The sequence below is a fragment of the Paenibacillus doosanensis genome (assembly GCF_025060755.1).
GTDB lineage: Bacteria > Bacillota > Bacilli > Paenibacillales > NBRC-103111 > Paenibacillus_S > Paenibacillus_S doosanensis.
The window spans coordinates 57,672-106,382 of record NZ_JANYUY010000024.1 but is presented as its reverse complement, the minus strand read 5'-3'; the positions used below and the strand labels follow the sequence as shown (position 1 = coordinate 106,382).

Sequence of the window (48,711 nt, the reverse complement as noted above, 5' to 3'; positions counted from 1 at the left end):
CCAAAGTGCAAAGCGATGCCGGTAAAGACATTTACCGGTTACGTAAAGCCATCGTGGAACCCGCGTGGGGGCAAATGAAAGAATGTCAGGGCTTTCGTCAGTTTCACCTCCGTGGCGAAGATAAGGTTAAGGGTGAGTTCGTCCTTTTGGCTTTAAGCTATAATTTAAGAAAGCTTCATTCTGCCAGATATCCCAAACCATCCACGGTGTATAAACGGGAGAGGTCTGCCCAAAAACGTAAAAAAGCGGCGTAACTCCCACAAAGGCAAAGAAAGACACAGTGATTATACTCAAATCGTGATGAAAAATCATTTGAAAACCGAGTCTTACTCCGAAGGGACCTACAAAAGTAACTCCGTCGGACAGACTCTTAGAAGAATGGAGAAAAAGTCCGCTAACGGTGACCATTTGATCCTCCAATCGCTGTCGTCACCGCGCTTCGCTTTGAGCGCCCGATTAAGCGCCCGACGAATCGATTCCCGACTTCAGCATGCCGAGAACCCATTCGCACCAATCGATTTCCATTCGGGCGTGATCGATCGCCCTTTTCAGCAGTACATATTTGCCGAAGGAAGGCGTACGAACGCCAAGCGGCTTTCCGCTCCCCTGTTCGGCGCCCTCCAGCTCGGCGAGAGAAGCTCGGAACTTCTCCATTCGCTTGGCGTACAGCTTCAGACGCTCCCGGAACAACCGCTCCGTCGTGGCGGCATCGGCAAGCCACAGGCAATACATCTTGAGCAGCATTTCATCGCGCTTTACCGGTTCGGCGCTCAGATCGGGAAGCCATGCTTGCAGCGCCGAAGTCCCCTTTTCCGTAATCGAATATACTTTTTTATCCGGCTTCTCCTTTTGGGCGACAGAGACGAATTGCACCAATCCGCTCCGTTCCATTTTCGCTAAAATCGGGTAAATTTGACTATGCTTGGCCTGCCATACCGGTTGAATTTTCAACATAAGCTCATAACCGGTGCACGACTCCTGAGCCAATAATGCCAGCAAGCCATAAGACAAAGTATTCATAACCCCTCCGCAATCCAAGTCTGTCGGTTGACATCCGATAGGAACCGTAGTACTATTTTCACGAGCCTATTATATGTAAAAATGTACATATAATCAATAGCTTAGGCGCCTACAGGGCACTACGGACAAGTATAAGCCGATGGTCAGCAAACCTTGCAGCCGCATGTCAATGCCGCTGCTTTTTATAATGGACTAGAGGGAGACGGACACCATGCCTTATTTGCGTTTCAAAGGTTTTCCCACGGAATTTCTGAAGATGCTAGCCCCGCGGATTGTAGAGGAATTCGCCCAAATCGTGAATATCACGAAGGAAAAGGTGAAGATCGAGTCGCTGGTGACCGAAGCGATCACCCAAGTGCCTTTAAGCGTCGAAATCCTTATGGCCCCGAGAAAACAGGAAATCCACGATGCCGCGGCGGCGATGCTGAACCGGCTGTTAAAAGAGTACGGCTACGAGCAAATTCACTTATTCTTTATCATCCTGAATCCGCGTCTATATTATCGAAACGGAGAACCGCTGGCTTCGGGGAGCAGCACTTACGCCCCGTCCGAAGGGGTTTCTTATCACGGAATGACTTAATATTAATATTTTTTTTAAAAAAAGCACCTCAACACTCCCTGGCAGCCGCGGCCGGGATGTGCTAAGGTGCTTTTTTATTCGGCCGGAAATTTGGACAGCCAATTCGTCAATACCGACGCGGTCATCGTCTGCTGCTCCTGCGGAGTGCGTTCTGCCGGCTTATCGCCCTTTTGCTTGCCGTAGCTTCCGAATTGAGCGTGATTTCCCCCGTTGATTTGGACATAATCGGTATGGGCGGGCATATAGGCCTTCGCCTGCTCGTAAGCTTCCTTGTCGAGAACGCCGTCATCGCTCCCCGTCAGCGATATGGCCCGCAGCTCCGTCCCCTTCAAGCTTCCCCCCGCATCAGAATAAGCCGCCAGAAAAAATACGCCGCGAACCAGCTTCGGGTATTTGGCCGCATAGCGCGCCGCCATCGCCCCACCGAGCGAATGCCCCCCGATAACATACTGCTGCTTGGGATTCATCTCGATGATCCCTCCGGCGCGGTTCACGCCGAGCACGGCCAAATGAAGCGGCATCTTCACAATCCATGTCCGATACCCTTTGTCCGCCAAGCGAACGGCGAGCGGAGCGTAGCTTTCAGGTCGGACCAAACCGCCCGGGTAAAAAATAACATCGGGCTGCAAAGCCTGCTGCGGTTCGAACATGATCCAGTCCGGACTGTCGGTGATGGAGACGCCGCTGCCTCCCTTCATCGCTGTAATCGCCTCGGCATCGGGAGCGTACGGCTTCAGCCAGATCGATGCGGCAACCGCCAGGACAAGGACGACGAGCAGAAGCGAGCCCAAAATGATTTTGAAGCGGGACAGCTTCATAAGACCGCTCCTCCTGTCTATGGTTTTACATACAGTATTTCTTTTTATTGCCGAACCCATCCCCGAAAGACGAAACGGATCGGCGCATTTCCCGCAGGCCGAACAAATCCCCCAAAAGTGACGTGATGCTCTGAAGCTTATTCCGTCCGCATCCAGCCTAAGCTGGATCGGCGTCTAACCCTTCCTCTGGGATCGTTCTATGGGTAGACTTTACTTTCGGGGGAGCACACGGATTTCCACAGGATATGGCTGCGCATCATTTCCTAAACAACCAAAAAACCTCCTGTACCGCGTAAGCGGCCGGAGGTTTATCCTATCATTTTATAGTCCCAGCACTTTGTTGACCGACTCGATGACGCGTTCCTTCTGGAACGGTTTAACGACGAAATCTTTGGCTCCCGCCGTAATCGCCTCGATAACCATTGCCTTTTGTCCCATGGCGGAACACATAATGATTTTGGCGCTTGGGTCATGCTTGTAAATTTCCTTCACGGCGCCGACTCCGTCAAGCTCCGGCATCGTAATATCCATCGTCACCAGGTCAGGCTTAGCCGTCATATAAACTTGGACCGCTTCCATTCCGTTCGCCGCTTCCGCCACGACTTCATGACCTTCCTCCATCAGCATCGTCTTCAGCATCATCCTCATGAAGGCCGCATCGTCGACCACCATTACCTTTGCCATAGCTATTCCCCTGCTTTCTCTCATCTATACGCTTATTATGGCAAACAGAAATTAAACAAATTTTAGGTAACAGCGTAAACAACATTAGTTTTCTTTACATTTTCCTAACAATTCGAACCATTTAATTCCATAATTTATCATTGAAAATACAAGCTCCCGTTTTCAGTTGTGACAAATTTCTGAAAACTTTATGTAATTCTAAGGTTATTTTAAGTTTTCTTAAGCAGTGCGGTCATATAATGTTTACATATTCAACACATCATTGGAGGGATTCATATGAGATATGTAAAATCATTTCTGCAAGGCTTTTTCTACAGCTTTATCGCTATTGCCGCGCTTCCCATTTTGCTGGTGCAAAGCTTAATCGACCTATAATGCGCCGCCGATTTATTCAACCGCATCCCGCCGCTACAGTCCGTCTCTTAGTATGAAGGCAGCTTACCTCCGAACGATAGGTAAGCTGCCTGTTTTTTTGCCGCCAAACCGGGCCGGTTGAGAATCGCCGTCCGTGACGGCTAATCGACCCGCACCGCCGTGCCGCTGACGGCTACCATCAGCATCCCCTCGCGGATGACCTCGTAATCGATATCGATTCCCACGATCGCATTAGCCCCCATTCGGGCCGCTTGCGACTCCATCTCGTTAAAGGCGATATCCCGCGCGTCCTTCAGCTTGCTTTCATAGGCTCCGGAACGTCCTCCTACAATATCGGTAATCGAAGCGAAAATATCGCGTACGATATTTGCTCCCATAATAGCTTCGCCGGTGACAATCGAAACGTATTGTGCGATCTCTTTGCCTTGGATCGTCGGTGTCGTACTTAAAATCATATGAATGCCCCTTTCCGCTAATGTCTTCTTAGCATACGGGAAATGCCGCTTTTTCATACATAATGCCCTCTCCGGCGTAACGCCGGCTTTTCATTTTGCATGATATTTTTTATGTATCCGTTTACCTATTTGGTCTGCCCTAATGACACATAATATGGTAAGGTAAGATTTGGAACATACGTTTTATTATGACTTAGGATAAAAGAGAGGGGAAGCCCCGTGCGGCTGCAACGTTCCAAAAAGGCCCAAACGCTGATCATCATGCTGCTCCTGACCTCACTTTGCATCCTGTCTATGGGCTACACGGTTTACCGGATCGCCACCAATACTTTAACGCAGGAGATTCAGAACGCTTACCGGATGTCTTTGCTGCAAACGCAAGAGCGGGTTGAGGCCTATTTCAAGCAAATCGATCAATCGCTCCTGCAGTTCGAGAAGCTCCCCGCTCTGGACGAGCTGCTCTCGCTGCCCGAGGGAAGCAATAATCTCGAAATTTTAAGCCTGCTGGAAACCATGATGAGCATCCAAACTTCCATCGACGACGTAGACGATATCGCCTTGTATCGCCTCGATACTCGCAAGCTGTACAGCACAAATCGCCAGGTCACCTCATTTCAGCAGGACTATCAAGCCGTTATAAGCCGGTTTGCGAAGTTGAATCGCAACAGCGCTTTTTTTAACGCGTTCATCGACGACACGCCGACTACGATTTACATACGCAAGCTGCCCATCTTTCAAAGCACTCCGCCTTTTTATATCGTCGTTCATTTGAATCAGCAATTTTTCGACCACATGCTCGGCTCAGGCCAGGAAATTAAAGGAAATTATTTTATACTGGATGAATATGACCGGCTGCTGCAAAATCGCGGCGACTTAGACGACGAAACGATCGCCCGCGATGTCATTCCGGTCGTGACGGAACGTAAATCCGACTCGGGCGGGCTGTTTACCGCTTATTTGCCTCCGTCGCAGAAGGGCTGGACCTTCGGCTTCGCCATATCGAACCAAGAGCTGTTCCGCAAAATCGCCGATATCCGCAATGTCATCTTCCTGATAGGCGGCATTATTCTGACGCTCGCGGCGCTAGCAACCGTTTTGTCTACGAACCGATTGTGGAGAGGCTGGAACGACATCGTGACGCTGCTGGACGATCCTGTCTCCGTCCGCCACGCCAAACCGACCATGCCGGGCATCCAAGACGACGAATTCCGGGAAATCTACGACAAATTGCAGCAAATCAAAGAAACGCGGGATGAATTGAAGGAGCAGGTGAAGGAGCTGACACCGGAAATCAAGGAAGCCTTCATATATAATATGCTGCAAAAAGGGCTTCGCTCCGAGGAGGACTTGGACAAATGCCAAAGGTATGAAATCCCGCTGCTGTTCGGGGGATACAGCTGCCTGTGCGTGGAAATCGATCAGTACAAGAGCATGGCCGAGCAGTACTCCGACCGCGATCTGTTTTATTTCCGCTACGGCGTGTCCAAGGTGATTCAAGAGATTATCGACAGTAAAGGCCGCGGATTCGTCTCTTATACAGGTGAAGGGCGCTTTGCCGCCATGCTGTCGCTGCAGGACAGCGGCGATGGCTCTCCCCCCGGGGACCGGCAGGCCAGGAAGGAGACGATCCGCGAAGCCGCCGTAGAAATCCGCGATTTCATCGAACGGTATTTTCCGTATACAGTGTCCATAGGGGTCAGTTTATTCCGCAAAGATTACGCCTACTTGAATCTTTCCGCGGAAGAAGCCGAGAACGCACTGAAGCATAAGCTCGTAACGGGGACGAACGAGGTCATTCCAACAGATGAATTTATACCCGGCGATAGCGTCGGATCAGCCGCCGCCCCGGTTTCCTTCAAGGAGCTGGCGGACGATCTGATCTATGCGATCCGCTCGCTTGACCGCGAATCGGCCTGCCGCTGCGCGGACCGGATCGGCACGCTGCAGGGGCTTCGGACGATCAATTATCAGCGGCTGCAAAGCCAATTGACGGAAATGGTCTTCTCTATTTTCCGCTCCGTCGGCGGAACGCTGCGCAGGCCGCCTTCCGAGCCGCTGATGAGCGAGCTGCTGCAGCTGACGACGTTGGAGGAATGGATCGGCTGGCTGAAATCTCAAGCGATCGAGCCGCTTATCGGGGAGCTCGCCGAGGAGCATAGGGAGCACATGCATCAAGTCGCCGATCAGTTAACCGAATATATCCGCCGGCATAACGAAGAAAACATCCGTCTGGACAGCTGCTGCAAGGCGCTGAACGTTCCCGCCTCCGTCGGCAGGCAGGCGCTCAAGGAAATTCATGATTCGACCTTCTCCGATTTCCTGCTGCAGAGCCGGATCGAGAAAGCCCGCGAATGGCTGCTGCATACCGGTATGAGCGTGGAGGAGATCGCTTCTCGCCTGCAGTACAGCAACTCCCAGAACTTTTCGCGCACCTTCAAGAAATCGGTCGGCTTGCCTCCAGGCCAATTCCGCAAAGAATCGAAAGCGATATAGCGCCGTATAGGCAAGAAGCCTCCAAACCGCTGTTAAGAGCGATTAAGGAGGCTTCTTCGTTCTGACTTTTGGATGCCCGCTCCCGCGGGCTCTACTTTATGAAGACGGTGTCGTGCCGGCTTGCTAATTGGCGACCTCCCATTCGTTCACATTAATGAAAGCGCCCAATTCCTTAGGCTCTCCAACCTTAACCCGTTTCGCTACGGCTTTCAGACGATAGTCTGCGTAAAGCGCGATCTGCGGAACGTCCCTGACCAGCAGCTCCTGCACTTTATCGTAAATCGCATGCCGCTTGTCCGGATTCGTCTCCTTCGTTCCTTGAACGAGCAGATCGTCCATTTCTTGATTGCTGTAGCCGGAGAAGTTGTTCAGATTGCCTGTCGCAAAAGTGCTGGTCAAATCCGGGTCCAGAATAAAGATCAGCCCGAGCAGCGCCAGATCGTAATCTTTTTTCCTGAGCTTCTGTACGGTAGTGGCGACATCGACCTTCTGTACCTGCGCCTTGATGCCGACGGCTTTCAAGTTGTCGACGATAATATCCGCCGTTTGCTCGCGGGTTTTATTGCCCGACGGTACGACGAAGTTCAGCGTTTTGTTCGAATCCCAGTTGGCTTCTTTTAAGAGCTGCTTCGCTTTTTCCGGGTCATACGGATACGGCTTCAGGTTCTTGTTGTAGTACGGATGAATCGGCGTATACTGCACATCCATGATTTCGCCTTCGCCCTTCAGCAAATTCGTAACCATCATATCGCGGTTCATCGCATAGACGATCGCCTGTCTGACCTTCGGATCGGGAATGACGGCATTGTTCATATACATGTTCTGATAGTTGAACGGCTTGCCGGAAATCGTCTTAATGTTGGACATATTTTTCACTTTCTCAAAATCCTGCACTGCGATGTTCCCGATACCCGGGAAGTTCATGTCGATCTCTCCGCTTTGCAACTGGGCGACCAGATTGGCCGAAGGCATGATCTTGAAGTTCAGCTTGTCGAACTTCGGCGCTCCCTTGAAATAGTCTTTGTTCGCCTCCAGCTCCACGTATTGATCCTTCGCATAGCTGACGAATTTGAACGGACCGTTGATAACATCCGGCTTTTGGAAAAACGGATTTTGCGGAAGCTTCTCCGGATCGGCGTCCTTGAGCACATGAGCGGGCAGCGACTTTAAGTTTTTGCCGAAGCTTTCGAGGAATAAATTCGGATCGACGGGCGTTTTGGTGCGAAATTCGATCGTATGGTCATCGATCTTCTTCATCCCGGCGACATCCGCGCCGCCCTCGGCCAGCTTGCCCTTGTCGTCGAAGCCTTCCAGCATCGCGAAGCGCGAAGCGAGCGCCGTCGCAAACTTGGGATTGGCGATCAGCTTCACCGTGAAAATAACGTCATCCGCCGTGACCGGCTGACCGTCGGTCCATTTGGCCTTCGCATTCAGCTTGACCGTGAACAGCTGATTGTCTTTGGTCTCGATACTATCGGCAAGCATCGGCACGAACTTGAGATTTTCATCCAGCTCCATCAGCGGCTGAAACAATATCGAAGTAATAATAATGGACGTATTGTCCGTTTGATCGATCGGATTGAACATGAGCGGCGCGTTCGTGATGCCGATATTAATGACTTTGCTGCCGGTAGACGGCTTGGCCGCCTCCCCCGCGCTCCCTTGCGTTGCCTCCGGCGCCCCTCCGCCGCATGCGCTGAGCGCCAATACGGAGAGTATGCACGTCATCAGGACGGATGTTTTGAATTTGCCTTTCCATTTCATGGCCGGTTCCCCCTCATATAGTAGATGATGCGATAGCGACAAGCCGGATTACTTCAAGCTTTTCGGGTCGAGAGCATCCCGCAGCCCGTCGCCGATAAAATTGACCGATAGCACGCTCAAAATAATCATAATCCCCGGAGGAAGCCACAACCATGGCTGCGAGGTCAGCACGGTAAGCGACTGCGCGTCGGTCAGCATATTGCCCCAGCTCGCCGTCGGCGGCTGCACGCCGAGGCCAAGGAAGCTCAGCGAGGCTTCCGCGATGATCGCTCCGGCGATGCCGAAGGTGGCATTGACGAGTATGGGCGCCATCGCATTCGGCAAAATATGCAGGAACAGCATCCGCGCCGTGCCGAGCCCGAGCGCGACGCCGGCTTTGACGTAATCCATCTGCTTCAGCGACAATACGCTTCCCCGCACCAGCCGCGCGACGCCGGTCCAACCGAGAAATCCGAGGACGACGATCACGTTCGTCAAGCTGGGACCGACGACGCTGACTACGACGAGAATAAGCATGAGCTGAGGAAAAGACATGAAAATATCCGTCAAGCGCATGACGACCATATCGACCCAACCGCCGAAATAACCGGATACGAGCCCCAAGATCGTGCCGATCGTCACCCCGATCGCTACGGCGCCGATACCGACGACCAGCGATACGCGGGAAGCGTAGATCAAGCGGCTTAGCACGTCGCGTCCCACCTGATCGGTTCCTAGTAAATACTGCGAGGAAGGCTCCGCCTCGAACGAGCCGGTCACCTCATACGGATCATGCGGCGCCAGCAGCGGGGCGAAGATCGCGCAGACGGTCAAAATTAGCATGACCGCCAGTCCCGCTACGGCGAGCTTATGCTTCGCGAACCGGCGCACGACCATCCGCAGATAGCTCTCCTCGCCGGCCGGGCTGTCCGCCGCGCTCAAGGCCTGCTCGCTCGCTCCCGATCCTTTGTGCAAATTCATTTCCATTGCCGGCATGGCACTCCCTCCTGTGACTTCGATGAAATGGGCTTTGCTGCCAAAGCTTTACCGTTATTTATACTTGATCCGCGGGTCGACGACGGAATACACGATATCGGTCAGCAAATTCGCCGCCAGCACCATGATGGCAGCCATCAAATTAAGCGCCATCAGCGTAGGATAATCGCGGTTCATAATCGACCCCATCGTCAGCTGGCCGATGCCCGGCCAAGAGAATATCTGCTCCGTCACGACCGCCCCGCCGAGCAAGATCGGGACCTCCAGCCCGACTACGGTCACGATGGGAATCAGCGCGTTGCGCAGCGCATGCTTGTTGACGACCACAAATTCATGCAGCCCTTTGGCGCGGGCGGTACGCAAATAGTCTTGACCCAATATTTCGAGCACGCTGGAGCGGACATAGCGGATTTTTTTGCCTGCGATCCCGATTCCCAGTACCATTACCGGTAAAATCAGATGGAGTACCCGGTCCAGAATCCCTCCATCGCCTCCCAAGGTGAACATCCCGCCGGAAGGAAGCCATTTCAGCTCCAAAGCGAACACATAAATGAGACCGAGCGCGAGAAAAAAGTTCGGAATCGATATGCCGAGAAACGAGCCGGCCGTAGCCAGGTAATCGAGCTTGGAATACTGCCTGGTCGCGCTCAGTATGCCTAGCGGGATCGCAATGATCAGACCGACGACCAGCGCGACTCCCATCAGCAGCACCGTCGGACCGATCCGCTCCCCGATCATATGGGAGACCGGCTGGTACGTAGTCAGCGAGAAGCCGAGGTTGCCCTGCAGCAAATTGACGAGCCAGCGAAAATATTGCATGTACAGCGGGTCGTTTAAGCCAAGCGCCTCTTTCTTGGCCATGATGTCTTCAGCCGAAATGTTCGGATCGATCATCATATCGACCGGATCGCCGGGAGCCATATTGATGATGATAAAATTGATGACCGTTACTCCGATGAGAACGGGAATGGCAATCAGCAGCCTTCGGATAATATAAGCGAGCACGGCAGCCTCCTCCTCCTATTTGTCATGATCCGTCGAGAGCGAAGCAGGCTACGGCATGCTCGCTTCCTTTCAATTCCGGCTCCTGCTCGCGGCAGATCGCCTTGGCCAGAGGGCAGCGCGTATGGAACCGGCAGCCGTTCGGCGGATTGGCCGGACTCGGCACATCGCCCTGAATGACGATTCGCTCCTTCGACCTGAGATGCGGATTCGGTACGGGATAGGCGCTGAGCAGCGCCTGTGTGTAAGGATGCTGCGGATTGCGGAACATCTCCTCTTTGCGCGCAATCTCCACCACCTTGCCCAAATACATGACCGCGATCCGGTCGCTAATATAGCGAACGGCCCCAAGACCGTGAGCAATGAATAAATAGGTCAGATGAAATTCTTTTTGCAAATCCTTCAACAAATTCAATACCTGCGCCTGGATGGAGACGTCGAGCGCCGAGACCGGCTCGTCGCAGACGATCAGCTTCGGCTTGAGCGACAGCGCCCGGGCAATCCCGATCCGCTGCCGCTGACCGCCCGAAAATTCGTGCGGATAGCGGTCCTTATAGCCGCTGGGCAGCCCGACGATTTCGAGCAGCTTGCCGACTTCCTTCGGTATATCCCCCTCAGGCACGATCTTATGGACTTTAAGCGGTTCGGCCAAAATGTCGCTGATTCGTTTGCGCGGATTGAGCGAGGAGTACGGGTCCTGGAAAATGATTTGCAAATCGGAGCGGACCTTTTTCATATGCGAGCCGGAATATCCCGCAATGTCGCGCCCCTCGAATAAAATCCGGCCTTCCGTCGGCTCCTCTAACCGGACAATCGTCCGGCCGATCGTCGATTTGCCGCAGCCGGATTCGCCGACGAGCCCCAGCGTCTCGCCGGGATAAATATGGAAATTAACGCCGTCGACCGCCTTCACATGGCCGACCGTTCTCGAAATAATTCCTTTGCGGATCGGATAATAAGTCTTGAGCCGTTCTACCGTCAGCAGCGGCGCGTCGGCCGCCTTCATCTCTCTCGCCCGATTAGCCATAAGCCGCCTCCTTACGCTCCTGGGGCGAATGCTCTTCTGCCAGCCAGCAGCGGGCAAGATGATTCGCCCCCGATTGCATTAACGGCGGAGCCTGCTGAAGGCATCGCTCTACCGCGTACGGACAGCGGGTATGGAACCGGCAGCCCTGCGGCATTTGATGCAGCGACGGCACCGTGCCCGGGATCGAAGCAAGCCGCTCGTCCATCCCCGAGTCGATGTGGGGTATCGAGCTCATCAATCCTTTCGTATAAGGATGCTTCGGCTCGTCGAACAGCGTGAAGACGTCCGTCTCCTCCACGACCTGCCCCGCATACATGACAATGACCTTGTCGGCCATTTCGGCGATGACGCCCAGATCATGCGTAATCAGCATAATCGCCGTGCCCGAATCCTGCCGAAGCTTCTTCATCAGCTCCAAAATTTGCGCTTGAATCGTTACATCCAGGGCGGTGGTCGGCTCGTCGGCAATGAGCAGCTTCGGCTTGCAGGACAGCGCCATGGCAATCATGACCCGCTGTCTCATCCCCCCGGACAAAGCGTGAGGGTATTCATCGACAATGGCCTCGGGCCGCGGAATGCCGACTTTCTTCAGCATCTCGATCGCGTAAGCCCTCGTCTCCTTGGGCTTCATCTTCAAATGCAGCCGGATGGACTCGCCCATCTGATGCCCGATCGTAAACACCGGGTTGAGCGAGGTCATCGGCTCTTGAAAAATCATCGAGATCTCATTGCCGCGAATCTCCCTCATCTGCGCCTCCGTCATCCCGGTAAGATCGGCGCCTCCGAAGCGGATTTCGCCCTGTCGGATGCGGCCTTTAGAGCCAAGCAGCCGCATGATCGACAGCGAGGTTACGCTTTTGCCGCAGCCGGATTCGCCGACGATTCCGATCGTCTCTCCCGGCTTCAGCGAGAAGCTCACGTCGTCAATGGAGATGACTTCCCCCTTGTCCGTCCGGAATGCCGTTTGCAGATGATTCACTTGAAGCAGATGGTCCATGCTTCTCACCGCCTTCTGGTATAGTATATAAATGGTTTAGGCCATAAATAGTATAGGGAGTTAAGTTTTACTGACCGGCAGCGGGCGAGCCTCCGGCGGAATCAGCGTCGTGTACGGGACCCCGCCGCGCTCCTCCTCATGCTCCTTCTTGGCCTCTTCGAGCAGTTCCGGCTGCAGCAGCAGCTGAACGGCGGTCGCTGCGATGACTTTACCCGCATGCAGCATCCCCTTATGTCCGATCGGCGCAGCTCCTTGCGACACGAGCTGCCACGTATGGAAAGGCGTGCCCAGCGCCATACAAGCCGTTCCGCATTGAGCGGTCGGCACGAGCCAGCTGACGTCGCCGACGTCGGAGGAGCCCGGGTTGACCCCCGACTTAGGCTTGTAGGGCTCCAGCGTGTCGGAGACCGCCTTGCCTTCGTGGCGGGAAGGCATCCGCTGTCCGCGTTCGCTATCGGAGAAGGTGGCGCGAATGGCCTCGGCCAGTTTCCGGTCCTCCTCGTCGAAGACCGGGACGCCCAGCTTCTCGAAGTTGTCGTACATGACCTTCTCCAGCGTCGTGTTCAAGATGAAATTCGATGAGGCCGCATCGAAGCGGATTTCCACTTCCGTTCCGGTCATCAGCGCGGCTCCCCTGGCGATGTCGCTGACCCGCCCGTACATCTCCCGCACCTGCGAGCTCTGCGGAGCGCGCAGCTTGTAGAGCACCTCCGCCTCCGGCTGAACGACGTTCGGCGAGATGCCTCCCGTATTCGTGACAGCGTAATGCAAGCGGGTTTCCTGCTCCAGATGCTCCCGCAAGTAGTTGGCTCCGACATTCATCAGCTCCACCGCATCCAGAGCGCTTCTCCCCAATTGGGGGCTCACGGCGGCGTGCGAACTCCTTCCCTTGAACTTGTAGTAGACCTGGCACGTAGCCAGGAAATTGGACGACATCACTCCGTTCACCGGGCTCGGGTGCCATGTCAGCGCTGCGTCCACGCCGCCAAACAATCCGGCTCTGGCCATAAACGCTTTGCCCCCGCCGCCTTCTTCGGCCGGACATCCGTAATATTTCACCGTACCCGAGAGTCCCTGCTCCTCCATATAACGGCGGACGGCGACGGCTGCCGCCAAAGCTCCGGTCCCAAGCAGATTATGCCCGCAGCCATGGCCGCTGCCTCCCGGCACCAGCGGCTGCTTCTCCGCCGATCCTTTGGCTTGGCTCAGGTCGAACAGCGCATCGTACTCTCCCAATATCGCGATGACCGGAGCTCCTGAGCCGTAAATGCCGACAAGCGCGTTGGGCACTTCTCCCGCTTCCCGCAGAACGGCGAAGCCTTCCTCTTCCAACGCCTCGGCGATCAGCGCTGCGGAACGCTTCTCCGTATATCTCGGCTCCGCATATTCCCAAATCCGGTCGCTAATAGCGATAAAGCGCGCCCGGCGTTCCTCGATAAGAGCGGACAACCGCTGAACATAATCGGAAGCGATCATGGCACCCATTAGAACCAGCTCCTTATTTAGATGATCTGCCTTTTCTCCTTCTGCAGAAGCCGCAGCCCCCGCAACTTTTCCGAATTCATTCGGCCGAAAATGCTTTGCGTCCCGCCGGGTTTCCCACACTGCCGGACTGCGCCTTTCTCCTGCGCAGCGTCCATACGAGCGGCAAGCATAGGAATGCCGTCGCCGCCGCCAACAAAGTAACATCGTTCACCGCATCGGTAAAAGCTTGCCGCTCCACAGCGCCCGTCACCGTTCCTCCGCCTGCCAGCTCCTTCGTATGCATCGCAACGCTCAAGGAAAGCAGCGAGGTGATCAGACCGATCGACAGCGAGCCGAAGCCCTGCTTCACCCAATTGCTGGCGGAGGAGGCATGGCCCGTCAGTTCGGCCTCGATCTCCTCCATCCCCGCATTGGCTGCCGGCATCGTAGCCAGCGCAATCCCGATGTTGCGCACCGTCATCCAGCCCATAATATACGTTCGCGATATATCCGGCGTCAGCTGCCCCATGGCGATCATCCCCGCGCCGATAAGCAGAATACCCGCCGTAATCAGCGCCGCAGGACCTACCTTCGAGTACAGCCTGCCGGCAATCGGCATGAATACGGCCATCGCCGCCGATCCGGGCAGCAGCGTCAAGCCCGCTTCCATCGCCCCGGCCTGCTGGATCGTCTGCAGAAACACGGGGGTCAAATACGAGCCCGAATACAGGCTGATGAGAATGATGCTGCCGAGGATTAACGTGAGGGTAAAACGGCGATTCGCGAATACTTGCAGCTGCAGCAGCGGCGCCTCGACCCTCCTTGCCCTGCGGATGAAGGCCGCCAGCACGACGGCGCCGAGCGCGAGCAAGCCCAGCGTTTTCCAGGACGTCCAGCCCCATTGATCCACTTCGCTGAAAGCGATCAAGAAAGCAGTGCTGCAGGAGGTGACCATGACGAAGCCGGGCAGATCGAACGGTTTCGGCGAATACAACCGGTAATACGGCAGCAGCTTCATCGCTACGAGCACCCCGACGACGCCGAAGGGCAAATTGAGCCAGAACAGCCAATGCCAAGACCATGTCTGGATGAGCCATCCGGCCAAAGTCGGCCCCAGCGCCGGGGCGAGCACGCTGGAAAGCGACCACATGCTATTGGCGAAGGGCTGCCGTTCGCGCGGGATGACCTGATAGATGATGGTCATGGTCGCCGGCATGATCATGCCGCTGAACGCGCCCTGCAAGATGCGAAAGGCGACCAGCGCCCCGACGTTCCAGGCCATGGCGCACAGCGCCGACGCTATCGTGAAGCCGATTAGCGATACGATATACAAATATTTGGGACTCAGCCGGTCGCCCAAATAGCCAGTGACCGGAGCGATCACGCCGCCTGCCAGAATAAACCCGGTGACCGCCCATTTTACATGGCTTAGGTCTGCTCCAAAGTCGCTCATGAGCGACGGAATGGCTACATTCACTGCCGATATGCCCATCGTGGCGAGGAAGGAACCGAAGCAGATAGCTGCCAGAATCGGCCAAAATGCCGCCTGATCTCGCTGTGAAGATACGGACATATCGTTCAGGCTCCTCCTCTTGTTCCGATCCGCGTTATTTTTTGGCCGACGGCTTCACGCCGTCCGGAATCGGGCTGACATAGGCTTGCCCGTCCAGCAGCTCGCTCAGCTCCGCCTTCGCTCTGGCGGCAATGTCTGGATCAAGCAGCACCTTGAGCGCCGTCTCCGCCATCACTTTCCCCGCGTGCAGCATCGCTTTATGCGATATCGAGGTAGCCCCTTGCGAGACGACCTGCCATGTATGGGCCGGCGTGCCGATAGCCCAGCAGGCCGTCGAGCACTGCACCGTCGGCACGACCCAGCTGACATCGCCTACGTCGGTCGAGCCCGACATCACCCGCTGGCGCGCTTCCTCCGTGAGCGGCAGCAGCACATCGCACATATCTTTATCCTTAAGCTCGCTTCGAATGCTGAAGCTTTTGTCGGCGTCGGACAAGCTGCTGCGAATCGCGCCGGCATAGCGAAGCTCCTCTTCCGTAAATTGAGGTACGCCGAGCTCCTGGAAACATTCGTGCATCACATTTTCCAGAACGGAGTTAGGAACGACATTCGAACAAGCTTTATCGAACACGATTTCCGCTTCGGTACCCGTCATCAATGCCGCCCCTCTGGCAATATTGCAGATGCGCTGATAAATTTCCTCCACCTGCTGCGTCTTGGGCGCCCGGATCAAATAAAGCACCTCCGCCTCTCCCTGCACGACATTCGGCGAAATTCCCCCGCTGTTCGTTATCGCATAATGGACGCGCGCCTCCTGAATGATGTGCTCCCGCAAATAATTCACGCCGACGTTCATCAGCTCGACCGCATCGAGCGCGCTGCGTCCCAGATGCGGGCTTGCCGCCGCATGGGAGGTACGTCCTTTAAATTTATAGTACACCTGATAATTGGCCAGCGATGAGCCGCTCATAATCCCGTTGGCGACGCCGGGATGCCAGCATATCGCAATATCGGCATCGTCGAACAAACCCGCTTTGGCCATGAACGCTTTGCCTGATCCGCCTTCTTCCCCTGGACAGCCGTAGTAACGAACTGTGCCTGCAATGCCGTTCTCTTCCATGTAATGCCTCAAAGACACCGCAGCGGCAAGCGAACCGGTTCCGAGCAGATTATGTCCGCACCCGTGGCCGTTGCCCCCGGGAACGACAGGATGCTCCTGCGCCTCTCCCTGATATTGACTCAAGCCCGCGAGAGCGTCGTATTCTCCCAAGATCGCGACCACCGGCCCGCCGCTTCCGTAAGAGCCGACGAAAGCCGTTTCCATCCCGCCTACCCCGCGCTCGACCTTGAAGCCTTCATTCTCGAGCGTTGCGCAAAGCAGCTCCGCCGAACGGAATTCTTCGAATCGGGTCTCCGCAAATTCCCATATGCGGTCGCTCACTTGAATGAACATCTCCCGCTTGCCTTCCATAATCTCGCTAATGCTCCGCTTGTTATCCATACCGTTCCCGTCCTTTCTGCATTTGGAAATAAAATAAATGTTAATTATCCTTACATACATTTAACACCAAAACCCGCTATTTGAGTAGGCCTCGCGTTTTATATTTGGAATCTTCAATTGGCATATTGCTGGCGATTAGTATCATTTTTCATCTTTTCATGCAAAAAATGATACTTTTCCTTGCTATTTTTTCCAATGATTTCGTTTACATAGTAAACTATCGAAAGATTATAGAATAAATAGAGGAGCAATGCTATAATGTGAAAAAAAGTTCCATGAGATTAACTAAATCTGCAGGGGGATGGACGATGTACAAACTGTTGATTGCAGACGACGAGAGCGAAATCAGGAACGGTTTAAGCCAATACTTCCCTTGGAATGAGGTCGGTTTCGAGGTGGTCGGTCAAGCGGATAACGGGATGCATGCGTTGAACTACATATTGCAGCATCCGGTCGACGTTCTGCTCTGCGATATCAAAATGCCTGTCATGAGCGGAATCGATGTGGCTAAGGAGCTGTTCGAGCAGCGCTCCAAGATCAATATCGTCCTGCTTAGCGGCTACAGGGAGTTTGAATTCGCGCAGCAGGCCCTTAATTACGGGGTTAAACATTATTTGCTCAAACCGACGAAATACAGCGAAATTACGAAAGTATTCGAACGGATCAAGGAGGACCTTGACCAAATCTCCCGGCAAAGCCCGCCTCTTCCGGACGCCCCCGTCCTTACCGAGCCCAGCGTGTCCGAGAAAGCGATCGACAAAGTACGCAACTACATTCACGAAAACTACAAGGAAGCCTGTCTGGAGAATGCAGCCAAGATCGTTTATATGAATCCCTATTATTTGAGCAAATATTTCAAGCAAAAGACGGGCGAAAATTTCTCCGATTATTTAACCCGGGTCCGCATGAATAAGGCCGCCGAGCTGCTTAAGGACGTCTCCTACAAAACCTATGAAATCAGCGATTTGGTAGGCTACAGCAACGCGAAAAACTTTACCCGGACGTTCCGCCGCTTTTTCGGCAAAACCCCGCGCGAATACAGAAACATGGACTAGGGAGCGGCAGCGATGAAAAAAACGTATCATGCGTTTCTGGCCAAAAATTTGGCGACGTTCCTAATCCCGATGCTCATTCCGATTCTTGTGCTCGGGGCGCTCTCCACATTTTTGATCCAGCAATATATCAAGAAAGAAATCAACAACAATAACATGAACCTGCTCAAGCAGACCAAGCAAAACATCGAGCTCATCTTTAACGAGCTGGATACTTTGAACTTGCACATTGTTGCAAGCGCCATCCAGTTTACGAATTTGCAAAATATGCTTAAAAAGCCTTACCCGGAGCCTGCCGATTACGAGCAGCTGGCCTCGCTGAAAAATTTTATCGATTCCCCTTCCATCGGCAAGCCTTATATCGATTCCATCTATATTTACATTGATAATGAAAACAACCGGTTCATTTCGTCCACCTCCGGCGGTTTGATCGATCTCGGCGATTTTTACGATCAAGGCTGGTATGAACGCTATATCCGTCATTCCCCGTCCGAGCTGATGTGGGCGGAGAACCGCTCCATCGTCAAACCGACGACGGGACGCGCATCCGCCGTAACGAACGTCATTACGATGTTCCGCCGCATCACCTTGTCCGATAACAGCAGCGGCGTCATCGTGCTCAACGTCAAACCGGATTACATCATGCAAACGCTGAGCAGGCTGGACACGCTCAAAGGTCAAACCATTTTCATTCTGGACGCGCAGGACGAATTTATTTTTCGCACGCATAACGACATGCTGCCCGAAAGCGATCTGGCCAGCATCCGGCAGGAAGCGCGCGAATTTTTCCCGATCCGCTCGAACGGGGAGGACTTGATCGTCAATAAGCTGCCCTCGGGGCGATTCCAGTGGACGTTCGTCTCGATCGTGCCCAGCTCGTCGCTGTACGACATTCCGATTCGTCTGAGCGTAACGACGATCATTTTGCTTTTGCTGTCCTTTGTTATCGGAACGACCTTAGCTTATTATTTGAGCCGCAAAAATTACAACGATCTGAAGACGATTATTTCCATACTCGATTCTGCCCAAAACGGACGCCCGCTGCCTCCGCTGCCCCGGCAGGTCAAAGATGTGTTCAGCTTCATTATGCAGAGCATTCTAAATAACTTCATCGAGCAAAATTACTTAAAGGTCCAATTATCCGAGCGAAAATACAAGTCTCAAGCGCTGGAATTCGCCGCTTTGCAGTCGCAGCTGAATCCGCATTTTTTATTCAATACGCTGGAGACGCTGAATTGGAAGGCGACCAAGCTAACCGGTCGGCCTAACGAGCTGAACGCGATTATCGAAGACTTGTCCGATATTTTGCGTTATTCCCTGGAGGGCGGCGCCGGGCAGGTAACGCTGAAAAAAGAGATCGATCATACCCTCCCCTATATCGATATTCAGAAAATAAGATATAAGGATAAATTCGATGTCATCTGGGATTGCGATCCCGAAGCTCTGAAATACCATGTATTGAAGCTGATGTTTCAGCCGCTGATCGAAAATAGCCTATACCATGGAATTAAGGAAAAAGAAGGATCGTGCTGCATTAAAGTGCGCGTTCGCTTCGGGGCAGCTTGCCTTCACATTGCGGTGATCGACAACGGCGTCGGCATTCTGCCGGAACGGCTGACTCTATTAAATACGCAGCTCACAGGAAATCTGGAGCAGATCCAGCACATCGGTTTATTCAATACGCAGAAGCGGCTGAAGCTGACCTACGGAGAGAAATACGGGGTAAAGGTCCGCAGTAAATTCGGTTGGGGAACGGCCATCTATATCGACATCCCGATCGACTGATCCATAACCGCTTCCTAGTTCCGGAAGGATATCGGTCGGGAGCCGTCGTTGGCCATGAAGCCGCCTAGCATCCCCAATACGGCGAATAGGCGAGCGGCTGCGAATCGCCGGAGGAAGGCTGCGGATGCCATCCGAACGCAGGCTTGGGATGAGCGGCATAACGCGGCTGCGTATTCGCGTTCACGTTGGGCTGCGCTGCGTTCGGGACCGCCTGTTTGGCCGTCCTTCCCGCCGGGCCGGGCCCGCAGCCGTTATTCGTTAAACGCAAACGATCGGAGCCGGGAATCGTTTCAGGCGCGGGCGCATCGAAAATTGCGAGCACATGCGCATTACCGGTCAATACCGTCTCGTAATGCCACCAGCCTTGCGGAACACTCGCCACTTGTCCGGGCTGGATCGCAATGTTTAACCATTCTTTGGCGAACGGATTCAACACGGACACGACGGCGGCCCCGGAGATGCAGTAGACCAGTTCGGAAGCGTTCGGATGAGAATGAGGATCGGATGTATGATTCTCACTGAGGAGCATATCGAGAAGAGAGACGTTCTCCAGCTTATTCAATTGATGAATGGATACCGCGTTTATATTGTTGTCACGATTGCTTTCGAACACAGGATGATGGCTCAGGTCATAAGCAAGCTGTGTCCGGGGGGATTTGTCGTCCGCATACGGGGGCATTTCGCTTCGTTCCCTTCCGTTATCCCTGCCGGGGAATATCATTAAGCTATTATCTTTAAGCTATGATATGTGCCTCAAAATCGGGAAGTGCGCGGATGCTGCAAATAATGATGAAGTTATGGCAAACGGGGATTGGAAGGGAGCTCGTTCGACAAATTACAGGCAGCCTCTTCCTTCCGAAGGGCTGCCTGCAATGGGATTATCCTATGCTTTCCTCGTACTTTCGCCCGAATGACGGCTACCGGTACAGCGGACCGAAATTGGCGCAAGCGCGGAAATCGGCTCCTGCCGGCTCCATCGCTCCGAACGCGGTCCAGGCGCTGGGGCGAAATACCCGCTCCTCCGGCACATTATGCATGCAGACCGGAATTCGCAGCATCGAGGCCAGGGTAATGAAATCGCCGCCTACATGACCGTAGCTTACGGCGCCATGATTCGAACCCCAGTTGTTCATGACGGAGTAAACGTCCTTGAAGGCGCCTTCGCCGGTCAAGTTCGGCACGAACCAGGTCGTCGGCCATGTCGGATTGCTGCGCTCGTCCAGCACGCGGTGCACTTCCTCGGGAATGTCCGCCGTATAGCCTTCGGCCAGTTGAAGCACAGGGCCGAGCCCTTTGACGATATTGATGCGGGCCATCGTCACCGGCATGCCGCCGCGCGTCAGGAAGTCGGTGGAGAAGCCGCCGCCGCGGAAGAAATCGACCGCCGGGCACCAGCGGGTCGCCTCCAGACATTGCTTCACCTCCGCCTCCGTAATATCCCAGAACGGCTTCATGGCGGGCTCTCCGCCGATCGTCATCTGCCCTGTCGCATCCAGCGCCGCCGGACCGGAATTAATAAGATGAATGATTCCGTTCTTCGCCCTGCCGGTCAGTTCCACTCCCGTTACCCGCTTGACCGCCTCCGGGCTCCAATACGTGCGGACATCGGCGAAAATTTGCGCCGCATCGGTCAGCAGATGACCGAACAGCATCGCAGCCGCATTGAGCGTATCGTTCTCGGTAGCCACGACGTAAGGCTCGCGGATGCCGTTCCAGTCGAACGACGACGAGAGGATCGCTTCCATAAAATCGCCGTTCGGAAAATGATCCGTCCACGCCCGCTGTCCCTGAAATCCGGCGGCAATGGCATTATGGCCGAGCGCTTCTTCGCCGTAGCCGAGCGCCTCCAGCTTCGGATTGCCGATCATCAGATCTCTGGCGATTAACGTCATCTTCACGACCGTCTCCCAGTCCCGTTCCTTCTGCTCGGCCGTTCTTTGCAAATGCGGCGGATTGACCTCCGCGCCTTCCTTACAATGCCGCTTCGTCCAAGCCAGCGCCCGCTCGAACTCCTCCTTATCGTAAATGTCCCGCTCCATCCGCCGGATAAATTCGGACATGTCGACATACTCGTTGCGCATCCCGAGATAATCCTGGAAAAAGCTTTCGTCGGCGATACAACTGGCGATCCCCATCGAGACGGAGCCCATCGACAAATACGACTTGCCTCTCATCGTCGCAACTGCAAGCCCCGCTTTGGCGAATTGCAGCAGCTTCCGCTGCACGTCTTCCGTGATCGCCGTATCTCCGATATCTTGAACGTCCCGTCCGTAAATGCCGAACGCCGGGATGCCCTTCTGGTTATGGGCCGACAGCGCCGCGGCGAGGTATACCGCACCCGGACGCTCGGTGCCGTTGAAGCCCCAGCCTTCGGCATGAGCGGATCGGTATCGATTGTCTCCGTCGGATAGCACCATGACGGCGTGACCGATATCGTTACGCCGACGCCGGCGCGAGCGAACTTCTCGGCGGTCCGCGCCGCTTCCGCCGCACCGCCGATGCAGGTGTCGGCAATGACGCATTCCACCGGCAGCCCGTTCGAATGGCGCAGGTTCCTCTGCAAGAAATCGGCGCAGACCCGCGCCATATTCATGGTGACCTCTTCGAGCGATTCGCGAATGCCGCCCCGGCGGCCGTCCACGATCGGCCGGATTCCGATGGCCGGCATGCTGCCGTTCAGCTTGTTTACTGGCTGCTCCTGTTTCAAATCTAACATCCTCCTTCTTCCCTCATCCCATTTGATTTATCATTGAACGACGACGTGCACCAAGATTTTCTGCCTTGCCGGAAAGCTCAAGTAATCGTTTACGTAAAACAATTACAAATATTGTATAATGGGGAAAGTCGGAGCATCAACCGCATATTCCCTTTCATTCATAGGGGGATCGAATCAAAAAACGGACAGTCGCCCTGCGAAGAAGACGATTCTCCATGCATTTCCCGCCCGCAAAGTGGTTTTTCCCGTAGTCCGAATACAAAAAAACTCATACCGCTCCATCGCATCGCCGGCTTCGCAAGGAAGTTCGGCCGCTATGAACGGCATGAGCCTGAATAGGGTTGCTATTTCCTATCGTTAACTAAATATACGTGAACCCGCTGCGTACTACTGCTTATCCAGCAGCGATGCTCCGGCAATGCCCGGATGCGTCATCTCATACGGATCTAGAATCAGATCGAGCTCCTCTTCGGTCAGTACATTGTAGAGCAAGCACAGCTCGCGAACCGATTTGCCGGTGAGGGTAGCTTCGCGCGCGATTCTGGCCGCCACTTCGTAGCCCAGATGCGGATTCAGCGCCGTAATGATGCCGATGCTCCGGTCGACATAATCTTTACATTGCTGCTCGTTGGCTTCAATCCCGTCGACGCAATGAACGCGGAACACATGAAACGCTTGATTCATAATGCTCAGCGACTGCAGCAGGTTAAACACAAGTACCGGCTCCATCACGTTCAGCTCCAACTGGCCGGCTTCGGAAGCGAGGCAAATCGTATGGTCGTTGCCGATCACCTGGAACGCCACCTGATTGACGACCTCGCACATAACCGGATTGACTTTGCCCGGCATGATGGAGGAACCCGGCTGACGCGCCGGCAGCCTGATTTCGGCCAATCCGGCCCGCGGTCCGGAAGCCATCAGGCGCAGGTCGTTGGCGACCTTGGACATATTGATCATACACACCTTCAGCGCCGCGGATACTTCCGTATAAGCATCCGTATTTTGCGTGGCGTCGACGAGATCGGCCGCATTGATCAGCGGAAAGCCGGTCCAGCCCGCAAGCAGCTCCACGACCCGCTTAATGTAGCGAGGATCGGCGTTGAGCCCCGTTCCGACTGCAGTCGCTCCCATGTTCACCTCGTACAAATGCTGCCGGGTTTGCTCGATGCGTAGAATATCCCGGTTCAGCACCCTGGCGTAGGCGGCGAACTCTTGTCCGAGCCGAATCGGCACTCCGTCCTGCAGATGAGTGCGGCCCATTTTGATTACGCCGTCAAATTCGGACGCCTTGGCCGTAAAGGAAGCGTGCAGCTCTCGCATCGTGACAAGCAATTTATCGATAGAAGAAAGGACGGCGATATGGATGGCGGTCGGAAAAGAATCATTCGTCGATTGCGCCATATTGACATGAGAGTTCGGGCTGACGGTAAAATAATCTCCCTTCGTTCCGCCAAGCAGCTCGATTGCCCGATTGGCAATAACTTCGTTGGCATTCATATTAATCGATGTGCCTGCGCCGCCCTGAATCGGATCGACAATGAACTGGTCATGCCACTCACCGGCCAATATTTCGTCCGCCGCCCGGACGATCGCTTGTCCGAGACTCGGCTGCAGCCTGGAGATTTCCATATTGGCGGTTGCCGCCGCTTTCTTGACGACCGCCATAGCCCGAATCAATTCTTCATGAATTCGGTAACCGGTAATAGGAAAGTTCTCTACCGCTCGTAACGTTTGAATCCCGTAATAAGCATCCATCGGCACTTCCTTGGAACCCAGAAAATCTTTCTCGACTCTTACCGCTTCACTCATTTTGTCTGCTCCCTCCAAAACCGTCCCATCATTTTATTCCATAGGTCAATTATTTATCGGAATCCGGTTTCATTCTAATCCTTTTTACCGCTTCTTGCAACTCCTTTTGTCCTGTGAGTCCATGCGGATTTTCCCTTGATACTGCTGTGTTTTTGTCTAACACTTCATGTCAGATCTACCTACAAGCATTGTCTTTATTTTTATAGCTTCTAAAGTCTTTGCCAGCGCTTCATGGAAACTGTTACCTTAATTCGATACATGAAACGGCCATCGAAAAAATGCCTCGCCTCTGGTTTATAATTGCCATAAATGAGATAATTCACTACCGAGTTTTTTTCAAAATAGAGCGGCCGCGCGTATTCGCCGATCAGAGCGCCGTTCGACAGCGCCTTATCGCTGTAAATATTTTAATTCGTTAAGAACCACTCCCCCAAAAGTGACGTGATGCTCTGAAGCTTATTCCGTCCGCATCCAGCCTAAGCTGGATCGGCGTCTAACCATTCCTCTGGGATCGTTCTATGGGTAGACTTTACTTTCGGGGGAGAGCCCGGATTTCCACAGGATATGGCTGCGCATCATTTCCTAAACAACCAAAAAACCTCCATCAAGGATGGAGGCAAGCTGCAAAACAGGATTCGTTTATCACGTTAATCTTCAAACCGGATCCAAATGCCGGTCTTGTCGTCGGATACTTTGAAGCGGGGATAACGCTGGCAGTCCTTATCCTCCAGCTCCAGCTTGATCAGCCAGTCGGCATATCCGGCCAAAGTCTGGTCGGCAATTCGCAGGGCCAGCTCCCGGATCGCGTCCTGCGAAGCGCTCTCCCTTGCACCGCCCCGCTCCGCGGGCAGGAACAGTCCGTCCGTCACGAGCAGCAAGCCGTGCAGTTGAATGCGGTTGATCCGGCCGTACTCGATCCAATCCTCCAGCTCCGGTTCTCCGCTGAGGACCGAATAGCCTTCCGATGTATTCATCTTCGCTTTATTTTGCAAAATTGTCGGCTTGACGAGCTCCCACAGCTCGGATCTCGATGTGATGCCCCGGCGAATGCCGTCCTCCCAAATCCGCTTCGACTGCTGATCGATATGGGCGACTTGGTCGCGTGATACGGTGCGGACAGAACCGTCTCTATAGATCGCGGCGATCATGCAGTCTCCGACTTGCGCGTAATCGATCCAGCCCTCCCGAATCCGAATGATCGCAAGGGCGCTCGTCCATAACGCTTGCTTATCGGCGACGTCGATCCCCGACTCGGCCATCTTCTTGCGCAGCAGCCGGTTCGCTTCAACGACGGGAGGCTTCAGGCTGTCGCCGGACAGGTCGCTCTCGCCGAGCGATTCCAGATAGTCCGCGATCAGGCGCGAAGCCAGGCGCCCGCCGGTTTCGTTATTCGGCCCGCGGTACGGATGAAGCGATGTAGCGCCATCCAGCACGCCGTACAGCTGCAGCCGCTCGTTAACGACCAAAGCATCCTCGTTCCATTCCGCCGTTCCTTGCAATGAGATCGTCTCTATATTCATCAATCGGTTCCTCCTCCTGTATATCCGCTTTCATCGACGGATCGTCCGTCTCTCTATGTCATTGATCATCTTCGCTTTTGTCACCGGGTTGTTAACGGCGCGCCGGCTTCCCGTAAACGCTACCGATGCTGCGCTCTAGCGGCAAATCCGCTTGGAGCTCCAGCTGCTCCAGCATATCCTGCGCAGCCGTCCACACGCCATAATCGGAAACGTCCGGCGGCTTGACGGCAAACGAAGGCACCGATTCCAAAATTAATTTCTGCCGCCGGCTTGCGGTTCCTTCCTCCGCCAGCTTGCTTGCGACATCGAATCGGGCCGGGATCAGTCCGTCGCTGCGCCATAGAGCGGTCTGCGAGGCTTCCTGGAGCATGAAAGCGACGAAGCTTGCCGCCGCCTTCGCCTTGGCCGGGGCGGATTGAAGCATCATCAGCGCGCTTGCCCCCGGTACAATCCCCTGCTGTGCCAGCTCCGGCAGCCGCACCGCATCGAAGGCGAACTTGCCGCCGATATATTTCTCGATCGTCGGCAGTTTATCGGAAGAGCCGATGAACAGGCCCGCCTTGCCGTTAATGAAATCGCTGGCGGCCCGCTGATGCTCCAGAGGCTCCATAAGTCGGGCTTCATGAACCCAGCTTCTCCAAACCGAAAGCGCCGTCAGCTTACGCTCGTGCCCCTCGCCCCCCCGATCAGCTGGCGTAAAGGACAAATTTTCCAAATACCAGGGAAGCTCCTTATCCATCGCCATCCCCCAGAGCCTCTGGCTGCCGCTCTCCCTTACATCCGGATTCGGCCGCGCAGCCGCCGCCTCCGCTTCGCTCCACTGCGCCAGCTTGCTCGCCCGGCCTCCGGGCAGCAGCTCCTCGCGGTAATAGAGCAGCGGCAAGCTTCCGCCGATCGGAACGGCCCAGTGCTCATCGTGATAGCGGTACCTCTCGACAAAGGCGGGAATAAGCTGCGGCCATTCGGGCAGCGCCGTCTTGTCGACAGGCACGACCGCTTTCGTATCGACGAGTTGGGCCAAGCCGTAGAAGCTCTGCAGCTCCGCAAGCTGCGGAGCGTCATTGGCCGAGATCGACGCCAACAGCTCCGTATACAGCTGCTCGCTGGAGCGGAAATAGCGCACATCGACGTCGATGCCGGGATGCTCCTTCTGGAACTCGCTCACATGCGCTTCCCAGCCTTGGCTGTACACCCACATCGACAGCGCCGTGGCGTGAATCGCTTCGCCTTTGGCCCCGTTCGTTTTGCCGCCGTTCATCATATAGTACGTAGCCGCCGCCGCCAGCAAGGTCAACGCGGCGATAATCCAAAATCGTCTTCCGTTCGGTCTCATGAATCCCTCCGGCGCTACCGCCCCTTCATCACTGGGCGGAATAGTATGCAGCTCCATTGTAGCATGCCGGGGCGATAACAGGGATAACCCCGTTTCATCCTTATTCTTGCGAATGCCCCACGCTCGACCGAACCCGATCCTGCCTATTCGTCCGCTGACCGCCGAGCTCCCGTCGGAAGCGAGTCCTTGGACGGCGGAAGCTTATACTTGCAAGCCTTTTTTGCTCAGCTTGTTGGCGATAATGAGCGAAATCAGCGTCGTAACCGACAGAATCGAGGCCAGCGCTGCGCCTGTACCGTAGTTCGAGGTGAACACTTCGCTGTAGATCGTCACCGAGATCGTCGCCGTCGCACCGTAATAGAGCACGATCGTCGAGCTCAGCTCGTTGATCGTCGTCACCCAGCTCAAGATCGCGCCGGACGCGACGCCCGGAGCCATCAGACGGCCGGTCGTCTTGAAGAACGTCTTCATCGGCGGCACGCCGAGACTGATCGACGCCTCCTCTACGCTGCGGTCCAGCTGATGGAGAATCGCCGTGCTGGAACGGATCGTATACGGCAGCTTGCGGACGACGTAAGCGACCACGAGAATGACCCAGGTTCCCGTCAAGACGACGGGAGGCTTGTTGAAGGCGATGATCATACTGATCCCGAGCACCGTTCCCGGCATGACATAAGGGATCATGATCAAGCCGTCGAGCGCCGCCGTAAGCTTCGATTTGCGGCGTACGAGCACATAAGCGACCAGCATTCCCATCACAACCATAATGACGATGGAGATAAACGAGAAGCTGTACGTATTCATAATCGCCTTCGGCACGCGGAACAAAATTTCCTTATAACTGTTCAAGCTAAATCCCGGATGGAAGACCGGCCCCTTCGTCTTGATGAACGAGGTGACGATCACCGTCGCCTGCGGAATCATCGATACGCAAGCGACGAGCAGCGCGCAGCCGGTCAAAAGCCACTGCATGGCCGGACGCAGCGATTGCACCTTCGGCGTGCGCAAGCCGGTCATCGTATAATTTTTGCGGGAAACGAAATACCGCTGCAGGAACAAAATGCTCGTCGAGCAGACGATCAGAATGACCGACAGCGTGCTCGCCATCGCCGGGTTGCCGCCCATCTCGCTGATAAACTGCTCGTAGGCGAGAATCGGCAGCACCTTGAAGCCTTGACCGAGCAGCATCGGCGTGCCGAAATCGGCGAACGAGGCCATGAACACCATGAGCGCCCCGGCGGACAGCGTTGGGAATATAAGCGGCAGCGTTACGGTGCGCAGCCGGGCGAAGCCGGAGCGGCCCAAGCTTTCGGCCGCTTCTTCAAGCGATGTGTCGATCGTCTTCAGCGCCCCTGAGACGTACAAATAAATATGCGGGTAAAATTGCAGCGTAAATACGAACACGATCCCCTTCCAACCGTACACGGACGTGAAAGGAATGCCGATCTCATGGAAAAACCGCGTCAGAAAGCCGTTGTTGCCGAGCATCAAAATCCACGAATACGCGCCGATAAACGGCGGGGACAGCAAAGACATGATGACCAGAATTTGAATGAGTCCTTTGCATTTCACGTTATACCGCGTCGTAACATAAGCGAGCGGCACGCCGATCAGCACGGCGAACACCGTCGTCAGCGCGGACACCTTCAAGCTGTTCCACAGCGCGCTGTAGAAATATTTCAGCTTCACGAAGTTGGCGTAATTTTCGAGAGAAAACAGCCCTTCGTCGTTGAAAAAGCTGTTGAGCAGCAAGGAAAACAGCGGATAGACGATGAAGGCGAACAAAAACAAGTATACCGCCGCAGTAACCCACGACCAGAAATCCCAGCGCCTAAGCTCAAACCAGCGGCTCCCCTTCCCTTTAGTAGGTTGCACGGTAGACTACCTCCTTGCCTTCTCCGTCGAATATCGTCGCCTTCTCCAGCTGCAGATTGACGTAGACGGCTTGCTTGACCTTGCGCAAATGATGCGGCTCCACCGCGTGCTCCTGCACGTCGATCACCGGGCCGCCCTGAAGCCGCACCAGATAGCTGACTTTCTCGCCGAGAAACGTGACCGACTCGATCACGCCTTCCACGAGCTTGCCGGGCCGCGGTGCGGATTCCAGCCGGATTCGCTCGGGACGCAGGGACAGCACCGCCTTGCCTTCATGCGGCTTCACCAGCGGCAGCTCGAAGGAAGCTCCGAGCACCCGCACCGATGCGTTCTTGTCTTTATCGTTATAGCCCGCCGCTTCGCCATCGATGAAATTCGACGTGCCGATGAAGTTCGCCACGAACCGGTTAGCCGGATAGGCATAGATGTCTTCGGGAGACGCGATCTGCTGAATGCGGCCCTCGCTCATAACGGCGATCCGGTCGGAGACGGCCAGCGCCTCTTCCTGGTCGTGCGTCACATAGATCGTCGTAATGTTCAGCTCCTTCTGCAGCATGCGGATGTCCGAACGCATCTTGATCCGCAGCTTCGCGTCGAGGTTCGAGAGCGGTTCGTCCATGAGCAGGAGGCCGGGACGAATGACGATCGCTCTGGCGAGCGCGATCCGCTGCTGCTGGCCGCCGCTCATATCCGATGGAACGCGGTCGCGCAAATGCTGCAGCTGCACCATCTCCAGCGCTTCCATCACCCGCTGTTCCGTCTCTTTCTTGCTTATGCCGCGTGCTTTAAGCCCGTAAGCAACATTGTCGAATACCGTCATATGCGGAAATACCGCGTAGTTCTGGAACACCATACCGATATTGCGCTGATGCGTCGGCACATCGTTGATTTTGCGGTCGCCGAAGTAGATATCTCCTTCCTCCTGACGGTAGAAGCCGGCGATCGTGCGCAGCAGCGTCGTCTTGCCGCAGCCGCTCGGGCCGAGCAGAGTGAAAAACTCCCCTTCTTGGATCGTCAAATGGGCATCGTTAACCGCCTTGGCGGAACCGAAATATTTGGTCACGTGATCGAATACGATTTTTTGCATAAATGGAAAACCTCCTTGTTTGAACAACACATCCGTCTGAACTGCGGAAAGGAGAAGCCGTCCCGCGCCCGCCATGGGAGAAACGGTCGGCCGATCCGTGCCGTTGCATAAAGAAAGGTGCCTTCACCGTGTTAGAGCAGGTTCATGAAACGGCTGAACATGCGCATTGGTTAAGGCACCACCCCAACTTCCGATTATTCTTGACCGGTTACAATTTTACCGAAACGTTTGATATTTTCGTCCTTCTTGCTTGCCGCCCAATCGAAGTCATAGTCGACCAGCTTGATGTCCTTCGCCTGCGCGATCCCTTGCACGACCTCCGCATCCTTGCGGACGGAGCGGCGTTTGAATTCTTTCTGAATGAGCGATTGCACGTCTTTGCTTACGAGGAAGTCGATAAACTGCTTCGCCTGATCCATGTTTTTGGCGCCCTTGATGATAGCGCAGCCGTCCGGTACCGCGGAGGTGCCTTCGGACGGATAGATGATGCCGACCTTCGCCCCGCCTTCCACATATCTAAGCGCCGCTTCCTCCAGCGTTACGCCGAGCGCAAACTCCTTGTCGGCTACGCCTTTGTAGACGAGACCCGAACCGGAGAGCACCTTGCCGTCGAGGTTCTGCACGAATTTCTTCACGAATCCCCAGCCGTTGTCCTTGCCGTTGGCCGTCAGCATCGTAATCAGCTGCGTATAGGACGAGCCCGATTTGGCCGGATCGGCGAAAGCGATTTTACCCTTCCATTTCGGATCGAGCAGGTCGTTCCAGCCCTTCGGCTCCTCCCCTTCTTTCACCAGTTCTTTGTTGTACATAATGATCATCGGCAGCGCCGCGAATGGCGTCCATACGTTGTTTTTGTCTACATATTCCGGAGCCAGATTGTCGTATTCCTTGGTCTTGTACGGTTCAAAATATTTCTTGTACGCCTCCAGCGAATCCGCTCCGCCGGCCCAGAACACGTCGCCCAGCGGGTTGGCCGCTTCGGCCTGCACGCGCTTGAGCAAATCGCCCGTGCCTCCGGAAATCAGCTGCACCTCGATGCCTGTGCGATCCTGGAATTCCTTGATGATCGGATTGTTCACTTCCGCCGCATTCGGCGAATAGAGCGTCAGCTTGCCGCCCGATTTCGGCGCCGACTGCTGCGCCGCCGGCTGCTGACCGCCTTCCGCAGGCTTCGCGCTCGGCGTTTCCTTCGCTCCGCAGCCTACCAGCGATGTGACCAGCAGCAGGGAAGCAAGAACCGTTGTAACCGCTTTTCTCATTGTAATAACCCCTCCATATGCGTTATGAATAACCGCTTTTATAGCTTTAACTATACTGTCGAAGATAAGCGCTTTCAATGCGATGAAATTTCGTATGTGTTGAAATTTTTGCCCTGAATCGCCAAAGAGAGGAGAACCTGTACAGGCTCTCCCCTCCCGCGACCCATATATCCATATATTGGAAAATATATTGTCATCCTTACAGCCTCGATCTGCGTATGACCTGGTTGATCACCTCGGAGAATACGAGCCCGATGGCGATCGAGCCGGAGATCATAAACGCTTTGGCCGCGAGCTGGACGGCGACGTCATACTGATTTTCCACGACATTGCGCATCGCGTCATAGGCCAGCCCTCCCGGAACGAGCGGAATGATCCCCGATACGCTGAAGATGATGATCGGGGTCTTGTACACCTTAGCCAGAAACTGGCTGAGCACCGTGACGAAAAACGCCGCGATCAGGCTCGAGACGATCGGATTGTCCCAAGCTTTCATGCAGGATATATACAGCAGCCAGCCCAGCATGCCGACAAACCCGCATTGCGGCAAATTTTTCTTAGGCACATTAAATAAAACGCCGAAAGCGGCTGATGAAATAAAGCTCGTAACGAGCTGCTCGATAACCATAGGAAACGCGTTCCTCCCCTCCGGCCGCCGGTTTAACCTGCCGCATAAAATGAAAGCACGAAGCCGATGCCCGAGCCGATCGCGAAGGCCGTCAGGAAAGCTTCCGCACCCTTGGACAAGCCCGATACGAGATGGCCTGCCATTAAGTCCCTTACGGCGTTCGTAATCAGCAGCCCCGGAACGAGCGGCATGACCGAGCCGATAATGATTTTATCCAAATCGCGGCCAAAGCCGGTATGCACCAGCAGGAACGAGAGCGAGCCGAGCAGCAGCGCTGCGGCGAATTCGGCGAAAAACTTGATGACGACCCAGCGCTGGACAAGCAAATACGCCCAAAATCCCAGCCCGCCGGTCACCATCGCCGGTATAAAATCCGCCCTCGTTCCTTGAAACATAATGAGGAAGCAGCCGCTCGCCAACGCCGCTGCGGCAATTTGCAGCCACAGGGGGTAGGCTAAGTTCGCCCGGTCGATTTCCTTAAGCGCCTGGTAAGCTTCCGCCGTTGTCATCGCTCCGGAGCTGATTTTTCTTGATATATCGTTCACTAACGCCACTTTGCGCAGATCGGTGCTGCGCTCCATAATGCGGATAAGCTGCGTGGCCGGCTCCGTCCCGTCGATGGAGAAAAAAATCCCCGTAGGCGTCACGTAGCTATGCGAATTTTCAATTCCAAACGAAGCGGCAATCCGGATCATCGTATCTTCCACGCGATAGGTTTCGCCGCCGCTTTGCAGCATGATTTTCCCGGCGAGCAGGCAAACCTTGGCTATATCCGCTTCGGACTTCAGTGTATGTTCCATCGTTATTTTCTCCCTTACGGCAGCAATGCACATCTATTGTACCGTAACTGCGCGGGAAAAGAAAAAAACTCGCCGCGAAACCGCGGCACAATGAAGAACAAATCCCCCAAAAGCCATCCATGCCGCCGACGCGGCACCACAGACAATGGAAATGGGGTACCAAGAGTAATTTCCAGGGTAGTGACGTGATGCTCTGAAGCTTATTCCGTCCGCATCCAGCCTAAGCTGGATCGGCGTCTAACCATTCCTCTGGGATCGTTCTTTGGGTAGACATTACTTCCGGGGGAGCCCCCGGATTTCCACAGGATATGGCTGCGCATCATTTCCTAAACAATAAAAAACCCCCTTTTCGCAGCTTCGCTAAACACGAACCGCGAAAAAGGGGCTTGCCGACCTATCCGGCCATCAGGTCTTCAGGTCTATTTTTTCATCTTGGCGTCATATGCCGTCTGATAAATTTCCAAATACCGCTTCAAATTCATATTGTCCAAGTTTTTCAAATAGGCATCCCAATCTTTATCCAGACTGGCATCGCCGATCACGAAGCGCGCGATCATCTCCTGCACATGGTCCGTAATCGTCTTCTCCAGGTCGGCCAGTTCCATCGCTTGATCGTTCGTGAAGAACAGCTGCGGCAGGAACGTCTTCATATCCTGTTTGTAAGGCTGGTAGTTTTGCATCGTTTCGTTGTACAAAATCGTTTCCTGCGGATTATTCGGATCGGCCACCTGACCGAGGCGGAAATCATTCGTTCTGAGCGTCGGCGCGGTTTGCGACCAGGTTACGTTCTGCACGGTAGGCAGGACGGCGCCGGTTTTCTTCCAAATCGCCTGTTTGCCGTTAATTCCGATTTCTCCCTTATCGGCATACTTCCACTCCACATCCGGTCGGCCGATCGTCTCGCGCAGCGTCATCTCTTCGGTGTACAGCATGTCCGCGAGGCGGAAGGCCGCGTCCGGATTTTTACTCGCCTTCGTAATAATATAACGCCCTTGGCCTATGCTGTTGTTGATCGGCGTGACCTGAACCCCCTTCGGTCCCTTAAGCGGAGGAACGCTCGTCACTTCGAGCCAGCGGCCGCTAGGTCCGCTGAAGGTGGTGAAGACGCCGTTATGCTGAGCCATCTCGGCACCTAATATGTTGACATCGGGATTCTCTCCCATTTGTCTCGCCTGATCCCTGTCCTGCGTGAACGTTTGCGGCGCGATCAAGCCCTCGGCGTACAGCTTGTGCATATAAGCGAGCCCTTCCTTCCACTCCGGCTTGTTGTAGGGCACATCCACCTTGCCGTCGTTGACGAACAAACGGGTGTAGTTGTTGGTGCCGACGCCGTACGCGCTGGAATCGAGGATAAACGCATTCATAATGAACGAATCGACATTGACGTTCGGGCCTACCGCAGCGCCGGCCAGCGGGATTTCATCGGCTTTGCCGTTGCCGTTCGGGTCCTTCGTCTTGAACGCCTTCAACACCTCGTACAGCTCATCGGTCGTCTTCGGAACCGACAGCCCCAATTTATCCAGCCAAGGCTTGTAGATCCACAGCTTTTGCGATGCGGAACAGTGGAAACATTCGTTCACCATCGGCAGGGCGTATATTTTGCCGCCGGGCGCCGTAATTGCGTCCTTCACGCCGGGCACCTGCTCGAACATCCGCTTCGTCTCCACCCCGTACTTTTCGATATACGGGCTGAGATCTAGGAAATCTCCCTGGCTTCCGTAGATCAGCTGCTGCGTAGGCGAAACGCCGAAGCCCATAATGACATCGGGCAAGTCTCCGCTTCCGAGCACCAGATTCAGCTTTTCCGTAGCCGATTTCTCCGGGGCGACGTCCCATTCGATATGAATGTTCGTCTTCTCCTCCAAAAATTTCGTAAACTCATTCGTAGCGAAATCCTCGACAAAAGGACTGCCCTTCACGAGCACCTTCAACGTCGTCTTTTCCGGGGTGATAGGGAATTGGCCGGCCGGATTCACCTTCGCCTGCTGCGCCGAGTCGGCGCCTTCCTTCTGCTCCCCTTTATCCGCGCAGCCGCTCAATACCGCAGCGGTGCCGAGTGTTAAGACCAAGCCTGCCGTCATCCATTTTCTCATTTGTATAAACCCCCTTTGATTTTTGCCCAGCCCAGCTTACTAGCGCCGATTTACCCTTTTAACGAACCGATCATAACGCCTTTGACGAAATGCTTTTGCACGAACGGATACACCGCCAGCAGCGGCAAGGAAGATACGACGATCAGCGAATATTTGAGCAGGGAGCGCATGCCCTCCATCTTTGCCTGATCTTCCAGACTGGCGAGCATGCTGGTGTCGACCTCGTTCTGAATAAGAACTTCTCGCAGCACGAGCTGCAGCGGATACAAAGCCGGCTGCTTCAAATAAATCATCGCGTTGAAATATTGATTCCAGTAGCCTACGGCCGAATACAGCATAATGACGGCGATAATCGGGCCGGATAACGGAATGACGATTTTCCATACGAACTTGAAGTCGTTGCAGCCGTCCAGCTGCGCAGCCTCCAGCAATTCTTCCGGTATCGTCGTCTTGAAGTACGTTCGCGCAATAATGACGTTGAACACGCTCATCGCGCTCGGCAAAATCATCGCCCATACGGTGTTGAGCATTCCCAGATCCTTAACGAGAATGTAGCTCGGGATCAGTCCTCCGGAAAAAATCGTCGTGAACACGAGCAGGAGCATCACGGCATTTTTGCCGTACAAATCTTTGCGCGCCAGCGGATAAGCGGCCATCACCGTCAGCGCGACGTTAATGAGCGTCCCTGCCACCGTATAGAAGACGGAATTGCGAAACGAGCTCCAGATAAGCTTATGTTTGAACACCGCCGCATAGCCTTGCAGCCCCGGCTCGACCGGCCACAGCCACACCTTCCCCGACATGACCGCGCCCGGACTGCTGAAGGATGCGCTTACAATAAACAATAGCGGATACAGCACCGTAATCAGGAACAGCATTAGGACGATGTAATTGACGGCATTAAACCACCGATCCGCGCTGGCTTCCTTAATGTTAGTTTGCTCCATCCCGGTCTCCTCCCTTCGCCCGCGCTACCATAGGCTCTCCTGTTTGGTTTTTCGCGCAATCTGGTTGACGGTCAGCAGCAGAATCAATCCGACCACCGACTTGAATAGGTTGATCGCCGTCGAATAGGAATAGTTCATTGCCTGGGAAGCAAGACCGACCTTATAGACGAACGTATCGATAACCTCCGAGGTGCGCGCGTTGAGCGAATTTTGCATCAGGAGCACCTTCTCGAAGCCAAGGTCCAAAATATTGCCGGTGTTCAGGATGAGCAGGATCATCATGACCGGAATGATGCTCGGCAGATCGATATGCCGCATACGCTGAAATTTGTTGGCTCCGTCAATGACCGCCGCTTCATGCTGCGCCGGGTCCACACCCGCCAGCGCCGCCAAATAGACGATGCAGGAGAAGCCTACGTTCTGCCAAATGCCGGACCATACATAAATCGAGCTGAAATATTCCGGCACGGCCATAAAATTGATCGGTTCCACGCCCAGCTTGCCGAGCAGCAGGTTGACAATCCCTTTGCGCGGGTCCAAGAGCTCCAGAATGATCCCTACCAGCACGACGACGGAAATAAAATGCGGCGCATAGGTAATCATCTGAACCGTTTTTTTGAACAGCCGGTTTTTCACATAATTAAGCGATAAAGCGAGCAGAATCGGAAACGGAATACCGGCCAGCAGACTGTATACGCTGATGATGAGCGTGTTCTTCATCAGCTTGCCGAATTCGTACGAGTTGAAAAACCGGATGAAATGCTTCAGACCTACCCACTCGCTCCCCGTTATCCCCTTGGAAGCAATATAATCCTTGAAGGCGATTTGCGCCCCGTACATCGGATAATATTTGAATACAAGGACATAGAGGACAGGAAGCGTAAGCAGCACGTACAGCTGCCAGCTCCGCTTCATTTGCTTCCATACGGAAACCGGTTGACGTTTTTTGTTCGTGGAGGCCTTCATTTCTGTTTTTACGGATACAACCGCTTTCATCTTTCTCTGTTCCCCCTTTCGTTCGAATAGCTTCATGATAGAAGCATCCGGCTCGGAGCGAAAGAAGAAAGCGCTCTATTGTTGTGCAAAAGTTAGGAATCGGCTTGTGCAGTTCGATTTTTTTTGTGCAAAAATAAAGAATACGCCGCTGCAGCGGCGTTCTTAGGCGTATAAACGCTGCAGCGGAACGCCAACTCACCCTATGACGGCAGCGGGCAAAAACCGGCTTTAGCCCGGCAGCTTCTTCAAAACCAGCTTGCGAAAAGCGGTCGGACTGACCCCATGCAAACGTTTGAACGCCCTGCAAAACGTGTTGGAGGAGCTGTACCCGACGCGGTCGGAAATGTCGTTCACCGTTAGCGATGTCGTCTGCAGCAGCGCTTTGGCCTCGTCCATCCGCAAGCTTTCCAAATAATCGGAAAAGTTCACCCCGGTTTGTTCCTTGAAAAACTGCGATAAATACACCTTGGAGATGCGAATCCGGTCGGCTACGACATCCAGGCACAGCTCGCTGTCCATATAGGAGCTCTGCAGCAGCCCGATAATGCTGTCGATCAGCTCGACGTTCTGGCTCTTCTTATGCTCGTTGGCGCTTTCGCAAACCCATTGGAACGTATCGCGAATCGCCTGGTAGCTCTTGCTCATGCTTTCATAGGACTCGTTCGCTCCGCTGAGCGCTGACATCCGGTTATAGGCCGTCTGCTGGTCCAGATCCATCTGCGGCAGCAGCTTGACAAGACATCCCCACATTTCAAAAATAAACAGCTTCATCACGGCAATGGGCAGCTGCCTCAGTTCGAAATTTTCGCGGTACAGCTCGTCCAGCGTCCGCTGAACCTCGGTCTGGTCGCCCGCCTTCGCCAAATGGATGAGCCGGGTCTCGACATCCTGCGGAAGATAGTAATTGGCCATATCCGCCGGGAGCTCGTCGAACCATAAGCCGCCTTCCTGGTTGCTCCATAACTGCGCGTTTAACGCTTCGCGCGCCTGCTCGTACGATCTGGAGATGCCGGTCAGACTGTCGCAGGCGCCGCCTACCCCATAGACCGACTGCAGCTTTAACTGAAGGCCGATCTCATCTCTGGCTTCCTTCAGCCTCGCCTCGACGTAAGCCTTGTAAGGCTCCCGCTCATCCAGCTTGTAAGTAAACAGGACGGCGAATTGATCCTCGCCGATTTCGCAGACAAAGCCGTCCTCGTCCATCGTCCTTCTCAGCAGTTCTTTGGCAAGCACCCGGCTCCTGTCCAGCTCCTCCAGCAGATCGTCGCTGTAACCTTTATCGAATCCGCGCAGGCGGACGATCGCTACCCGATAAGACATGCCCACCAGATCGAGCCCCACATGCTTCAGCAGCGCGTCGAAATCGCGCGACGATACGAATTGCCCGTTCAACAGCCGCTGGAAATACGCCGCGCGCAGCAGGGGAACCTGCTGCTTGATCTCCGCTTTAAGCTTGTCGTTATTTTGAAATAGCCCGTTCACCGTCTCCCCGATGATGCCGAAGGCATCCCTTTGCTGCGGCAGCACATCCGTCTTCTCCATAATCGTATTGATCAGCGCGCGCAGCGGCTTGCTGTTGCGGTACGCAAGCACATAGGCGGCCAGCACGCCGGCGAGCAGAAACACGCAGGCAAAAGTTACGATGATCTTCTGGATATACCGGACTTTGCCCAGAGCGATGGCGGTCGGCTGCCCCACCACATAGGTCCAGCCGTTGTAGGACGATTTCGTATAAGTGACCATCATCGGCTTGGCGTCAATCCTCTGCTCGACGACGCCTCGATCCCCGACCAGCCTGCCGAGCTCGATCGGCAGCGTGTTAGCGTCTCCGGGAGACAGCGCGCTTATGATTTGACCTTCCTTGTCGACAATGTAAGCCCAGCCGCCGCTGGAAATATCCAGCCCCTGGAACAGCTTTTGAATCTCCCGCTGATCGACCATAATGGCGATGGCTCCCTGCGGGTTGCCGGGGTAACCGAGCGATTGGATATAAGTCAGCATAGAATAAGGGACGCCTTCCATACTGATTTCCTGGGCGGGAAGCACCTTCCTCATGTGAAAATCGCTCGACATCAGGGCGTACCAGCTCGTGTAATTCATCCCTTTGTAATTGGCTACTCTGTTAAAAAAATGCTCAAACGAGTAGCTTGCACCGGGAGTAAATACCATCTCGCTGTTTTTGAACAAAACGTAGTAGTTGAACACAAAATTGTTGGACAGCTTGTAATCGTACAAGCTTTTGTTCGTATCCATAATCCGGAACGTGTTCGTCCCTTTGTATGGATCGGTCACGGATTGAAATTGCATAATGCGCGTATCGGCCGCCAGCTGCTGCGCTATGGAAGCGAGCTCCTCAAGTCTCCGGTCGAGAATGTCCTTGCTCTGCTCCAGCAGATTCATATGACTGGCAGTAGCTTCCTTCTCAATCAGAACGATCGTCTTCTGATAAATGATCAGCCCGATCATGATCGCCAGCATCAGGAAGACCAAATATGGGATGAGAAGGCGCGCAAATAACCGATGTCTGGCTCTCGTACGGTTAGCCCCGTTTCTCCTTAGCATAAGGTTTACCTCCAAGTAGAAATAATATTGACGATAAGCGCTCGTCCGTTCCCCCCGTCGAAGCGGACGCTTCCGCCTTGACCGTCGGCTTATTACGTCACGTTTCGACATTTTCCGGCGGCGGCGAGTCCCCCGCAGGCACATGCAAACGCTTACTGTTTGTCATGCGGCGAGCCTTATCTTATTAGGCCGAATCAACATGCTGTTCCTCTTTAGTATACCTTGCCCTACGCGGTTACCGAAAGCTAAAATTGCGATTCACCGTCTGCCGGAGCATTTTCAGCCTTGTGTTTACGAAAAAAAGAGGAGCCGGCGTTCCTCGATCGACGGCGGCGCCGCTTAAACGAACGCACACGCGGAACAAATCCCTCAAAAGCCATCCATGCCGCTACGCGGCACCACAGACAATGGAAATGGGGTACCAAGAGTAATTTCCAGGGTAGTGACGTGATGCTCTGAAGCTTATTCCGTCCGCATCCAGCCTAAGCTGGATCGGCGTCTAACCCTTCCTCTGGGATCGTTCTATGGGTAGACTTTACTTTCGGGGGAGACCCCGGATTTCCACAGGATATGGCTGCGCATCATTTCCTTAACAATAAATAACCCCCGCATAGCGGGGCTTTTGCTTCAAAGCGGATTCAGATATTTGGCGGGGAGCCCTCTCCGGCGGCTCCCCTTCGATGTTTTAGCCGTGCAGGCCTCCCGCCAGTTTGGGACACGGGCGATAAGGACCGATCGGGACTTGAATCAGGCTCGTCAGTCCCTCGGCCGGCAGCCGGTACAGCTCGTCGCACAGCCTGGCGTCATAATCAAGCAGCGGATGTCCTCCAAGTCCCAGAGCCGAAGCGGCCAGCAGCAGCCGCTGAACGAGCATCCCCGCCTCCATCTGCTGAATGCGGTATCCGCGGTACCCCAGCTCTTGCGTATAATGGTTGCGGTCACCCGCCACATGAAACACAAGCGGAACCTGCAGCAAATTCACATTGTCCGAATTCATCCCGATCTGCAGCCACAGTCTGAGATCGCCCTCCCGGACGGCTACGAGCGCATGCTCGGGGATGTCGTAAACATAAGCTCCGTCTTCTATCCCTTCCACATGGTGAAGACATACGTACAAGCTAAGCCTGGGCTGCTCTTGCAAAACGCCGCCGTCAAGATCGCAGCGGCAGCGCAGCGATGCCGCCGTTTCGCGCAGCAGCGCGGAGAGCTGCCCCAAGGAAACGGGCCCGAGCGCGAAATCGGTGTCGGGCGAGAACCGCCTCCGGCTCGCCGCCGCCCAATCGTAGGCGAGGCGCTCCGCCGCGGGAAGCCGCACCACGCCTTCTATGCCCGGTAGCTTGCGCCGTGCGGCCGGAGGCCGGGCGAAAGCCTCCAGCGCCGGTGCGGAAACCGACGCCAGCATCGACGCTTCGTTCATCTCCAGCAGCAGCGGGTAAGGCTTGATCCTCTTCGAGCGGACATAATGCTCGTGACTGACAGGCGGCAGCTCCCGGTACCATGCTTCCGCAGACCGCCCGTCCTCGCTCTGCCGTTCGGAGCGTCCTGACCGATCTGACCCGCCGCGCTCCTCCGGCTCCGTTCCCAGACACGGCGGACACGGAGCCGGCGCATCCGATAAAGCAACCACCGCATAGACACTTTCCTCAAGCTCGGATAATCCGAGCAAATGATGAATCGCGCGGTCCGCGAATTGAAAATGGACTGCCGTAGCTACGCCGAAGCGTTCGGCCGCTTCAAGCAGCTGTCCGATCATCGTTCCCGCATCGAGCCCCTGCAGCCGGTACGCAAAGCTGTCGTATTTAAAGAAGTTTTTCCAGAACATCGCCGAGACGAAGGCGGCGCCGCAGCAGCGGGACCGTTCAAACCGCTCCCCCAAAGCCCGTTGCAGGAAAGCGTCGCAGTCTCCTTCCCTCAGCAGCACTAGCCGGTGATGTGCCGCATCGTAGTGATATACGCCCGCCGGCAAAGTATCCAGTTTCAAATAGACGTACAGCTCGCTCGGATACAAGGCTCCCCCGGAAGGGGCGAACCGGCGATACATCTGGAACAGATCCGTCCCGGAGGAAAAGGAGCTCTGCACCGAATGGGACAGCTCCGTGAGCCCGTAGGCATACCATAGCAGATGGCCGAGCGAACGCAGGCCGATCCGGCGCCCCGGCGCGTTTGCGCCTTCCGCGGCTATGGCGAGAGGGATGTCCGCCGCAAGCGGAAAAACCGGCAGACCGCGGTACAGCTTAAAAGCCAGCGGTCCGTCTTCCCAATCGACGACGCGGTCCGGCGGCTTCGTCCGGTCGATATGGAAATGCAGATCGTGCATAAATGCATCCAGCCGATTCATCGCAAACGCCTCCTTCGTTCCCGCGGTTCGCCTGCCGTTTACGGAAACGGATGCGGGAATTCGTTAAGCTGATCCGGCGTGAGCGGCCTATCTGCGTAACCCAGCTCCGCCGGTACGGTCAATAAGCGTTCCAGCCCGGTCAGGCGCGTGAACGAATGCCCGAATGTCATCGGAATCAGCCCCGGGATCAGCACTTTTACGCAGAAAAGTCCGTTGCGGGCGATTTCCGGAGCGGTGACGTCCACCGCAATGACGTCAAGCTGTCTGCGCCCGAGCGACCGCAATAGCGCTCTCAGCTCATCCGTCAAATCGGCATAGATCTTCTTGGCGGGGAATTCCGCCGCGAACGAACGCGCCGGACGGCTGTCGTCCAGCAGAAATCCGAGCCGCTCCTGCGCCTCGGGCAAGCCGTAGAGCAAGGAATGATCCTCCATCCTTGCGACCAAGGAAGAATCGCGAAGCATTGCCTCGTAGCGTTCCAAGTCCCCGGCAAGCTTCGGCCCGAGGTTCAGCGCCATAGCGGCCAGCTCGTGCACGGCGCCTTTGACCGCCCGCACCGGGTCCGGATGCGCACCGGCCCCGCACAAGAGCCGCAAGCCTTGCCGCTTGCGGTTCACGGCGATTCCCCAGACGCTAGGAATGCCGTATTCCATCGTCGCGTTATAGAACCGCACGTCGAAGTCCGCCACCGCTTCGAGCCGCGCAAGCATCAGATTCAGCTCCGCATCGCCCGCAGTCGACAGATCGAGCCGCGGCAAAGGAAGACGCGCATACCAAGTCATCAGAAACGCATCCCGCTCGGCTACCTCAAGAATGCCGTGCAGCACCGCCTCTTCCAGACTTCCCCCTAACGCACAGCCGTTGGACGACTCAAACACAAAGCTCTGCCCGCCTCCCGAGCCGTAATACGCCAGCGACTCCGGCACGAGAATCGGCCGTTCCTGCAGAAACGAGTAACCCCAGACCCAGCGCAGGGGCGCTTCGGGATCGAACGGCCGAAACGGGTAGCCGGGCAGAGCGTACTGCTCGGCGGAATGGACGCCGGTCTTCACCGGGTCCAGCGCCTGCTCCCGCAGTTCCTGATAGCTCCCATAGACGGATGTCCGCTTCCCTCGCGGCCGGATGCTGGAGTATCTCTCCAGCCCTTCCAGCATGGCGGTCAGTCTGCTGGCCTCATAGGAATGCGTCCGGCCGGCCGCGCCGACATCTTCGTTCATCAGCGGCAGATTAACGCTGGCGTCGGCGAAGGGAGAGACGAGATCGGTTACCGCCGCATTGAGCAGCCCTGTGCGCGAATCCAAATAATCGGCGGCAAGAGCGTCCCTCAGTTCCTCCATCGAACGGATTCTGTAGCTGTCCGGCCGCTCCTTGGGATTCGGCTGCAGCGTGATGCGGGCTGCCGCTTCCGTGTCGTCCCGAATCCGGCTGCACACGGGGCAATGCGCATCGGGCAGCACCCGGTGCCGCGATATGGCCAGCGTATGCATATTGACGATATGCATCAGGCCGGAATCGGCTTCATCCGGCCGTTCCAGCGCCTTGCGCGACTGGGCCGCTGTCAGCAGCGCCAGCTGCAGCATGCCGCCGCGGGCGCCCCAAGCGTCCCGCTCCGTCCCGCCCTCTTCGGCCAGCTTGCGCCGCAGCCTCCACATGCTCGGGCGGTCCTGCCCGGCCATGTGCAGCCTCGCATCGGCGCATTGCGAGCAGCCGAGCATTCCCGGCTTGACGAGCGGGCCGACAAGGCCTTCGCCGAACAAGACGCAAGCGCGCAGCCAAGGAATTCCTGCGGGCGGCAGCTCCTCTTCCGCCCGCAGATGGATTCCCGGCTGCCAGCCGTCGTGCAGCGTCAGCGCCAGATCGGCGCCGGCCATGCCGCCGCTTATGCTCTGCCGGCGGACGACCCGGAAAGACCGGGCCAAATCGCCGGCGACAAGGTCCGCCAGCTGCCCCTCGCCTACAATGACAACAAGTGCGCTCACCGCATCTCCTCCCCACGCAGCAGGATGCCGACCACACCGGCAAGCCCTTCTCGCATAAACGGCTCCACCGCCATGTCTATGACCTCAAGCCGCAGCCCCTGCCTGTTCAGCACGTGCAAGGCCGAATGCAGGATGGCGGCGGTATCCCCGTCCTCCGCAGGCGGAACGGCAAGCCGAAGCGGTTCGTCCGGCTTGATATGGACCGCCCGGTCCGATCTTACTTGAACCGGCGCCGGACCCTGAAGCCGCCCGCCTTCCTGCGCAGGATGCTGCGCCTGTTCCCCGATCGGCGGCTCTTGCGGCTGATTCCGGGACACCGTCCCGCCCGCCGAACAATTCTCCTCGCACTGCCGGGCGAGGGCCGCCCGCTTCAGCGCCTCGCGCAGCGCCAAGGTTCGATTGAGGCCCGTGCTCCCGTACCACCGGTCGCCCGAGCGAACCCACACGACCGGAAACCCGTACAGCTCCTCGCCGATCCCAAGCTGCGGCGCTCCCCCCATAAGGGAGAGCGCTTGAAAATAAAATCGGCAGCGGGCATCCTCTACCGCATCCGGCTGCGCCGGGGCGATCGCGACCGGCGAGGCGTCAAGCCGGCGGCCGAGCTCCGCGGACAGCCGTTTATACAGGCCGCGGGAGATCGCTTCCGCCGCCGTCTCTCCGGCGCCGACGCCGATAAGCTCAGCCCTCTCCGCCGCAATCGCCGTAATGTCCGGCTCCTTGCCTGCAAACCGCCCGGCGCCGGACACCTCCGTCCATCGCGCCGCGTAAGCCTCCACTCCCGCCAGGCCCGCTTCCCTGCGCGCTTCTTCATGCGTCAGCCCGGCGCAGAGCACGGACGGCAGCAGCTCCGACGGCCCATCCGACAACGGGTCGGCCGCCTGCGCGCGGCAAACCGCCAGCGGAAGCTGGACAAGCTCTTCTTCGTCCCAGCTGTCCAGCACGCCGAATGCCTTGGACGTTATTCGGCCGAAGCAAGCCAGCCACACTCCCGGCTGCGGCTCGCTCTTCTCCTCCAGCCATTGCTCCCAGTCTTTCATGAGCATCGAGCCCAGTGTCCCTGTCGCGAGCGGATGGGGCAGGAACGGATGCCAGGCCCCCTCCAGCGTCTCCAGATCGAGCAGATAACATTGGCCCGACCCGCTCGACCTGCGCGGCCCGGCTTCCGTCACGTGCTTAAACAGCTCGAAGGCCGCAATATTCGCCAGCAAAGCGCCGGCGGTCGAAGAATAGCCGTGCTGCCGGGGGTCTCGCTCCGTCACCGAGCGATGCAGCCGGAGCCAAGCCGATTCCCAGCAAGCATCCGCCGCCGGATGCACCAGCGGGCCCGCCCATCCGATCTGCGGCAGACATACCGCGGGAACGAATAGCTTGCCCTCCTCACGGCAAGCGGCATGAACCCTGCGCAGTTCCTCCGGATCATCCGTCCGGGCTGCGTATACGACCGCTTCGAAGCCTTGGACGGCCTCCTTCCAGGAGGGCAGCTCCCCGCCGCCGGGTTCCGTCAGCTCCACGTCAACCTCAGGGTCCGACCGGCGGGCATGCGCAGCCAGTTCCTCCAGCCGCCTTCGCTCGGTCGTCTTCGAATCGCCGATCAGCACGCGAAAGCGGGGCAAGCCGGAGTACAGCAGCGCCGCCGTCTGAGCGGCCAGCATTTCCCCGTTCCCGATAACAAGCACACGAGTCTGTCTGTACTTCTGAAACCGGAATCCTCCCGAATCGGTAAACTGCTCGATAAATTCGATCTGGGAGCCGTATCGCTCCCGAATCGCTTCAGGCAGCCGATGCGGCTTATCGCCGCTAACATCGCGTACAAAACCGTTCTCATGCAGCATGGCGGCAATGCTATACACCTGGATGATATAAGGCTCCGCGAGACCGTCGGTCAGTTCGCCCAGCGTGTACTCGCCGTTAAATACCGGCAGCAGCTTCTCCAGCCACTGATCGGCGGCTTCCCCTTCCATCCGGAAGGAGCGTGCGTTGTTCCGCACGTAGACGCTGCCTCCGGGCTCCGACATCACGAACGTATCTCGGTTCACTTTCAGTCGCATAGAAGGATTTAGCTGAACCATCGTACTCCTCCTCCAGCTCATCATCGGGCCGTATGTTCTACATGTCATTTTATGTAAGGTTCTTGTCCTTCATGTCAAATGGCAAACGGGACTTGCTCCGTTAAACCGATGCGACCGCCAAAAGGCTCTGCCGCCGCATGAAATGACATGCGTAAGCAGAGCCTTCGGCAGCATCGTATGCTTTTCGCTGGATCGGCGGCTTATGAATGATGACAGTTATGGCAATTGTGGCAGTTATGGCAGGTGTGACAGTTATGGCAATTGTGGCAATTGTGACAATTGTGGCAGGTATGACAGTTGTGGCAGTTATGGCAGGTATAACAGTTATGGCAATTGTGACAATTATGGCAGTTGTACCATGTATGCCAGGTTCTTGTATCCTGCTGATTTTGGCCGTTCCAAGAGTTGACCGCTCCCCCTTTGATATCGGAAACGTTCAGCTTTTGCAAATCCTTTTTGAAATCTCCCATTTGTACCATCCTCCGTAGGTTAAGTGGTCACGCCGACAGAGTACTCCGCATTAGGAATAGAAAAGAACAAAGGCCCCCAAAAGCGACGTGATGCTTCGAAGCTGAATCCGGTTTCTTTTGGGCGAGCCGCTCAGCTGCGTTTGTTCTCGCGGGATCGACGGCGCACATCGAATACTCCATGACAACATATGAATCGGCATCCGCTGTTGTTACTGATTCAACTGCCTATTTTTCCGTTAGCGGCGTCATCCACGACATCGCGGCTTTATTGCCGCCTGTGCGCTTCGAGCAATCCGTCCGATTGGAAAACGACGAGCGGCAGTACAAAAAAAACCACCGCGTCCGCCAGCTTCCGTCAGAACCCGTTGGCCCGTCAAAACATATCGTTTTCATATTTCATACAATGGCAAGAACCAATCCCCCAAAAGTGACGTGATGCTCTGAAGCTTATTCCGTCCGCATCCAGCCTAAGCTGGATCGGCGTTTAACCCTTCCTCTGGATCGTTCTATGGGTAGACATTCCTTTCGGGGGAGCACCCGGATATCCACAGGATATGGCTCCGCATCATTTCCTAAACAACAAAAAAGGCCCGCCTGCGACATATGCCGCCAACGGACCTTTTCCGACCGGTGCTTCCGGATTATTGCTTATAGATTACCATAACAATCGCCGCACGTCTACCATTATTTACTAAAATTTGCAGCAAGCTTCAATAAGCTCTTTCGTACTGTCGCGGCGCAGCAACCTGGCCGGTTGTTTCCCTAATCGCATGCGCAGCCCAGTACGGATCGCGCAGCATGCCGCGGGCAACGCCCACCAAATCGGCGTCCTCATTAGCGACGGTCGCTTCGGCCAGCTTGGCGTCCTCAAGAATGCCTACCGCAATTACCGGAACGCTCAGAGCCAGCTTGATCGCGCGCGCCATCGGAACCTGATAGCCCGGATAATTGCCCGGCTTTCTAGAGCCGGAAGGCCCTTCTCCGCCGGAGCTGACATGGAACATGTCGACGCCCGCTTCCTTGTACCGCCTGCTGATTTCAATGCTATGGCCGAGATCGTAGCCTTCGTCCATATATTCAACCGCAGATATGCGCATAATAAGCGGCATATTCTCCGGCATAACGCTTTTAACCGCCTGAATGATTTCGACTCCGAATCGGGCCAAGTCCTGACCGTATTCGTCCGTCCGGTTATTAATCGCCGGGGAGTGGAACTGGTGAATCAGATAGCCGTGGGCTCCGTGCAGCTCGATCGTATCGACGCCGGCTTCTACAGCCCGTACGGCAGCTTCCTTGAACTTGACGACCATCGCCTTGACCTCGTCCGTAGTCAGTGCGCGCGGTGTTTTGAATTCAGGGCTGACCGGAATATTCGAAGGGCCTACAGGAATCTCCGCATCTTCCGCCTTACGCCCGGCGTGAGCAATCTGAATGCCGATTTTGGCGCCGTACTTCTGCACCTCTTGAATAATGCGCCTGAAGGCGGGAATTTGATCGTCCGACCACAATCCGAGATCGTAATCCGTAATACGTCCGTCCGGCTCGACATCCGTCATTTCCATGATGATCAAGCCCGTTCCGCCTACCGCTCTGGAGACGTAATGCACGAAATGCCAATCCGTCGGAATACCGTCTTTGGCCTCTACTGAATATTGGCACATCGGCGGCATAACCACGCGATTTTTTAATTGCAGACCCTTGAGGGAAAAAGAAGAAGATAAACTCGGCATACACATGTCTCTCCTCATCGTTTAGTTAACCATCCGAATGGTTTATTATCTAAAATCTGCTCTGTCATCAGTTTGTTTTTCACGTAGACATTATATACACATATACTTCATTTACGGAAGTAGTGACATTTTATACACATAGTTTCCGAAAAGATAGTTTTGTGCTATAGTTGGTTTCAATCCATCTTATGAAAAGGAACGATGCCTGTGGAACCGGGTTGTGAGCAGCCGCTAGCGCTGACCAAAGGGACGCTCGGGGACATTTGTCCCATCGTCAAAGCGATAGAAGTGATTGGAACCAAATGGACGTTTCTAATTATCCGCGATTTGTTGATCGAAGGAACGATGAGGTTTAGCGATCTGCTGAAATGTCTGGACGGCATCAGCCCGAAGACGCTGTCGCTGCGCCTCCGCGAGCTGGAGGAGCACGGGCTCGTCACCCGCACCGTATATCCGGAGGTTCCGCCGCGCGTAGAGTATCGGCTCACCGACAAGGGGAAAAAGCTGGAGCAAATATTTATCGAGCTGAAGCGATTCGGACTGACGCTCTGACCGCATCGCCTCCCGGACGCCGGCTTCTTGGCGCCCCTGCCCGTTGATCGTTTGCAGGTATGCAGGCAGCACCGCCAAGCGGCAGCCGGGATACGCCCGGCTTATATCCCCGGTTTAGAGCGGCAGCGGCTCAATACCGAGCCGCTTGCGGAATTCGGTCGGCGTCTCCCCCGTATACTTGCGGAATATTTGACTGAAATACCTGGAATCCTGATAGCCTGCCTGCAGGGAGACCTCATAAATTTTCAGCCGCGGATTTGCCAGCAGCTCCTTCGCTTGCCGCACCCGAATCATCGTTACATACTCAAGGAAGCTCGTGCCGACCTGCTTTTTGAACAACCGGCTGAAATAGCTCTCGCTCATATGATAACGCTCGGCGATGCCTTGCAGCGTAATATCTTCGGCATAATGGCTTTGGATGAACGCTTCGATCTCCTCGAAGC

37 protein-coding genes and 1 pseudogene (1 of these 38 cut by a window edge) are annotated in these 48,711 nt (G+C 55.4%); 6 read left to right on the top strand and 32 right to left on the bottom strand.

All coding sequences use genetic code 11. The features are described from left to right. Positions 1-254, top strand: a 254-nt coding sequence (locus tag N0M98_RS18205; protein WP_259618752.1) for a transposase, incomplete at its 5' end; no start/stop codon positions are given. Positions 255-456: 202 nt separating this feature from the next. Here N0M98_RS18205 and N0M98_RS18200 read toward each other — a convergent pair. Next, the gene (locus tag N0M98_RS18200) at positions 457-1,020 is read right to left on the bottom strand and encodes a PadR family transcriptional regulator (RefSeq protein ID WP_249860829.1); all 564 of its coding nucleotides are present in this window, start codon (positions 1,018-1,020) and stop codon (positions 457-459) included. 211 nt (positions 1,021-1,231) lie between these two features. Here N0M98_RS18200 and N0M98_RS18195 point away from each other — a divergent pair, with 211 nt between their 5' ends. Next, positions 1,232-1,600 carry a DUF1904 family protein gene (locus N0M98_RS18195; protein WP_249860828.1) on the top strand — a complete coding sequence of 123 codons (369 nt, stop codon included), beginning with the start codon at positions 1,232-1,234 and terminating at the stop codon, positions 1,598-1,600. Positions 1,601-1,674: 74 nt separating this feature from the next. On the opposite strand, the gene N0M98_RS18190 is transcribed toward N0M98_RS18195, so the two are convergent. The 3 genes from N0M98_RS18190 to N0M98_RS18180 all read right to left on the bottom strand — a co-directional run bounded on the left by N0M98_RS18190 (position 1,675) and on the right by N0M98_RS18180 (position 3,932). Beyond that, a complete protein-coding gene (locus N0M98_RS18190; RefSeq protein ID WP_259618751.1) occupies positions 1,675-2,418 on the bottom strand; it encodes an alpha/beta fold hydrolase in 744 nt (247 codons plus the stop codon). A 321-nt stretch (positions 2,419-2,739) separates the two neighbouring features. Further along, on the bottom strand, positions 2,740-3,102 hold the full coding sequence (locus tag N0M98_RS18185) for a response regulator (protein ID WP_249860827.1): 363 nt from the start codon (positions 3,100-3,102) through the stop codon (positions 2,740-2,742). Positions 3,103-3,617: 515 nt separating this feature from the next. Continuing rightward, on the bottom strand, positions 3,618-3,932 hold the full coding sequence (locus N0M98_RS18180) for a heavy metal-binding domain-containing protein (RefSeq protein ID WP_249860826.1): 315 nt from the start codon (positions 3,930-3,932) through the stop codon (positions 3,618-3,620). 219 nt (positions 3,933-4,151) lie between these two features. Between N0M98_RS18180 and N0M98_RS18175 the strand changes: the two genes are divergently transcribed. After that, positions 4,152-6,425, top strand: a complete 2,274-nt coding sequence (locus tag N0M98_RS18175; RefSeq protein ID WP_259618750.1) for a helix-turn-helix domain-containing protein — start codon at positions 4,152-4,154, stop codon at positions 6,423-6,425. Between the two features lie 123 nt (positions 6,426-6,548). Here N0M98_RS18175 and N0M98_RS18170 read toward each other — a convergent pair whose 3' ends face one another. The 8 genes from N0M98_RS18170 to N0M98_RS18135 form a co-directional block, all read right to left on the bottom strand. After that, complete coding sequence (locus N0M98_RS18170) at positions 6,549-8,189, bottom strand: ABC transporter substrate-binding protein (RefSeq protein WP_249860824.1); 1,641 nt, start codon at positions 8,187-8,189, stop codon at positions 6,549-6,551. Between the two features lie 48 nt (positions 8,190-8,237). Beyond that, the gene (opp4C, locus tag N0M98_RS18165; protein ID WP_259618749.1) at positions 8,238-9,164 is read right to left on the bottom strand and encodes an oligopeptide ABC transporter permease; all 927 of its coding nucleotides are present in this window, start codon (positions 9,162-9,164) and stop codon (positions 8,238-8,240) included. A 54-nt stretch (positions 9,165-9,218) separates the two neighbouring features. Then, entirely contained in the window at positions 9,219-10,169 is a 951-nt protein-coding gene (locus N0M98_RS18160) for an ABC transporter permease (protein ID WP_249860822.1), read from the bottom strand. 22 nt (positions 10,170-10,191) lie between these two features. Continuing rightward, the gene (locus N0M98_RS18155; protein WP_283942776.1) at positions 10,192-11,193 is read right to left on the bottom strand and encodes an ABC transporter ATP-binding protein; all 1,002 of its coding nucleotides are present in this window, start codon (positions 11,191-11,193) and stop codon (positions 10,192-10,194) included. Next, on the bottom strand, positions 11,186-12,190 hold the full coding sequence (locus N0M98_RS18150) for an ABC transporter ATP-binding protein (protein ID WP_249860821.1): 1,005 nt from the start codon (positions 12,188-12,190) through the stop codon (positions 11,186-11,188). Before N0M98_RS18150 ends, N0M98_RS18155 begins: the two co-directional genes overlap by 8 nt. A gap of 60 nt (positions 12,191-12,250) precedes the next feature. Further along, the gene (locus N0M98_RS18145; RefSeq protein ID WP_249860820.1) at positions 12,251-13,675 is read right to left on the bottom strand and encodes a M20 family metallopeptidase; all 1,425 of its coding nucleotides are present in this window, start codon (positions 13,673-13,675) and stop codon (positions 12,251-12,253) included. A gap of 76 nt (positions 13,676-13,751) precedes the next feature. Then, positions 13,752-15,227, bottom strand: coding sequence for an MDR family MFS transporter (locus tag N0M98_RS18140; protein WP_259618748.1), 1,476 nt, complete (start codon positions 15,225-15,227; stop codon positions 13,752-13,754). Positions 15,228-15,261: 34 nt separating this feature from the next. After that, positions 15,262-16,668, bottom strand: coding sequence for a M20 family metallopeptidase (locus N0M98_RS18135; RefSeq protein ID WP_249860818.1), 1,407 nt, complete (start codon positions 16,666-16,668; stop codon positions 15,262-15,264). Between the two features lie 308 nt (positions 16,669-16,976). On the opposite strand from N0M98_RS18135, the gene N0M98_RS18130 reads away from it, so the two are divergent. Continuing rightward, complete coding sequence (locus N0M98_RS18130) at positions 16,977-17,723, top strand: response regulator transcription factor (protein WP_259618747.1); 747 nt, start codon at positions 16,977-16,979, stop codon at positions 17,721-17,723. 12 nt (positions 17,724-17,735) lie between these two features. Continuing rightward, positions 17,736-19,505: a sensor histidine kinase gene (locus tag N0M98_RS18125; protein ID WP_259618746.1), complete on the top strand. Its 1,770-nt coding sequence runs from the start codon at positions 17,736-17,738 to the stop codon at positions 19,503-19,505. Positions 19,506-19,569: 64 nt separating this feature from the next. Here N0M98_RS18125 and N0M98_RS18120 read toward each other — a convergent pair whose 3' ends face one another. The 19 genes and pseudogenes from N0M98_RS18120 to N0M98_RS18030 form a co-directional block, all read right to left on the bottom strand. Continuing rightward, a complete protein-coding gene (locus tag N0M98_RS18120; protein WP_259618745.1) occupies positions 19,570-20,118 on the bottom strand; it encodes a cupin domain-containing protein in 549 nt (182 codons plus the stop codon). A gap of 304 nt (positions 20,119-20,422) precedes the next feature. Further along, positions 20,423-22,221: pseudogene (locus tag N0M98_RS18115) on the bottom strand (L-fucose isomerase). 387 nt (positions 22,222-22,608) lie between these two features. Continuing rightward, positions 22,609-24,030, bottom strand: a complete 1,422-nt coding sequence (gene aspA, locus N0M98_RS18110) for an aspartate ammonia-lyase (RefSeq protein WP_259618744.1) — start codon at positions 24,028-24,030, stop codon at positions 22,609-22,611. Positions 24,031-24,677: 647 nt separating this feature from the next. Next, positions 24,678-25,550 (bottom strand): protein phosphatase 2C domain-containing protein, encoded by an 873-nt coding sequence (locus N0M98_RS18105; protein ID WP_249866403.1) that lies wholly within the window; start codon positions 25,548-25,550, stop codon positions 24,678-24,680. 91 nt (positions 25,551-25,641) lie between these two features. Then, positions 25,642-26,883 (bottom strand): extracellular solute-binding protein, encoded by a 1,242-nt coding sequence (locus N0M98_RS18100; protein WP_249860812.1) that lies wholly within the window; start codon positions 26,881-26,883, stop codon positions 25,642-25,644. 201 nt (positions 26,884-27,084) lie between these two features. Continuing rightward, positions 27,085-28,758 (bottom strand): ABC transporter permease, encoded by a 1,674-nt coding sequence (locus N0M98_RS18095; RefSeq protein WP_249860811.1) that lies wholly within the window; start codon positions 28,756-28,758, stop codon positions 27,085-27,087. Then, positions 28,745-29,845, bottom strand: a complete 1,101-nt coding sequence (locus N0M98_RS18090) for an ABC transporter ATP-binding protein (RefSeq protein WP_249860810.1) — start codon at positions 29,843-29,845, stop codon at positions 28,745-28,747. Before N0M98_RS18090 ends, N0M98_RS18095 begins: the two co-directional genes overlap by 14 nt. A gap of 194 nt (positions 29,846-30,039) precedes the next feature. Next, entirely contained in the window at positions 30,040-31,104 is a 1,065-nt protein-coding gene (locus tag N0M98_RS18085; RefSeq protein ID WP_249860809.1) for an ABC transporter substrate-binding protein, read from the bottom strand. A 199-nt stretch (positions 31,105-31,303) separates the two neighbouring features. Then, positions 31,304-31,732 (bottom strand): threonine/serine exporter family protein, encoded by a 429-nt coding sequence (locus tag N0M98_RS18080; RefSeq protein ID WP_249860808.1) that lies wholly within the window; start codon positions 31,730-31,732, stop codon positions 31,304-31,306. 32 nt (positions 31,733-31,764) lie between these two features. Then, entirely contained in the window at positions 31,765-32,532 is a 768-nt protein-coding gene (locus N0M98_RS18075) for a threonine/serine exporter family protein (protein WP_249860807.1), read from the bottom strand. A gap of 419 nt (positions 32,533-32,951) precedes the next feature. Continuing rightward, positions 32,952-34,625, bottom strand: a complete 1,674-nt coding sequence (locus N0M98_RS18070; RefSeq protein ID WP_249860806.1) for an ABC transporter substrate-binding protein — start codon at positions 34,623-34,625, stop codon at positions 32,952-32,954. A gap of 50 nt (positions 34,626-34,675) precedes the next feature. Continuing rightward, on the bottom strand, positions 34,676-35,572 hold the full coding sequence (locus N0M98_RS18065) for a carbohydrate ABC transporter permease (protein ID WP_249860805.1): 897 nt from the start codon (positions 35,570-35,572) through the stop codon (positions 34,676-34,678). Positions 35,573-35,596: 24 nt separating this feature from the next. Beyond that, positions 35,597-36,568 (bottom strand): ABC transporter permease, encoded by a 972-nt coding sequence (locus N0M98_RS18060; RefSeq protein ID WP_259618743.1) that lies wholly within the window; start codon positions 36,566-36,568, stop codon positions 35,597-35,599. A gap of 228 nt (positions 36,569-36,796) precedes the next feature. Beyond that, the gene (locus tag N0M98_RS18055; protein ID WP_259618742.1) at positions 36,797-39,130 is read right to left on the bottom strand and encodes a helix-turn-helix domain-containing protein; all 2,334 of its coding nucleotides are present in this window, start codon (positions 39,128-39,130) and stop codon (positions 36,797-36,799) included. A 685-nt stretch (positions 39,131-39,815) separates the two neighbouring features. Then, positions 39,816-41,468 carry a SagB family peptide dehydrogenase gene (locus N0M98_RS18050; protein WP_259618741.1) on the bottom strand — a complete coding sequence of 551 codons (1,653 nt, stop codon included), beginning with the start codon at positions 41,466-41,468 and terminating at the stop codon, positions 39,816-39,818. 38 nt (positions 41,469-41,506) lie between these two features. Further along, positions 41,507-43,447 carry a TOMM precursor leader peptide-binding protein gene (locus N0M98_RS18045; protein WP_259618740.1) on the bottom strand — a complete coding sequence of 647 codons (1,941 nt, stop codon included), beginning with the start codon at positions 43,445-43,447 and terminating at the stop codon, positions 41,507-41,509. Next, the gene (locus N0M98_RS18040) at positions 43,444-45,516 is read right to left on the bottom strand and encodes a putative thiazole-containing bacteriocin maturation protein (protein WP_259618739.1); all 2,073 of its coding nucleotides are present in this window, start codon (positions 45,514-45,516) and stop codon (positions 43,444-43,446) included. Before N0M98_RS18040 ends, N0M98_RS18045 begins: the two co-directional genes overlap by 4 nt. Positions 45,517-45,716: 200 nt before the next feature. Further along, complete coding sequence (locus N0M98_RS33900; RefSeq protein ID WP_375295499.1) at positions 45,717-45,986, bottom strand: heterocycloanthracin/sonorensin family bacteriocin; 270 nt, start codon at positions 45,984-45,986, stop codon at positions 45,717-45,719. Positions 45,987-46,696: 710 nt separating this feature from the next. Then, complete coding sequence (locus N0M98_RS18030) at positions 46,697-47,716, bottom strand: NADH:flavin oxidoreductase/NADH oxidase (protein WP_249860798.1); 1,020 nt, start codon at positions 47,714-47,716, stop codon at positions 46,697-46,699. Between the two features lie 207 nt (positions 47,717-47,923). On the opposite strand from N0M98_RS18030, the gene N0M98_RS18025 reads away from it, so the two are divergent. Then, positions 47,924-48,268, top strand: a complete 345-nt coding sequence (locus tag N0M98_RS18025; RefSeq protein ID WP_249860797.1) for a winged helix-turn-helix transcriptional regulator — start codon at positions 47,924-47,926, stop codon at positions 48,266-48,268. Positions 48,269-48,382: 114 nt separating this feature from the next. On the opposite strand, the gene N0M98_RS18020 is transcribed toward N0M98_RS18025, so the two are convergent. Beyond that, positions 48,383-48,711, bottom strand: the 3' portion of a protein-coding gene (locus tag N0M98_RS18020) for a helix-turn-helix domain-containing protein (protein WP_259618737.1). 1,276 nt of this gene lie beyond the right edge of the window; only the last 329 of its 1,605 coding nucleotides appear in the window; its start codon lies off the right edge, out of view — the gene reads right to left on this strand; it ends in the stop codon at positions 48,383-48,385.

Excerpts from the sequence above, each read along its gene's own strand:
- N0M98_RS18030 (WP_249860798.1), bottom strand. The coding sequence starts at position 47,716 with ATGCCGAGTTTATCTTCTTCTTTTTCCCTCAAGGGTCTGCAATTAAAA.
- N0M98_RS18155 (WP_283942776.1), bottom strand. The coding sequence starts at position 11,193 with ATGGCTAATCGGGCGAGAGAGATGAAGGCGGCCGACGCGCCGCTGCTG.
- N0M98_RS18065 (WP_249860805.1), bottom strand. The coding sequence starts at position 35,572 with ATGGAGCAAACTAACATTAAGGAAGCCAGCGCGGATCGGTGGTTTAAT.
- N0M98_RS18170 (WP_249860824.1), bottom strand. The coding sequence starts at position 8,189 with ATGAAATGGAAAGGCAAATTCAAAACATCCGTCCTGATGACGTGCATA.
- N0M98_RS18130 (WP_259618747.1), top strand. The coding sequence starts at position 16,977 with ATGTACAAACTGTTGATTGCAGACGACGAGAGCGAAATCAGGAACGGT.
- N0M98_RS18050 (WP_259618741.1), bottom strand. The coding sequence starts at position 41,468 with ATGAATCGGCTGGATGCATTTATGCACGATCTGCATTTCCATATCGAC.
- N0M98_RS18055 (WP_259618742.1), bottom strand. The coding sequence starts at position 39,130 with ATGCTAAGGAGAAACGGGGCTAACCGTACGAGAGCCAGACATCGGTTA.
- opp4C (WP_259618749.1), bottom strand. The coding sequence starts at position 9,164 with ATGCCGGCAATGGAAATGAATTTGCACAAAGGATCGGGAGCGAGCGAG.
- N0M98_RS18070 (WP_249860806.1), bottom strand. The coding sequence starts at position 34,625 with ATGAGAAAATGGATGACGGCAGGCTTGGTCTTAACACTCGGCACCGCT.
- N0M98_RS18135 (WP_249860818.1), bottom strand. The coding sequence starts at position 16,668 with ATGGATAACAAGCGGAGCATTAGCGAGATTATGGAAGGCAAGCGGGAG.
- N0M98_RS18085 (WP_249860809.1), bottom strand. The coding sequence starts at position 31,104 with ATGAGAAAAGCGGTTACAACGGTTCTTGCTTCCCTGCTGCTGGTCACA.
- N0M98_RS18140 (WP_259618748.1), bottom strand. The coding sequence starts at position 15,227 with ATGTCCGTATCTTCACAGCGAGATCAGGCGGCATTTTGGCCGATTCTG.
- N0M98_RS18200 (WP_249860829.1), bottom strand. The coding sequence starts at position 1,020 with ATGAATACTTTGTCTTATGGCTTGCTGGCATTATTGGCTCAGGAGTCG.
- N0M98_RS18125 (WP_259618746.1), top strand. The coding sequence starts at position 17,736 with ATGAAAAAAACGTATCATGCGTTTCTGGCCAAAAATTTGGCGACGTTC.
- N0M98_RS18185 (WP_249860827.1), bottom strand. The coding sequence starts at position 3,102 with ATGGCAAAGGTAATGGTGGTCGACGATGCGGCCTTCATGAGGATGATG.
- N0M98_RS18075 (WP_249860807.1), bottom strand. The coding sequence starts at position 32,532 with ATGGAACATACACTGAAGTCCGAAGCGGATATAGCCAAGGTTTGCCTG.
- N0M98_RS18150 (WP_249860821.1), bottom strand. The coding sequence starts at position 12,190 with ATGGACCATCTGCTTCAAGTGAATCATCTGCAAACGGCATTCCGGACG.
- aspA (WP_259618744.1), bottom strand. The coding sequence starts at position 24,030 with ATGAGTGAAGCGGTAAGAGTCGAGAAAGATTTTCTGGGTTCCAAGGAA.
- N0M98_RS18190 (WP_259618751.1), bottom strand. The coding sequence starts at position 2,418 with ATGAAGCTGTCCCGCTTCAAAATCATTTTGGGCTCGCTTCTGCTCGTC.
- N0M98_RS18105 (WP_249866403.1), bottom strand. The coding sequence starts at position 25,550 with ATGAATATAGAGACGATCTCATTGCAAGGAACGGCGGAATGGAACGAG.
- N0M98_RS33900 (WP_375295499.1), bottom strand. The coding sequence starts at position 45,986 with ATGGGAGATTTCAAAAAGGATTTGCAAAAGCTGAACGTTTCCGATATC.
- N0M98_RS18080 (WP_249860808.1), bottom strand. The coding sequence starts at position 31,732 with ATGGTTATCGAGCAGCTCGTTACGAGCTTTATTTCATCAGCCGCTTTC.
- N0M98_RS18090 (WP_249860810.1), bottom strand. The coding sequence starts at position 29,845 with ATGCAAAAAATCGTATTCGATCACGTGACCAAATATTTCGGTTCCGCC.
- N0M98_RS18145 (WP_249860820.1), bottom strand. The coding sequence starts at position 13,675 with ATGGGTGCCATGATCGCTTCCGATTATGTTCAGCGGTTGTCCGCTCTT.
- N0M98_RS18195 (WP_249860828.1), top strand. The coding sequence starts at position 1,232 with ATGCCTTATTTGCGTTTCAAAGGTTTTCCCACGGAATTTCTGAAGATG.
- N0M98_RS18100 (WP_249860812.1), bottom strand. The coding sequence starts at position 26,883 with ATGAGACCGAACGGAAGACGATTTTGGATTATCGCCGCGTTGACCTTG.
- N0M98_RS18180 (WP_249860826.1), bottom strand. The coding sequence starts at position 3,932 with ATGATTTTAAGTACGACACCGACGATCCAAGGCAAAGAGATCGCACAA.
- N0M98_RS18060 (WP_259618743.1), bottom strand. The coding sequence starts at position 36,568 with ATGAAAGCGGTTGTATCCGTAAAAACAGAAATGAAGGCCTCCACGAAC.
- N0M98_RS18040 (WP_259618739.1), bottom strand. The coding sequence starts at position 45,516 with ATGGTTCAGCTAAATCCTTCTATGCGACTGAAAGTGAACCGAGATACG.